The sequence below is a fragment of the Streptococcus sp. 596553 genome, from assembly GCF_900411395.1.
In the GTDB taxonomy this organism is placed as follows: domain Bacteria; phylum Bacillota; class Bacilli; order Lactobacillales; family Streptococcaceae; genus Streptococcus; species Streptococcus mitis_BA.
On sequence record NZ_OXCQ01000007.1, the window covers coordinates 1 to 57,671 of the forward strand.

Below are 57,671 nucleotides of genomic sequence, written 5' to 3' on the forward strand. Positions count from 1 at the left end.
GCAATAAAATCAAGCATTAGTAAAACCAGTGGAACTTACCCTGACATGGATTTCCACTGGTTTTTACAATTTTTATCAGATTAACTTCCACTTCTACTAGCGGTGGAACTTAGTTTGGGAATTTACCTTATTTTTAAGGAGACTAACCCATTTTAGCAAAGATAACTTAAAACCATCTAATCCTAAAGTTTGACTCTCACGGGACAGTCTACAAAGCGCAAATCTTCCTTTAGAGAACTTTGATTTATATGCAAAAAGGCACAAATATCTATAGAAAATAGATAGGGATTAGAAATAGGGAGGTACCCCTCCTGATTTCCCTCTTTAGACAGATTCCATCTATTTTTTATTAAAAATACTGTATTCTTATCTATTTCACACTTTTCTTCTATTAAAAAGCAAAATCATGCTATCAAATCAAGCTTAAAAATTTTTTAAAATTTTTGACAAAAACACTTGCAACCGTTTTCTATTTGTGCTATACTAAGCTCATAAAGGAAAACGTTTGCGTTTCCTCATTATAAAATTTGTTATTCTTTAGGAGGAATACACTATGTCATCTAAATTCATGAAGAGCGCTGCTGTGCTTGGAACTGCCACACTTGCTAGCTTGCTTTTGGTAGCTTGCGGAAGCAAAACTGCTGATAAACCTGCTGATTCTGGTTCATCTGAAGCGAAAGAAATCACTCTTTACGTTGAGGACCAATACAAAGCTTATGCTGAAACAGTAGCTAAAGCTTATAAAGAACAATCAGGAACAACAGTTAACATCAAATCTGGTGACCAAATGGGTGGGCTTGACAAACTTTCTCTTGACAACCAATCAGGTCAAGCTCCTGACGTTATGATGGCTCCATACGACCGTGTAGGTAGCCTTGGTACTGACGGACAACTTTCAGAAGTGAAATTGAGCGACGGTGCTAAAACAGATGATAAAACTAAATCTCTTGTAACAGCTGCTGACGGTAAAGTTTACGGTGCTCCTGCCGTTATCGAGTCACTTGTTATGTACTACAACAAAGACTTGGTAAAAGAAGCTCCAAAAACATTTGCTGACTTGGAAAACCTTGCTAAAGATAGCAAATACGCATTCGCTGGAGAAGATGGAAAAACTTCTGCTTTCCTAGCTGACTGGACAAACTTCTACTTTGCATACGGACTTCTTGCTGGTAACGGCGGTTACGTATTCGGACAAAACGGTAAAGACGCTAAAGACATCGGTCTTGCAAACGACGGCGCTATCAAAGGTGTAGAATACGCTAAAACTTGGTATGAAAAATGGCCTAAAGGTATGCAAGATACTGAAGGAGCTGGAAACCTAATCCAAACTCAATTCCAAGAAGGTAAAACAGCTGCTATCATCGATGGACCTTGGAAAGCTCAAGCCTTCAAAGACGCTAAAGTAAACTACGGTGTTGCAACTATCCCAACTCTTCCAAACGGAAAAGACTACGCAGCATTTGGTGGTGGTAAAGCTTGGATCATCCCATCAAGCACTAAGAACCTTGAAGCTGCTCAAAAATTTGTAGACTTCCTTGTTTCAACTGAACAACAAAAAGCCTTCTACGATAAAACTAATGAAATCCCAGCTAACACTGAAGCTCGTTCATACGCTGAAGGTAAAAATGATGAGTTGACAACAGCTGTTATCAAACAGTTCAAGAACGCTCAACCAATGCCAAACATCTCTCAAATGTCAGCAGTTTGGGACCCAGCTAAAACAATGTTGTTTGAAGCTGTAAGTGGTAAGAAAGATGCTAAGACAGCAGCTAACGATGCTGTAACATTGATCAAAGAAACAATCAAACAAAAATTTGGTGAATAAGAAATTTGTTCAAGGGGGGTGGAAATCAAATCCCCCTTTGAATTTATCAACAAAAACACAAATAGTTTAGGTTTTATCTAGAAACCAGTATCCTATGAAAGGAGTTATTATGGAAAAGCAACAACCTAGTAAAGCAGCCCTGCTGTCTATCATTCCTGGGTTAGGACAGATTTACAATAAACAAAAAGCCAAAGGTTTTATCTTCCTTGGTGTAACCATCGTATTTGTCCTTTATTTCCTAGCACTTGCAGCCCCTGAATTGAGCAATCTTATCACTCTTGGTGACAAGCCAGGTCGTGACAATTCCCTCTTTATGCTGATTCGCGGTGCCTTCCATTTAATCTTTGTAGTTGTTTATGTACTCTTTTATTTCTCAAATATCAAAGATGCTCATACAACTGCTAAACACATTAATAATGGCATTCCAGTAGCACTTACCTTTAAAGAAATGGTCAAAGGAATCTATGAAAATGGCTTCCCTTACCTCTTGATCATTCCATCTTATGTTGCCATGACTTTTGCAATCATCTTCCCAGTTATTGTAACCTTGATGATTGCCTTTACCAACTACGACTTCCAACACTTGCCACCAAACAAGTTGTTGGACTGGGTTGGTTTGACCAACTTTACAAACATTTGGAGCTTGAGTACCTTCCGTTCTGCCTTTGGTTCTGTTCTTTCTTGGACTATCATTTGGGCTTTATCTGCCTCAACTTTACAGATCGTGATTGGTATCTTCACAGCTATCATTGCTAACCAACCATTTATCAAAGGAAAACGTATCTTCGGTGTTATTTTCCTTCTTCCTTGGGCTGTTCCAGCCTTCATCACTATCTTGACATTCTCAAACATGTTTAACGATAGTGTCGGAGCTATCAACACTCAAGTCTTGCCGATCTTTGCTAAATTCCTTCCATTCCTTGATGGGGCTCTTATCCCTTGGAAAACAGACCCTACTTGGACTAAGGTTGCCTTGATTATGATGCAAGGTTGGCTTGGATTCCCATATATCTACGTTTTGACTTTGGGTATCTTGCAATCTATTCCTAACGACCTTTACGAAGCAGCTTATATTGACGGTGCCAATGCTTGGCAAAAATTCCGCAACATCACTTTCCCAATGATCTTGGCTGTTGCAGCACCTACTTTGATTAGCCAATACACCTTCAACTTTAACAACTTCTCTATCATGTACCTCTTCAATGGTGGAGGACCTGGTAGTGTCGGAGGTGGAGCTGGTTCCACCGATATCTTGATCTCATGGATCTACCGTTTGACAACAGGTACATCTCCTCAATACTCAATGGCGGCAGCTGTTACCTTGATTATCTCTATCATTGTCATCTCAATCTCTATGATCGCATTCAAGAAACTACACGCATTTGATATGGAGGATGTCTAAGATGAATAACTCAATTAAACTCAAACGTAGACTGACTCAAACCCTTACTTACCTCTACTTAATTGGCCTATCAATCGTGATTATCTATCCACTTTTGATTACCATCATGTCAGCCTTTAAAGCAGGTAACGTCTCAGCCTTTAAACTAGATACTAACATCGACCTCAATTTTGATAACTTTAAAGGCCTCTTCACTGAAACCTTGTACGGTACTTGGTACCTCAATACTTTGATTATCGCCTTGATTACCATGGTTGTTCAAACAAGTATTATCGTACTTGCTGGTTATGCCTACAGCCGTTACAACTTCTTGGCTCGTAAACAAAGTTTGGTCTTCTTCTTGATTATCCAAATGGTGCCAACCATGGCCGCTTTGACAGCCTTCTTCGTTATGGCACTTATGTTGAACGCCCTTAACCACAGCTGGTTCCTCATCTTCCTCTACGTTGGTGGTGGTATCCCAATGAATGCTTGGCTCATGAAAGGCTACTTCGATACAGTGCCAATGTCTCTAGACGAATCTGCAAAACTAGACGGTGCAGGACACTTCCGCCGCTTCTGGCAAATTGTTCTTCCACTTGTTCGCCCAATGGTTGCCGTACAAGCTCTCTGGGCCTTCATGGGACCTTTTGGAGACTACATCCTCTCTAGTTTCTTGCTTCGTGAGAAAGAATACTTTACTGTTGCCGTAGGTCTCCAAACCTTCGTTAGCAATGTGAAAAACATGAAGATCGCCTACTTCTCAGCAGGTGCTATCCTCATCGCCCTTCCAATCTGTATTCTCTTCTTCTTCCTACAAAAGAACTTTGTTTCAGGACTTACAAGTGGTGGCGACAAGGGATAATATATCCCCGCCACCCTTTTTCATTTTATACTCTTCTAAAATCTCTTCAAACCATGTCAGCTTCATATCCAACCTCAAAGCCGTGCTTTGAGCAACCCGCGGATAGCTTCCTAGTTTGCTCTTTGATTTTCATTGAGTATTAGCGATTGCTACTGTAAATAATATTCTTGCAACAAGCAATTTTTCTCCTAGACTTGAAATAAAGCGCATTTCTCTATATAATAATACTCATATAGAAAACACCTTTTAGAAAGATACCTATGCTTCCATATCCATTTTCTTATTTTTCAAGTATTTGGGGATTTCGTAAGCCCCTGTCCAAACGTTTCGGGCTCAACTGGTTTCAGCTTCTCTTTACCAGTATCTTCCTTATCAGCTTATCCATGGTACCTATTGCCATCCAAAACAGCTCGCAGGAGACTTATCCGCTAGAAACCTTTATCGATAATGTCTATGAACCATTGACAAATGAGGTTGTCCAGGATCTCTCTGAGCATGTTGCAATTGTTGATGGTAAATTAACTTATACTGGAACAGCTAGTCAAGCGCCTTCTATTGTGATCGGTCCAAGCCCAAGCAAAGAATTACCTAAGGACTTGCAACTGCATTTCGATACAAATGAGCTAGTCATCAGCAAGGAAAGTAAGGAACTGACTCGTATCTCTTACCGGGCGATTGAGACTGAGAGTTTCAAAAGCAAGGATAGCTTGACCCAAGCCATTTCTAAAGACTGGTACCAACAGAATCGTGTCTATATCAGTCTCTTCCTAGTTCTCGGTGCTAGCTTCCTCTTTGGTTTGAATTTCTTTATCGTCTCTCTAGGGGCGAGTCTTCTCCTTTATATCACTAAGAAATCACGCCTCTTTTCATTTAGAACCTTTAAAGAGTGCTACCATTTTATCTTGAACTGTTTAGGATTACCAACTCTGATTACACTTATTTTGGGATTATTTGGCCAAAATATGACAACCCTGATTACTGTACAAAACATTCTTTTTGTCCTTTATCTGGTCACTATCTTTTATAAAACACATTTCCGTGACCCAGATTACCATAAATAGGAGATTTTTATGCCCGTTACGATTAAAGACGTGGCCAAGGCTGCTGGTGTTTCGCCTTCAACCGTAACCCGTGTTATTCAAAATAAATCAACCATTAGCGACGAAACAAAAAAACGCGTTCGCAAGGCTATGAAAGAGCTCAATTACCACCCCAACCTCAACGCTCGTAGCTTGGTAAGTAGCTATACTCAGGTGATTGGTTTGGTTCTTCCTGATGACTCAGATGCCTTCTACCAGAATCCTTTCTTCCCATCTGTCCTCCGTGGTATCGCTCAAGTTGCTTCTGAAAACCACTACGCTATTCAGATTGCAACAGGTAAAGATGCCAAAGAGCGTCTTAAAGCTATTTCTCAGATGGTCTATGGTAAGCGTGTAGATGGTTTGATTTTCCTCTATGCCCAAGAAGAGGACCCTTTGGTTAAGTTAGTAGCAGACGAGCAATTTCCTTTCCTTATCTTAGGTAAATCTCTATCTCCCTTCATTCCACTTGTCGATAATGACAATGTCCAAGCTGGTTTTGATGCGACAGAGTATTTCATCAAAAAAGGATGCAAGCGAATTGCCTTTATCGGAGGGACTAAGCGACTCTTCGTAACACAAGACCGTCTGACAGGTTACGAGCTAGCTCTAAAACAACACCAACTTCCTCTCGATACTAATCTGACTTACTTTGCTACTGAATTTCTTGAAGATAATGGTTATCGCTTTAGTAGACTTCTCTTCAAACACGATCCAAATATTGATGCTATTATTACCATTGATAGTCTCCTTGCTGCAGGGGTCTGTGATTACATCGCAAAACACCAACTGGATGTCCCTGTCCTCAGCTTCGACTCAGTCAATCCCAAGCTCAACTTGGCAGCCTATGTCGATATCAATAGTTTGGAGCTTGGTCGTGTTTCCTTTGAAACTATTCTCCAGATTATCAGCGATGCTAAAAGCAATAAACAAATTTGTTACCGTCAGTTAATCGCCCACAAAATTATTGAAAAATAAAAACCAGCTCGCGCTGGTTTTTTTATCACTAATTTTCTGTTTCAACGAATCGTCCCAAAATATGAACATTCTCAGATACAGAGACAAAGGCCCCTGGATCCACCTGTGTCATAATCTGTTTAAATTCATTAAACTCTGCACGTGTAATGACAGTAATTAAAACTGCCTTTCTTTCGTGATTATAGGTTCCTTCTGCATCGTGGATCATGGTTGCTCCACGGTGCAATTTTTTATGGATTTTCTCAATTACCTTATCTGGATGATTGGTCACAATCATGGCCTGCATGCGTTTTTGCTTGGTAAAGACCGCATCTGTCACACGGCTAGAGACAAAGATGGTAATCATAGAGTAGAGAGCGTATTTCCAACCAAAGGTCAAACCTGCTATCAGCATGATAGTCCCATTTACCAAGAAAGAAATGCTACCAACATTCTTACCCGTTTTCTTACGAATGGTCAGACTGACAATGTCTGTACCACCACTGGAGATATTGTTTCGAAGAGCAAAACCAATCCCCAAGCCCATGACAACACCCCCAAAAAGGGCATTGATAATAGGATCCTCCGTCAAGGTTGCCACAGGGACAAACTGGATAAAGAAGGAACTCATAGATACCGTGATAAAGGTAAAGACGGTGAACTTATGGCCAATCTGATACCAAGCCAAGACCATCAAAGGGAAGTTAATAGCGTAAAAGGTTAGCGAAATCGGAATATGAAAACCAAACCAGTGATTACTCAAGGCAGAGATAATCTGTGCCAGACCTGTCGCACCACTCGAATACACATGCCCTGGTTGGAAAAAGAAATTGACCGCTACTGCTGATAAAAAACCATAGACCAGAGAGGCCGAAATCTTCTCATCATATTTTTCGCGAGAGATGCTTTGTAAGACACGTAAAATTTTTATCTGATAAGCAAAGCGGCGCAGATAATAGCGCCACCGCTTAATTCGTTTTGCTTGTTTCATCTTCTTCTACTTGTAAGCTGAGTTCCTCTAGTTGTTTGAGAGCGACTGTTGAAGGAGCTTGTGTCATTGGATCACTTGCCTTGTTGTTCTTAGGAAAGGCAATAACTTCACGAATATTTTCTTCTCCAGCAAGCAACATGACAAAACGGTCAAGTCCAATAGCCAAACCACCGTGTGGTGGGAAACCATAGTCCATGGCTTCAAGAAGGAAGCCAAACTGATCATTTGCTTCTTCGGCTGAGAAACCAAGAGCCTTGAACATGCGTTCTTGAAGGTCTTTTTGATTGATACGAAGGCTACCACCACCAAGTTCATAACCGTTCAAGACAATATCGTAAGCAATGGCACGAACCTTAGCCAAATCACCTTCTAATTCGTGAGCAGTCTCTTCCTGTGGAAGGGTAAACGGATGGTGGGCGCTCATGTAACGGCCTTCTTCTTCAGACCATTCAAACATTGGCCAGTCAACCACCCAAAGGAAGTTGAATTTATCGCTATCAATCAAACCAAGCTCTTTGGCAATACGTCCACGAAGGGCACCGAGAGTTGCATTGGCCACTTCAAGCGTATCTGCCACAAAGAGAACCAAGTCCTTATCTTCAAGAGCAAGCGCTGTTGTCAATTCTGCTTGGATGCCTGCCAAGAACTTAGCAACTGGTCCATTTAATTCTCCATCCACAACCTTGACCCAAGCAAGACCTTTGGCACCGTACTGCTTGGCTACTTCAGTCATCTTGTCGATGTCTTTACGTGAATAGTTGTCCGCAGCTCCTTTGACCACAATGGCTTTTACAGCAGGTGCTTCTGAAAAGACTTTAAAGTCTACACCTTTGACCACTGCTGTCAAGTCCTGAAGCAACATGTCAAAACGGGTATCTGGCTTGTCAGAACCATAAAGAGCCATCGCATCATCGTATTTCATACGAGGGAATGGAAGCGTCACTTCGATGCCTTTAGTTTCTTTCATGACGCGCGCAATCAAGCCTTCTGTAATATCTTGGATTTCTTGCTCAGTAAGGAAAGACGTTTCCAAGTCGACCTGAGTGAACTCAGGTTGGCGGTCTCCACGCAAGTCCTCATCACGGAAACATTTGACGATTTGGTAATAACGGTCAAAACCAGCATTCATCAACAATTGCTTAGTAATTTGTGGACTTTGAGGAAGAGCGTAGAAATGCCCTCTATTAACACGAGATGGTACCAAGTAGTCACGCGCCCCTTCAGGCGTTGACTTAGAAAGGAATGGTGTCTCCACGTCGATAAACTCCAACTCATCCAAGTAGTTGCGGATAGAGTGAGTCACCTTAGCACGAAGTTTCAGATTTTCCAACATTTCTGGACGACGAAGGTCAAGGTAACGGTAACGCAAACGTGTATCGTCATTAGCCTCAATGCCATCCTTAATCTCAAACGGGGTTGTCTTAGCTGTATTAAGCACTGTCAGAGCTGTCACGTTTAACTCAACTGCACCAGTTGGCAACTTATCATTGGCTTGCTCACGCGCAGCGACCTGTCCAGTCACCTCGATAACAAATTCGCTACGAAGGCTTTCAGCTGTCGCCATAACCTCTGCAGATACTTTTTCAGGGTTGATAACCAACTGCATGATTCCTTCACGGTCACGAAGATCGATAAAGATCAAACCACCAAGGTCACGACGACGGCCTACCCATCCTTTCAAGGTTATTTCTTGTCCGATGTGTTCCTCACGAACACGACCAGCATACATACTACGTTTCATTGTTTCTCTCCTCTTTTATTCTGTTACTATTTTACCATAAAAGCGCAGGCTCTTCATGAAAATCATCAGAAAAGTTTGCCAGTCTTTAAAAATCAAGTGAAGACTCTAAAAATTAACGCCCATACAAAAAGTCCGATGAACTTCACCGGACTCTTTTATTTTGAATTGTTGCCTGCTTTACGCTTTTCAGCGATTTCGGCTGCCTTTCGAGGCAAGACAATTTCCGTTATGTAGGCTGTCCCAAAACGCAAGACACCTGCAATAGGGGCAAAGACAACTGCTAGATAGTTGTAGAAGAAATCGCCCTTAAAGGCATAAGCTAGCGCTCCAATGATGAAAAATAGAACGACTGCTTGAATCACTGCTAATAAAATTACTCGTTTCATGTGACCTCCTGACTCTATTATAGCATGAGTATCATCAAAAAGCCGACTAAATTATTCAAAGCGTGGAGAGAAATACTGTAGACCAGACCTTTTCTGCTAATATAAGCCAAGCCCAAACTAAAACCAAGGCTAAAATAGACAAAAAATTGTTGCACATCACCTGGGAAATGAATCAAGGCAAACAGAAGACTAGATACCAGAAGGAAAATCAGAGTTTGTTTACTATTGTCCTGCTTAGGAAAGAGGTAGCGTGCTAACATCCCTCTAAAGATAAGTTCTTCCGTCAAAGGAGCAAAAATAACGACCGCAAAGAAGGAGAAGAGTGGTTGAGACAAGGTCAAGTCTGTCGCTATTTGTTGATTTACTGAAGGATCATCTGGCAAGAAGAATTGAACGACCAGAGATAAGAACCAAACCAAGGCAGGAAGCCAAATAAATCGGTTGAAGCCACTCTTCTCAATACGAACAGGACCTTTCTGATACCATTTGTAAATGCCGTACACATAAACTCCAGCCAAGGCCACATAGAGTAGGGTAACAGCATAGGGTGAAGCGCCTAAGGCAAGCGAAGTAGTCGCGAGCACCTGAATGAAGCCATAGATGAATAAAAAGGATAGAACAGCTAGAAGAAACCAGCCGAGGTTTTTAAGTAATTTCATAAAGGTCTCCTATCTTGCTTTATAGCTGTTTTTCAATACAAAGAGGTTTGCTATCCCTAACACAAGTACCCAGGCAAGTAACATGCCGATGTTAGAAAAAGATATTTCTCCACCTTTTTTATTTAAAAGATTTACAATTGGACCGACGAACGAGTAATCCAACACTTTCTGAGCCGTATCATTTTGAAGAGCAATTATAGGTAAAAAAGAGACAATTAACATAGGGAAGATACTATAAACTTGCGCTTTAGACTGAGTATCTGACACCGCACCGATTAGAAGGTTGAGAAAAATAATACTAATAGTTGCTAGGAGCAAATAGATAACATAGGCAAATAAGTAACCTGATAGATCTACTTTAAGATAGATGGGAAGTACAATCATAGCAAGTAACATTATCAGAATAGGGAGAACAAGCATACTAAAAGTATATTCTGTTGCTGTCACACCACTTAGAATGAGTGATTTAAGATTTCGTTTTTCCTTATCTTCTGCCATCATAATCGATACCATATAACCACTTCCCATGCTCAAGACCATCGTCAAGCTAGCAGATAGTAAAAATAGGCTCAATTGTCCATCCTTATTTGAAAATTCATTATATAAAACAGCAATACCAAAAGGCATCAATAGACTCGCCAATAAAGTTGAATTGCTGATAAGAACTTGTAATCTTAACCATAGTAGGGCATTTAATTTTCTAAACATCTAACTTTTCTCCTGTCAATCTGATAAAGATTTCTTCTAGTGTCGGCTCACAAGAGTGAACCACCATCAAATCTGTCGTGTCTAAATGTGGCAATTCTTCAAATGGAACGATCTGTTCTCGTCCATCGTTATAAACCACACGTACTTTCTTATCCACATGGTACTTCTGGATAATATCTTGCGGACTTCCATACTCTATTAAGTTCCCCTTATTCAAAAGAGATAAGCGATCACAAAGCAGAGTTGCTTCATGCATATCATGCGTGGTCAAAAAGATAGTTGTCCCCGCATGCTTTAATTCTTGAAGTAGGGTATGAATCATCTTAGATGTTGTAGGGTCTAAGCCACTGGTTGGCTCATCTAGAAAGAGAATCTTAGGAGCATTCAGAAGGGCACGAGCCAAGAACATTCGTTGTTTCATTCCTGTAGATAGTTTTTCTGCGATAATATCTTTAGCATCTGCCAATCCAACCTGTTGAAGCACCTGAACTACTCTATCTGACTTGAGACCATATAACTTAGCGTAAATGAGCAGATTTTTGTAAAGACTCATCTTTTCATAAAAACCACTGCCATCACTAACTATACCGATTTGTTCCAAATCATTTGAGGTTAAATCTTGAGAATGCTTACCTAACAAAATTGTTTTACCTTGATCTGCAGCCAACTGACCTGTCAAGACGTTGATCATGGTTGTTTTACCTGAGCCAGAAGGGCCAAGAAAACCAAAGATTTCACCTTCCTTAATCTCAAAAGAAATCTGATGAAGAGCTTTTTTGCTCCCAAAACTTTTACTTACATTTTCAACACGAATCATAGAAACTCCTTTATTTGAAATAACGTTTTACCATAGGTAACTGCATCACATTGATATAAACATGGATGGCTCCTACAAGCAAGAAAGCTAGTAACTGAATCTCTCCTGTCAAGAAAGAAATGATAATAAGAAAAATATATAAGGCTGGTAAGACATATTGGTGTAATTGGAATAAAATTCGAAAACTCTGTTCCAAATTAGCCTGACGCTCCCCTTCATCATAAGAATTTATATAGTTCAAGACATCCTTTGGTGTAGCGAAAAATTCCAAATCAAACTGACGAACAATCGCAATGGTTTTAAAAAGAGATTTTTGAGCGACTAAGAATACCACAAAGAGTAAGAAAGAAAGGAAAAATGTTTGAGGGTTTGTATGCAATATAATCACCTCACTTAATGAAATAAAAATAGCCAATGGAATCGCTACACCTGTAATATTAAAAGCAATGGTTCCAAACTCAAGATTCCGGTACATTTGCACATAATAGGTTTCATTCAGATCGTCATCCATTTCCTCTTGATACAAGGAATGAAATTTTCTGCTTTTCTTTAAGAAATTGAAAGTCAAAAACATACTAATGAAACCTATCAGTAAACAAATAGCTGATATCCATGGCATCAAGGCTTTTACATCTAAAATAATTTCGTGGGATTCGACACGTGCCTTAAACATCCCTACAAACATGCCCAAGAACCCCCCCAAGACAATAGACATCAAAAATAACAATCTACGTTTCTTTTTCATATTCATTCTCCTTTTTCACTTGCTAGATTTTTGGATTTCTTTTCAATCCATTCAATTACTGGGATGAGGGCAAAATAGGCCCAGATAAATTGGTCACTGTAATAGAGATCAAACCATCCTAGATTTGTTCCAATTAGTAGACACACGCTGACTAATAAAGCTATGGCAACTACATAATAAATCACTTTATACTTGTTCATCATTTTTCTCCTTTTTCTTTAACCAGTTGAAAATGGACAAGAGGACTAAGTTAACCCAAAACAAATACTTACTTTCAACAAAATAGAACCAACCCAGTAATGTTCCAATCATAGCAAAAGCATTCACAATAAGGGCAAGAACACTCATACAATAAATCACTTTATACTTGTTCATCACTCGTCCTCCTCCAAGCGAAATACCGATTCGACTGTTTCGTTGAAAATTTGAGATATTTTCAGGGCAATGATAATGGACGGGGTGTATTCATCCCGTTCTAATAGACTGATAGTCTGTCTGGAAACCTCTGCTAGCTTGGCTAGTTCGGTTTGATTAAGGCCATCGCGAGCCCGCAGCTCTTTTAGACGATTTTTTAGTTGCATGTCACACACCTACTCTCCGTCAAATTCAACGGCTTGGATATCCTCAATACGTTGCAACTTGATTTTTTCTTTTCCCGTCTTATCTACGTATCGTAGCTTGACCCATTCCTCATCAACATCCACAACTTCCCAAAAATTTGTTCCAAATAGTTCTCCAATGATTGTTGGTTTCTTTCCAATCATTTCTTGCAATAATCTCGACATTTCTGCGTTTCCTTTCTCTTTTCTTTCGATTACCTTTAACCTCTTCTCTATCCGCTTGATTTTCTTAGATTGACTCATATAAATCAAGACGAGAAAAGGAAACAAAATCCATACCCACATGTGGCTCCCTCCTATTTCTTAACTTGCTTATATTGTAACACATCTTTTTCTTTTTGACAAGCATATTTGTCAAAAAGTTTATGATTTTTGTCATTTTGCAAAAGAAAAAGGTCAGGAGTAGGTTCCTGACCAGTTTATCTATCATTAAAATCCTAGTTTTTCAAAGATTTCTGAGAAGTTTTGGCTGATTGTCTCAAGTGACACTTGCACTTCTTCTCGAGTTTGGTTGTTCTTGACTGTCACTTGTCCGCTTTCGACTTCGCTCTCTCCTAGGGTGATGAGGGTCTTAGACGCAAAGACATCGGCTGACTTGAACTGAGCTTTGAGTTTACGATTGAGGTAATCACGCTCTGCTTTGAAACCTTGTTGGCGAAGAGTCTGTACTAATTCCAAGGCCTTGACATTTGCTCCTTCTCCCAAAACTGCGATATAGACATCTAGGGCGTTTTCGATAGGGAGAGACACACCTTGCTTTTCAAGAATGAGAAGCAGGCGCTCTACACCAAGTCCAAAACCAAAGCCAGCAGTTTCAGGGCCTCCAAAGTAAGAAACCAAACCATCGTAACGACCACCCGCACAGACGGTCAGGTCATTGCCCTCAATCTCAGTGATAAACTCGAAAATGGTGTGGTTGTAGTAGTCCAGACCACGCACCATATTGGTATCGATGATATAGTCTACACCCAGATTTTCCAACATCTGACGCACAGCATCAAAATGAGCTTGGCTTTCTTCATCAAGGAAATCCAAGATAGAAGGTGCATTCTCCACTGCCACCTTGTCTTCTTTTTCCTTAGAGTCCAAGACACGGAGAGGATTTTCCTCCAAACGACGTTGGCTATCCTTGGACAAGGTCTCCTTGAGCGGTGTCAAATAGTCAATCAAGGCTTGACGGTAGGCCGCACGACTCTCAGGATTCCCAAGAGTGTTGAGGTGCAATTTGACACCTTGGATGCCAATTTCTTTCAGGAAGTGGGCTGCCATAGCGATGGTTTCCACATCGGTAGCTGGATTGCTAGATCCAAAACACTCAACACCAATCTGGTGGAACTGGCGCAAACGCCCTGCCTGTGGACGCTCATAGCGGAACATAGGGCCCATGTAGTAGAACTTACTTGGCTTTTGCACTTCTGGGGCGAAGAGTTTATTTTCCACGTAGGAACGGACAACAGGCGCAGTTCCTTCTGGACGGAGGGTAATATGGCGGTCACCCTTGTCATAGAAATCGTACATTTCCTTGGTTACGATATCCGTTGTATCTCCGACAGAACGGCTGATAACCTCGTAATGCTCAAAAATAGGCGTGCGCACTTCTGCATAGTTATAGCGCTTGAAAATTTCACGGGCAAAGCCCTCAACGTACTGCCATTTGGCAGATTCAGCAGGTAAAATATCCTGCGTTCCTTTTGGTTTTTGTAATTTCATAGGGAATCCTCTTTAAACTTAATAGTCTTATTTTACCATAAATAGAGGGATTAAAACAGTGAGAACAAAATTAGGATTTATACTCAATGAAAATCAAAAAGCAAACTAGGAAGTTAGCCGCAGGTTGCTCAAAACAATGTTTTGAAGTTGTGGATAGAACTGACGAAGTCAGTAACCATATCTACGGTAAGGCGACACTGACGTGGTTTGAAGAGATTTTCGAAGAGTATTAGATATCATTTTTGAGATTAAGAATCGTCAAAAGAATAGCTAGCAAGGAAAGACCAACAAATAGCATCCAAGTCAACTGTATATTCCATACAGCTACAAGTGAAAAACAGGCTGTTCCCACAGGTATGGATAAGGCGAACAATAAACCTAAAAAATTACTGGTACGAGCTAGAACCTCTGGAGCTAGATTTTTCAGGAGCATGGCACTAATCTTTGGTTGAACTTTACCAGACACATACAGAGTTGAACAGAGAAATAGTAAACCAAGTACGACTTGATTGAATAAATTAGCTAGACCAACTAGACTGAGTCCTACGGTCACCCACATCATCAATCTAGGCAAGGACTGCTTCCCAAAATAATCATTGCCCGTAAGGCTACTGATGATGATTGCTACTAAAGCACAGACTTGACTGATAAATAGTGCCTCTGTATAAGAAAAATTCAAGAGAGAATGGCTCAAAAAGAAGATATTATAAATTCCACCCAAAGCGCCACCCAAGGCATTGATAAGCAAGACAGCAAAGAGCATAAAACCAAAGTTTTTCTGTCCACTTTTAAGAAAAACGAGACGTAAATTTCGGTAAATCGTTAGGAACTGGTCTTTGATAGGAAGCTTCTCATTTTTTAGTGATTCACCATCAGCAGATGAAATTGATATACTCAATTTGCTTCTTCCTAAAAAGAGAACAGAAGCTGATACGAGGAAAAAACAGGCATTGATTCCCGCAACAAGGGAAAAATTGTTGACCGATAGCCCTAAGAGCCAGACTCCGAAAGATTGACCCCCAATAGCTGAAATATAGGTGATGAACTGTGAAAAAGAGTAAGCCTCCATCAAATCATTTTCAGCTACTTTTTCCTTAATAAGAGGCATGCGCAAACCACCAGCAAAATCACTGATGACATCACTAATGACATTGATCAAACACAGGCTAGAAAAGGCAAAGAGACTAGCTTGCTGAACAACTAGGGCTGCTAGAAAAAATAAAACCGCCTGAAACAAACCGCTATAGACCATCCATTTGACCTTGTCCCTCGTGTAATCTGCCCGAATCCCTACAAAAACTGTAAAGAGAGTCGGAAGAATCATGACAATATTCGCCATAGCAACAGCAAAGGAGGCTTGCGGCAAGGTCGATGCATAGACGATAAATACCAGGTTGAAAATCGAAGCACCAAAAGCATTGAAGAATCGTGACAAAGTCAAGAATCGATAAGCTTGATTTCTAAACAATAGTTTCATAGGTAATCTCCCTTCTTGTTCGAAGTTTTATGTGAAGTATGACTATAGTATAGCACTTAGAAATTTTAGAGGAAAAACTTTTGAATATATGCAACAAATGAAATGAGCAAAAAGAAACGATAGAATTTCTCCAGTGACACGAGAGAGCCCAATAGTTCTATCGCTTCAAATTTCAAATAATTTTCTTAGTTTGCAGATATTCAACAATCGATCGTTTTTCTATAGTATTCGGCAGATTTGTTACAGCCAAGCATCTCAAAAATACGGACAGCATCTTCCATCTTTTTTTGTCCTTCCTTGACTCTGCCTTGCTTGCTATCAAGGAGACCTTCCACCCACAAATAGACAATTCGGAAGTAGGTCTCATTTTCCTTGTAGAAATGCTCTTCGATAACACGTTTAAAATAATGGGCATTAGTAAATTCTTCACACTCAATGCTAGCTAAAAAACCATTCAATAGTATAGTGTGAAAAAGGTTTCGATTGCCAGACATTTCCATTAGAAAATCAGATTTTCGGACCATTTCTCGTACATATCTAGTAAAAAGAGAAACAGATAAAAATGGTGAACTGACTGAAAATAAATTGAGTTCATAGATCCCCCAAATCTCGGTAGAAAACAAATAATCATGAAGGACTTTCCCTTCCTCTGCTGTTAACTCTACCCCTTCATCCATGCCCTTCATATAAGACTTGATCATAATGGCATTTAGAATATGTTTCTGTTTGTTTTGAGAATGGGCATGCTTTTGATACTCCTTGCGATACAAGTCCTCAAGCGGAGCTATATTCTTTGGATCCAAGACATCTATGATTTCTTTTCTCAACTCAGAATCTGTATCATACTGAAAACCTCTCGCCAGAAAGAGAATTTCCTCTACACTGGCAGATATATTTTCTAGGGCAAATAAAAACTTTTCCACCGAAAGCTCGCTCTGACCTGTTTCAAATCGGGACAACATAGACGGCGAAAATTGTCCCCCAGTTGCTTGTCTCAGCGAGATATTTCTTGACTCTCGTAATTGTCTAAAGACTTTTCCAATCTGCTCCATAGACTTCCCCTTGATTCAGTATTTTCTTCATTTTATCATATTTTTCAGAAAATTCATCAAAAACTTGCCAAATTGTCAGAATTATGAGAAAATAGAGGATATTTATCACGTGGAGGGACTGTAATGAGAGAGGATATCAAAATCAATGACCGCGCTTTAGCCTTGCAAGACCAAATTATCGAAAAACTAGAGAAGGTTTTTGATACAGATGTGGAATTGGATGTTTACAATCTAGGACTGATTTATGAAATCAATCTGGATGAAACGGGCCTCTGCAAGATTGTCATGACCTTCACCGACACCGCCTGTGATTGTGCCGAAAGCCTGCCTATCGAAATCGTAGCAGGTCTGAAACAAATCGAGGGTATCGAAGATGTCAAGGTTGAAGTCACCTGGTCGCCTGCCTGGAAAATCACACGAATCAGTCGCTACGGCCGTATTGCCCTTGGACTGCCACCTCGTTAATACTCTTCAAAAATCTCTTCAAACCACGTCAGCTTAGCCTTATCGTATAGATGTTACTGACTTCGTCAGTTCTATCTGCAACCTCAAAACAGTGTTTTGAGCAACCTGCGCCTAGCTTTCTAGTTTGCTCTTTGATTTTTATTGAGTATAGGCAGGCAAATCACTTTTGGAGATGAAAAGAAGCAAGCCGAAGTTGGCTTGCTTTTTGAGTTTATTTTTTACCTGACTTGTCCATATTCCAGAAGTCTGTCACGGCTCCGCGTGAAGCAGATGATACGATGTGGGCATATTTACCGAGGACACCACGACTGTAAAGTGGTGGCAAGGTAGTTTCTGCCTTGCGTTTTTCAAGTTCTTCTTCGGATACGGCCATGGAAATTTCTTTGGTATCTTGGTCAACCGTAACAATATCGCCTGTACGAAGGTAGGCAATTGGTCCACCATCCTGAGCCTCAGGAGCGATATGTCCAACAACTAGACCATAAGTCCCACCAGAGAAACGGCCATCCGTTAAGAGGGCAACCTTGTCTCCTTGACCTTTACCAACAATCATTGATGAAAGTGACAGCATCTCAGGCATACCAGGACCACCCTTAGGTCCAACAAAACGAACAACGACAACATCGCCATCAACGATTTCATCTGTCAGAACGGCCTGAATCGCATCTTCTTCTGAGTCAAAGACCTTAGCTGGTCCAACGTGACGACGCACTTTAACACCTGATACCTTGGCAACTGCTCCATCAGGGGCAAGGTTCCCGTTCAAGATGATAAGCGGACCATCTGCACGTTTTGGATTTTCAAGTGGCATAATGACTTTTTGGCCTGGTGTAAGGTCTGCAAAGTCAGCTAAGTTTTCAGCTACAGTCTTACCAGTACATGTAATGCGGTCTCCATGAAGGAAACCATTTGCCAAGAGGTATCTCATAACCGCAGGCACACCACCGACTTCATAGAGGTCTTGGAAGACATACTGACCAGATGGTTTCAAGTCGGCCAAGTGAGGCACACGCTCTTGGATCGTATTGAAGTCCTCAAGTGACAAGTCAACATTGGCAGCATGGGCAATGGCAAGCAAGTGAAGAGTGGCATTTGTAGAACCACCGAGAGCCATAGTTACAGTGATGGCATCTTCAAAGGCTTCACGAGTCAAGATGTCTGATGGTTTGAGACCGAGCTCCAACATCTTAACAACAGCACGTCCTGCTGCTTCGATGTCTTCTTTCTTATCAGCTGATTCAGCTGGGTGAGATGAGGAGCCTGGCAAACTCATACCTAGAACTTCGATAGCTGTCGCCATGGTATTAGCTGTATACATACCACCACAGCCACCAGGGCCAGGGCAGGCATTACATTCAAGACGTTTTACGTCCTCAGCTGTCATGTCACCGTGGTTCCATTTTCCGATACCCTCAAAAACAGAAACCAAGTCAATATCTTTACCATCAAGATTTCCCGGTGCAATAGTTCCACCATAAGCGAAAATAGCTGGAATATCCATATTGGCAATGGCAATCATAGAACCAGGCATGTTCTTGTCACAGCCACCGATAGCGACGAAGGCATCCACATTGTGGCCTCCCATAGCCGCCTCGATTGAGTCCGCAATGATATCACGAGATGTCAAAGAGAAACGCATACCGGGCGTTCCCATGGCAATCCCGTCCGCTACAGTGATAGTCCCAAACTGCACAGGCCAAGCACCTGCCGATTTGACACCTTCTTTAGCCAATTTCCCAAAATCATGCAAGTGGATGTTACATGGTGTATTTTCCGCCCAAGTCGAAATCACTCCCACAATCGGTGTCTCAAAGTCCTTATCTGTCATACCAGTCGCACGAAGCATAGCACGGTTTGGTGATTTTACCATACTGTCATAAATGCTACTGCGGTGACGTTTATCTAATTCGGTCATTTGTTCCCTCCCATTTCAGTTTTTACTATTATAGCACATTTTAAAGGCAATGAACAGAAGAAAATTCTTGAATTTTCAGAAAATTCTATATACATATGAAATATTTAAAACTAAAAACAACAAAGCGGATCAGGGCACTTTTTGATGACCAGAATATGCTTTTAATCCGCTTGCTTTAAATAACGTAATGTAATTTTTACAGAAGTTCTTTCAGATGAGTGTATTTAACATCTATCTTGCATTATAAAACTCTAGAACTTTCTCTTTTATATTCGATTCACTCAAACCATACTCATTAAGAAGATAATCCATTTTCCCAACTTGACCGAATCTTTCTTGAACACCCATCCGATGAATTTTTGTTATTCCATCATCAGAGAATAATTCACATAAAGCACTGCCAATTCCACCTATCTGATTGTGGTTTTCTACAGTAAATATAGTTTTTCCACTTAACATTGTTTTTATCTGTTCTGGTATCGGTTTGATTCTAAATAAATCTATCACACCTACTGAATAACCTAATTTAGACAGTTCATCCGCAACTCGAATACTTGGAGCAACCATTATGCCAGAAGCAACGATTACAACATCTTCACCGTGTCTTAACTCAATGTAGCCTTTAGAAAAATCTTCTCCACCTTGATATACAGCCTCTGGAGCTTTTCTAATTGTTCGAATATATTTCAGTCCTTTTAAGTCTAATGTCTGGTTCAATATTTCACGAAATTGGATATCATCAGTTGCTTCAAAAATGATCGATTTAGGAATTAAACGTAACAATCCAATTTCTTCAAATGGCATATGTGTCCCACCATTCATTTCTGCAGTTACTCCTGCATCTGATCCAATCACAGTGGCATCCAATTGTGCGTATCCAAGAGAAATAAATAATTGATCAAATACTCTTCGTGAAGCAAAAGGACCAAATGTATGAAGATAGGGTCTAAACCCCTGAATAGACAAGCCTGCTGCAAGTCCGACCATCTCTGCTTCCATGATCCCAACATTCACATAACGGTCTCCAAAATCCTTTTCAAGATTATTAGTAGCCATCGAACTTGACAAATCGGCTTCTAAAACTACTATATCAGAATAACTTTGGTTAGCCTCTAAAAGGAAGTCTCTATATACATGCCGTAATTCCTTCGTACTTCTCATCATTCTGTTTCCTCCAATTCCTGACTTAATCTTTCTACAACTGAAGTTAACATTTGTCTCTCCTCTACAGTAGGGCGAAGATGATGATTGGATTTCATTTCTTCCAGCTCTTGAACCCCTTGACCTTTAATAGTGTCTAATACAATGCACTTAGGGGATAAATTATTTGACTGTTTTAATTGGACAATCCCTTCATAAATTTCTCTAATATCTGAACCCTTGACCCTAATGGATTCAAATCCAAATGCTGAAAATTTTTCTACGAAATCACCTGGATTACAAATATCCTTTGTAAAACCATCTAATTGTTTTTTGTTATCGTCTACAAATACAATTAAGTTGGATAACTGTTGATGAGAAGCAAACTGTATAGCCTCCCAACATTGTCCCTCATTTAACTCACCATCTCCAACAATAGCATAGGTATAAAAGGGACTTTTTCTTATTCTCTGACCATATGCAAGTCCGGTTGCAACACTAATTCCCTGTCCTAAAGAGCCAGTTGTCATATCTATGCCTGGCGTTAGATTTCTATCAGGATGAGACGGTAATTTAGTTCCATTTGTATTTAAAGAATATAAGAATTCTTTGTCAAAGAAACTATTCAAATAGAGTGTGCTGTATAAAGCCGGTCCAGCATGTCCCTTGGATAAAACAAAATAATCTCTATCTCGTGATGCAAATATTTCTGGAGTCATCGGCATTATTTCACCATAAAGCACTGCTAAAACTTCTACTATAGACAGACTCCCTCCATAATGGCCGAATCCAAGATGATTCAATGTTCTAAGAGTATTTAATCGAATTTTTGTTGCAAATTTTCTTAATTCATCTTCTCTATTTTCACTTAAAATCATCCCTTATTCCTCCTTTGCAGATGGCTTTTTAATAAAGGATACTCCAAACATAACTGCTAGAATAAGAACAAGACCAATCACAATGCCTGCTTGTGAGCCAAATTGATTTAACATTCCTAAAATAATTCCTGATAGACCAAAATCTGCATCTGAGAAAGTTGATCCTTGGAAACCAAGTCTTCCCAAAACTGGCATTAAAAAGACTGGAAGAAAACTAATTAAAATACCTTGTAAAAATGCTCCAATAGTGGCTCCACGAACACCACCAGATGCATTCCCAATAACACCTGCAGTCGCTCCACAGAAGAAATGAGGCACAACGCCTGGTAATATAACAACCGTTCCTGAAGCAATCATAATTGCCATACTTACTAAACCACCAACAAAACTAGAGATAAATCCAATTAGAACTGCATTGGGTGCATAAGTATAAACAATCGGACAATCCAAAGCAGGTTTTGAATTAGGTACAAGACGCTCTGAAATACCTTTAAAGGCTGGAACAATTTCACCCAAAATAAGGCGAACACCTGCTAAAATAACAAATACACCTGCTGCAAATTGACCTGCTAATTGTAAAGCATAAACTAGACCACTTGTACCACTACTGATTTCTTTTTCTATATATTCTGACCCTGCAAAGATAGCTACAATAATATAAATAACTGCCATGGATAAAGTAATACTAACAGTACTATCACGTAAAAAAGCTAGACTCTTTGGAAATTTAATGTCCTCTGTTGATTTTGATTTGTCACCGATAAGGCTACCAGTAAAACCACTCAACCAATATCCCAAAGAACTGAAATGACCTAAAGCCACCTTGTCATTTCCAGTTAATTGAACCATATATTTTTGCACAAATGCTGGGGAAATACTCATAATAATACCGAGTGCTAATCCTCCTAGTAAGATAAGAGGCAAACTTGTAAAGCCAGCAACTGATAAAATGACTGCAATCATACACGCCATATATAGAGTGTGGTGCCCTGTTAAAAAGATATATTTGAATCGAGTAAAACGAGCAATTAAGATATTGAATACCATACCTGCAAACATAATCATTGCAGTAGCTGAGCCATATGTTGTTAAAGCTACAGCTACAATTGCTTCATTATTCGGCACAACGCCAGATAAATGAAAAGCATGCTCAAACATGGTACCAAATGGATTTAAAGAATTTTGTACAATTCCTGCACCACCAGATACAACTAAGAAACCAACAAAGGTCTTAATTCCACCTTTAATAATATCAGGTAATTTCTTCTTCTGAAGAACTAATCCTAAGATTGCAATTAAAGCTACTAAAATAGCTGGTGTACTAACAATATCCAATATGAACTTCATCATGACGCTAGCCTCCTATATAAGTCCTTTTTCTTCACAAAGTTTAGTAATTAATTCTCGTAGCTCGTCCATATCAATAATACTATTTAAGATACGAACATCTCCAAGATGACTAGCTGAATCAGCTAGATCACGACCCACAATCCAAATATCAGCTGCATTTGGATCTGCTCCACCTAAATCATAGTGTTCAACTTCTACATCTGAAACATTCAAATCACTCAATACAGATTCAATATTCATCTGTACCATAAAACTTGAACCTAATCCTGAACCACAAGCTGTACCAATTCTTAACATTATCTAATCCTCCTGTTTAATTATCATTTCAATGTCATCATAGTTTTTTGATGATATTAAAGTTTGAACATGATTTTTATCTCTTAAAATTGTTGTTAAATGTGACAAAGCCTTTAAATGACTCTCATTATCAATGGCTGCAATACAAATCAACAATCTTACCTCTTGTTCTGGATTATCCAATAAATAAATCGGTTCTTCCAAAACTAACATTGACATTCCTATTTCATTCACACCTTCATCTGGCCGAGCGTGAGGAATTGCTACTCCCTTCCCTAAATTAATAAAAGGCCCAAACTCTTCTACTTTTTGAATCATTGCCTCAGGGTAGTTCTCCGTTATCTTATCTTGATCCAAAAGCGGTTTAGCTGCTAAACGAATCGCCTCCTTCCATCCTAATTTTTGCGAACTAACCTGATAGGTTTCTTTGGTAATAAGTTGTTCTAGCACTGGTACAATTTCCTTTCTATCATTTTTTTGATAAAGATAATTCTTTAACGCCAATCTTAATTCCAATTCTTGTGTAATAATTCCATATCTTTTGACAATATTCAGGATTTGTTCAATCTCAAAATCCCCATACTCTAAATTCGGAAAATCTTTTAACACTAGTTCTACTAGTTGTATTGCTTGCTCTTCAGTCATCATAACCGAAACTAGATAATTTGGCTTTTCTGTCTCCACCTTTATGGTAGAAAAAACCATATCATAGTCACTACTAGTTTTCGCCTGTAAATCATCAATCTTTGAGGTTCCTATGAACTCAATTTGAGGAAATAATGCTAATAGATTCTCTTTTAACATCAATGAAGAACTAACACCATTAGGACAAATGATTGCTGCTTTATACCATTTTTGAGGCAAAGTATCTGCTTTCTTTAAATAACCTCCGAAATGGATAACAAAATATGCTGTTTCACTATCAGGTATGGGCTTGTCAATAGCGTCCATCAAGGGAGTCAAAGAATCTTTTACTAGTTCAAATAAATCAGGATAATGTTCTTTAACATGCAACACATATTCATTTGAACTAGGTAGACCGAACTTTAATCTATAGTAAGCCGGTATAAGATGGCGACGAAGATTTTCTCTCAATCCTTCCCTTTGTTTAAAATGTAACAAAGAAATATCTTCCATTCTACTTATAATAGCCTCTGTTAATTGATTAAAGTAAACCGGAGCAACATCTACTTCACCTTCAAAGCAACTTGATAATAAAACGGTGATATAGCGATAATCATCCTCAGAAAACACCGTATCTATAATTCCCAAATCAACCACTGTATCCAATAAAATAGTGGTTATATCTTGAATAACAGGAGATACTAATGTCTCTGAAAGACCTACTCTTTCAACATCCCTTTGATACCTACACAGAATGAATACTAAACCGAAAAGGCAAACTTTTAATTGATTAACAATAGGTACTAGCTGTAGCTTCTCATAATAATCTTTAACTACCTGATTTATCAAATCATAAGTTAATGAATACCCCCAACTGGATAAAACATAATCCAAACCCCAAATCCCTATGGAGGATTCCAGCAACTCACTAACCATTTGAAAAGCTAAGCGGTGCTTATTCCACTCTGAACCGTGTAAAGTATAACCTTTTGCTCTACTGTACCCTAGCTCCAAATCATTATCTAACATAATCTTTCTTAATGATTGAATATCAGATAAGGTTGTATTCTTACTTACTTTCAAAAAGTCTTGGTAATGATTATTTGATATAAAATCTAATCGGCAAAAAGTGTAAAGATAGATTAAAGCTAAGCGAGTCGACTTTGGTAAAACCAATTCATCCGACTTAATAATATCTGTCAAAGACTGCTTCGTACGATTTGATAAACTATAGCGACCTTGCTTTTTATCCAGTACTATCCCTTTATTAGCTAGATAAGGCACTAAATAATCTATTCCTTCTTTGACTTCCTTTATAGGTAAGCTCACCTTAACAGATAACTCATATAATGATAGCTCACAATGATCCATCAAAGTCATCAAAATAACTAGTGCTCTATAATCAAACATTTCTCTTCCTTTCTAACTACAATTATAGTGTAAAAGTTATAAGAATAAAAGAGTATTTGAGCACAATATAATCTCACCTTTTAAAAGAAATTATTGGGCTGAAAGTTTTTAGTAATTATTTTTCTACTTTTTCTTGACGTTATAAATTAAAGCGATATCATTTAGATAACAATTAATAGGAATGGTTGAAATGGCACTAGAACGGCTCAATGAAGGGGAATTGGTAGAGCTTGACAAAGAGCGAAAAGCTGCCATGGTTTCAAATCTCCTTGTCGTTCTTTGTGGCAATCATGATGCACAACCAATTGTCAACACAGGAAGTCTTTACTAAAGATGGCTGAAGCTAAAAAAAGCAGATCCCCCTTCGACTCTCAACAAAGTTATACGCTGCACTCGCATCATGGGCAGAAGATAACTTCCGATCAGTCAATGGGCAAATCGAGTATCTCCTCACAGAATGTGTCAAGCAACGGAAAAAAGACGGAAAATACGTATCAGAAACCATTGACGAACCATTTGAGATTGATATTTAACACCTTCTCCTGTCTGCTAGGTCTGACAGGAGAATTTTTTCATCTTTTTTTGTCAAGTAACTTTACTTTACAAAAAAAATGTGTTATTCTAATATGGTTGATGAAAATCAGTAGATTGAATCGAATATAAATACCTAAAGGAGAAATCAAAATGGCAGTACCTGCACGTCGCACTTCAAAAGCGAAGAAAAACAAACGTCGTACACACTACAAAGTAACAGCTCCATCTGTAAACTTTGACGAAACTACTGGAGATTACTCACGTTCTCACCGTGTATCACTTAAAGGATACTACAAAGGACGTAAAATCGCTAAAGCTACATCAGCTGAATAATAGAAGGGAGATACCATGCGCGTAAATATTACACTTGAACACAAAGAATCTGGTGAACGCTTGTACCTTACTTCTAAAAACAAACGTAACACTCCAGACCGTCTTCAATTGAAGAAATACTCACCAAAACTTCGCAAACACGTTGTGTTTACCGAAGTTAAGTAAGCATTCAATACGAATCAATACAGAAGAAAAACGCTGATTCAAGCGTTTTTTCTTTTTGTTAATTTCAGTACATTGCAATGAGAATCATTCGAATGACTACATTATTGATAATATTTGTTAAGCCATCAAAAGTAATTAACATTTCATAACGAGTAATCCTATTTAAACTCGTCTCACTATCTATTTTTTCTTATCTCTGTGTTATAATAAAATAGATTTTAAATCCATCTATTTTATTATTGAAAATTCTACATTTTTCAATTGAATTTTGATTACAAATATTCGCGCGATTTTCGCGTGATTTTCGCGTGAATATTTTAAAATATATCTTAGAAATACGATGAAATCAAAGATTTTAATTATCTATCAAATTTACTTTTTCGCGTGACAATCATTTAAAAAAATAAATTTAAGCAACATTATATTTTAGGAAGGGAAAATATGGACTTAAAATTTGAAGGGGTTGATTTAGAATACAAAAAAGCTAAAAACGATCTTCCAGAATCTTTCTGGGAAACCTACTCAGCATTTGCAAATACAAATGGCGGGAAAATAATTCTCGGGATAGACGAAAAAAATATTGACCCCTACCAAGGAGTCAATAATCCTCAAAAAATACGAGACAATTTATTCGCTTTAGTCGCAAACAAACAAAAAGTTAGTTGTAACTTACTTACAGATAATGATATTGAATACATTGACATTCCAGGCAAAAATAAACAACTCATGGTAATCACTGTAAGAGAAGCGAATCCTCACCAAAAACCCGTCCATCTAAAAAATGATTATCGTGAGTCATATGAAAGATTAGGTGAAGGCGATGTTCGACTTGATAAAGAAGAACTTAAATATCTGATGACTAGTTCTCATGATGATATTGATAGTGAGTTACTTAATAATTTTGACGAAAATGATTTAAATTTAGATACAATAGAACATTACAAGCAATTATTAATTGAACTTACTGGTAATATAAAATATAATAGCATTTCGTTGAGAAATTTTCTAATCGAAATTGGTGTATTTAAAAAAGACAGGATTGATAATACATATAAATTAACCGCAGGAGGACTAATATTTTTTGGAAAGTACAATTCTATCATTTCTCGTTATCCCAAATTTCAATTAGACTATTTTGAAAAAGATACCTCCCTTTCAACTAGGTGGAACGATAGAATTTCAACAGGGGATATGATGTACCCTGATTTAAACATGTTTGATTTTTTCAATTTAGCATATAAAAAATTAACTACTACAACAAATGATAGATTTGAGTTTAATAACGAATCTGCCCACCGTTTACCATTCAAGAAAGACCTATCTGAATCTATACGTGAAGCTTTAGTAAACTGCTTAATGCATGCTTACTATGACTTTGATTCTCCTATAGTTATTACAGCTTATCAAGACTTCTATGAATTTAAAAATCCAGGTAAGATGAAAATTTCTATTCCCGAATTTATACATGGCGGAACTTCCAAAACGCGAAATAGTACAATCTCTTCATTATTCCGTAGAATTGGGATGTCCGAAAAAGCTGGATCAGGTGGACCAAAAATTTTTGATATTTCCGAAAAGTATAAACTAAAAATCCCTGAGGTAAGCACTACCTTTGATAGTACTGTTGTTACAATCTGGAAAGTAGACTTATTGTCTTCTTATGCGGATACATCAGATAATGAAAAGATAATACTTGAATATATCATTAAAAATGGTAGCATTACTAAAAATGATGTCCTCGAAAATTCTCTCATGACTGAGTATAAATTTAGAGAAAATTTGAAATCTCTACAAAATAAAAAGTATATTGAGATAGAAGGTAAGGGACGATCTACAAGATATGTTCTCCCTAAAAGCTCAACTGAACAATACCACATCATTAAACAACAAATCAAAAATCTTGGAGATTTCATGACTAAATATTAAATATTTTATTTTCATTCCTAAAAATTTTTGAAATAATATTGTCTTTTCCCAAATTTTCGGAAACCAAAACGCAGGCTCAAATCGGCCTGCGTCTTTTCATTCTTCCCCTACTCTCTAAATCTCTTTCAATTTTTCGAGATAGGCGGTTAATTCTGCTTGGGCTTCTGGTGTTGTGCCTACTAGCTGGCTGCGCATGTGTGCGAGTCTGGCTTCTACTTGACCAATCTCTTTATCAATCTCTGCGAGTTGGTCTGCGATGTCGGCTAGGGGAACTACAGGTTCTTCCTCGAAGGTATCGACATAGCGTGGAATGTTGAGGTTATAGTCATTTTCAACAATCTCTTCAAAGCTGGCTAGATGGGCAAACTTCTCGACATTCTCGCGTTTTTGATAGGTCTCCAAAATCTTGGCAATATGGCCCTCGGTCATATTGTTTTGATTTTTCCCTTTTTCAAACTCTTTGGAGGCATCGATAAAGAAGACATCCTTATTGGTGCGATTCTTTTTAAGGATAATAATGGTTGTCGGGATAGAGGTGTTGTAGAAGATATTTGCTGGCAAACCGATAACTGTATCAATAGCGCCTTCTTCTAGCAGGTGTTGGCGAATCTTTTGCTCGGCTGCTCCTCGGAAGAGGACTCCGTGGGGAAGGACAATGGCCATGACCCCATTGTGCTTGAGATGGTAAAAACCGTGAAGAAGGAAGGCAAAATCTGCTTTAGACTTAGGCGCAAGAACTCCATAACTTGAAAAACGAGGATCTTGCAGAAATCCACTATCTGCTGACCACTTCAGTGAATAGGGTGGATTCATCAAAACTCCATCAAAGTCTGTCGGCTCCGTAGTCGGCCAATCTTCGTCTAGGGTATCGTGGTTGCTGAGGTGATAGTTCTCAATCGCAACCCCATGGAGCATCATATTCATGCGAGCAAGGTTGAAAGTCGAAGTAATCAACTCTTGACCGTAGTAAGAAATCGTCGAAGCTTCCTTACTATAGCGCTTGGCATTGAGCAAGAGAGATCCAGACCCCATGGTCGGGTCGTAAACCGACATCCCCTTTTGATGCTCACGTCCTGCAAAGACAATCTGAGTCATGAGGTGAGAGACTGCTTGAGGTGTATAGAACTCGCCAGCTTTTTTCCCAGAATCGCTGGCAAACTGGCCAATCAAGTACTCATAAGCATCACCCAAGATATCACCAGCATGACCAGACACATTGAGGTCGTTGAGCTGTTTCATAACCTCAGAGATGGTCTTGTTTTGCTTTTGTGGGGTGTTGCCTAGCTTTTTCGCATAGAGGTCGATATCTTCGAAAAGATTTTCAAATTTTTCATTGGCCTGCTCGATATCACGGAAACTTTGGGCTAGAGATTCTAGCTGGAAGGTTCCTTCGTGGATAGACTGAACCAGCTTGGTAAAGGTCAGAGAAGGCTCAATCACGTAGCCTAGTTCGTCATTTAAGACCTCAATAAGGTCTTCACGGACATCCGCATCCGCAAAGTTTTTCTCATAGAGAAGCTGCGCTTGCTGGAAGGACTCAAAGGTCTCGTCCAAGTTATCACAGACGGCTTGGAGGATGTTGTCGGATAGGTACTTGTAGAAAATCAAGCCCAAGAGGTAGGACTTGTATTCATTGGCTTCCATCTGGCCACGCAGGATATCTGCCGCATTCCAGAGGGATTGGTAGAGTTCTCTTGATAAATCTGTTTGTGACATAGGGTCTCCTATCAATTTCTACTTTCATTCGTTTAGTATAGCTTTTTATGGTCTTAGTATCTTATGAATTGAACACGACCTAAAAGCTGAGTAAAAAAGATAAACTGTCTGGTCTTCATCGAAGACTGCGCCAGTTTCCTATTTTTACTGGGCTTTTTGTGGTCTTTGTATCTTATATAAACATTTTTCTGAGTAGGGTTTGTTTGCTTTCTTTGAGTTGGTTGACTTTTTCCTCTTGTTTGGCAATAGACTTGTCTAGATCTTGGAAGAAAGAACCGATAGCTTCTTGTTCAGGGAGGGAAGGGAAAGATGTTTTATAATTTAATACATCATTATTTGAAATATTTGCCTGTGCAGCTCCTTGAGAAGATAAAACCATCTCTTTTTCAAAATTTCTATTGCTTAATAACGTGAACAGGAAATTATTACTTTGATTCGTGGCCAATTTCCCAACACGCTGATTTAACACCGCTGCTACCTCTGTCATCTTGGATACACGTCCCACATTACCTGTTAGCGAGATTAATATATTTCCCTGTTCTAAGATAAACTGACTTTCTACAGTATCAATTCGATTTCCATATGTATCATCTATATACTCATTCCCTTTTACATTTGAAATAGTAACTACCAAATATTTACCATCTGTGGAATAATGCTCTGACTTCCATGCATTTCCTCCTTTAATAGAACACACTTCCCCCAACTTCACTTCCTTCCAGTCATTTTCAAATCCTGCGAAGCGAAGGGCTGGTTTGATTTGTCCTTTGGCTGAGAAGAGGAGCTTGAGGTAAGTTTTCTTCTGCTCTTTGAGCACCTCTAACTTACGCTGTTGAAGGCTAATAAGCTGGTCAATATCTTGGAAGAAAGTTGATAGAATAGAAATCTCTCTAAAATCATTAGGGATAACTAAACTAATCTCTGACATTACATTATTCATTAATTTCGGGTTGCCAACTTTTGAAACATATTTCCAAGCTTCGTTATTTAATATTTCTGCAATCACTTTATTAGCAAAACCTTCATCAGACAGTAAAACACCGTTCACATTTGTACTATAAAATTTTCCTTCCCTGTAATTTACCGTTCCAGCATTTGCTCCATCAGTTGTCCAAGTTATTGCTGTTTCAAATAGATATTTATCATAATAGCCTAATAACCCTTCATTTTTGGTTTGAGAAGAATATACAGGATATTTATAAGTATCTGTTTTTTCTTCTGATATCTGCGTTGTTGCTAGTACTTGTCCCCTAGTAACTCTAAAAATATCTGAGACTTTCACTTCCTTCCACTCATCTTCAAATCCTACAAATCGATAACTTGGTTGTTTTATCATATTACTCCTCCAACTATTTCATCTTTATTTGTATCTATAAATTGCAATTGATAAGCTTTATGAGCACCCCATGCCTTAAGTATTTTCTTAATAGTATATTCATACTTCTTATCAAACTGGTCTACATAAATGCTCACATTCGGTGCCTGTTTAAAGATTTCTTTAAAGTACGGAGCATCCACTCCATTCTCATCCCGAATAGCAAAACCAATGAAGTAGATTTCTTTGATAGAACTTAAATTTTTGAAAAGGGATTCGTGCTTTCTAAGTTGCTGATGGACAGGCTTTTTATTAGCAGCAGATAGTCTGTACATAGCCCGAGATAAAATATCTGCTCCTTCTGGTATGACTATCGAATCTTCTCCATGACCAAATATGAGAACTCCATCATCCAAATCACCATGAATATGAATGATGTTAGAAGAAGAAATGCCGTAAAAATCCTCTAAAGTACGAGTATAATTGAAATTCAAAAATCTTGCATTTCTATTAGTTAAAATCGTTTCTTTCACAATCGGGAAATGAGAGGTAAATTTTCTCATGCTTAATTGACTTTCCCATTGTTCATAGGTTTCTTTAATCCATTGTTTAAATAACTTGTTCAATTGATGATGAACATATTGACTGAGTTTATCCGCTACCTTTTCGGCAAATTCTTTTCTAGACTCAGTATCCTCTTTACTATCGTTCGTCACATAGTAAGAAGTGCTAGTATTCATAAAAGGGAAGCAGACTAGTTTTTCTTCAAAATCACTCCAAAACATCTCTGGATCTGTAATCTGTAAAAGGATTTGATAAAGCAATCTCAACTTCTCCTGACTGTCAGAACCACTCAAGATTTCCATCACTTTTTCTGCAAATAATTCACTCTTATATATTTTGTTATCACTGTTTTTTAGATAATCTTTAATAGAATCCAAACTTTGCAACGACTCTAACAGTTCATCCTTCCCATAAGCCTGCTGATAAACAAACTTCTTGAAATATAGATAATCTGTCTTTAAGTCATGTGCTATATCAAAACCATTTCCGATAATAAATAATTTCTCCACTCTATCCCTCCTTTCTATTACTCCATTTTCTTATTTCTACACTTTAGATTTTCTTTTTTTGATGTCTATTCTTCAATTTTGCCTATTTTTGCACTTTATGACAGCCATCTTTCATTCCTATTGTGCAATTTTGGCCATTTTTGCACTTTAGAACGACAACTATGCTATTATATTCTTCAATTTTGCCTATTTTGAAACAATAGAAGGGCTGATTTTGTGATATAATGTTAAAAAACGTTAAAATGCGAGGATGACTACATATGAACTATAGAGAACTTAGAAAAATATACTACAGTCATCGTGACCAATATGAGGAAGAGTATCAACTACGCTTACAGGGATACAGCTCCATTAGGACATCTCTTTATCCTCATTTAGTGCAACGCGATACTGTCAAAACAAGTCAATACCCTTTATTTGTAACCCTACATCTAGGGATTTCCCAACTGATGGAAACTATCTCACAGCAGTCTCAACGAATTAGTAAAATAGCTGATACCCTCCCTAAGATTGCCCACGATCAGTTTTATAAAGAACAACTCTACCAATCGATTATTTCCACAAATGAAATCGAAGGTATCCATACAACTCGTAAAGAGTTGGTCGATGTGGAGAAACTCCTAGAGGAAGACCCCTATAAGACCGAACAAATCAAACATCTTTCCACCTTGCGAATGTACCAACAAATCCTTAAGGATGAATTTCTCCAAATCCAATCTCTTGAAGATATCAGAGGGATTTATGACCAATTAACACAGGGAGAAATATCGCTAGAGGATGAACTCGATGGAGAGTTTTTTAGACAGAAATCGGTCTTTATCCAAGACGACAAGACTGGCAAAGTCATCTATATCCCACCTCAAAAGGAGGAACAGATTCAGGTCATGCTGACAGAGTGGATTCGTTTTATAAACGACCATTCTATCCCAAACCTTGTCAAGGCTTGTGCTGGACACTATTTTTTTGAAAATATTCATCCCTTCTATGACTGTAACGGTCGGACAGGCCGCTATATCCTTGCCAAGTACTTGTCTAGAAAGCTCGATAAATTCTCGGGTCTGGTTTTGTCCCAACAAATCAATCACCATAAGCAAGACTATTATAAGGCTTTTAGGAATACTGGCGATCATCTCAACCGTGCCGATGCTACCTTCTTCGTTGAAACCTTGTTGACTTTTATCAAGGAAGGACAGGAAAACATTATCCAAACCCTCCTTGAAAAACAAGAGCAACTGCATCGCTATAAAGTTAAGATAGAGCAAACAGAAGGTCTGGAGGAAGTCGAGAAATACATCTTGTTTCTCCTCGCTCAGTCCAAGCTCTTTGTCGATGATAAGAGAGATGGTATAGAAGATAGAAGCATCATCCAACTGGCCAATCAGTCCAACCATCATTACTCTAAGAAAAAGGTCAAGGATGCTTTCTTGCATCTTGAAGAGAGGGGAATTTTGACCCTAATTGGTAGAAAACCTTCCCAACATTATCTTTCTGACCATTTTTAATACTCAATGAAAATCAAAGAGCAAACTAGGAAACTAGCTGCAGGTTGCTCAAAACACTGTTTTGAGGTTGCAGATAAGACTGACGAAGTCAGTCACATATATACGGCAAGGCGACGTTGACGTGGTTTGAAGAGATTTTCGAAGAGTATAAACCTATCTCCCCCTTAGCGGTAGGATATCCTCTGAAATCATGCGCATATAGTCCTCTTTGAGGGCTTTTTTGTATTTGAGTTTTGGTAGTGCCTTGTCTCCGTGAGCTTCCTTATAGGCCAGATAGTCCTGAGACTCGGTGATGGCTTTTTCGCCATTTTGCTTGTCTCGTCCGATGCGGTAGTTGTCCACTACGAACTGGAGTTCATCCTCTCCTATCTGCCAATAATCTGCCGTTTCACGAATCTTTTTCTGGGTTGTTAGCTCAATCATCTCATCCAACTTATGGGTTACAGACTGTCCCTGATAGCTCTTGGCATCAGCTTGAACATCCTGCCAGAGTTTAGAAATGATGCTGGATAACTTAGGATTGGATTTGTTCAAATCTTCGATATACTTATCTACCAGACTCTTTTCCTTTTTACCAATGAGGTTTTCCCGATTTTCAATCAGGGCTTGAATGAGAGAGAGGATATAGTGATAGTTTATCTCGTCGGTACGGATGGATTCAAGCTCATACTCTATATCTACGAGAAGGCTTTCATCTTCTTGGTCTTCTTTTCTGCGTCTGCGGAGCTCTTCGATAACATTTTGATATTGGCCGGCAAAGTTCTTGATGTCTTCTAGGCTGAGTCCAATCTCTCTGAGGATGACTTTCTCATCATAGTCTGAATAGACTTGTATAGAAGATAGGAGCTTGTCAAATTCTTGGAAGGCCTTGGCAAAACGTTTTAATTCTGCATCTGTCGCTGTATCCAAATCAGGCACCTGCTCTGGACTTGGAGCGATGGCTAATAGTTGATGAACCTTCTCCAGAAACTTGGCCTTCTCCTCCTGCCATTCTGGAGCTAAGACACTGGTTTCACCACCATTTGAGTAAAGGCTCAGAGCTTCATCCACCTTTTCTTTAAAACGGTCAGGCGTTTGGAAAGTGACGATTTGGCCGAATTTCTTGCCTTCATCAAAGAGACGATTGGTTCGTGAAAAGGCCTGAATGATATGCTGGGGTTTCATGGGCTGACGGTCCATGAATAGGGTCGATAAGCAAGGGGCATCAAAGCCTGTCAACAAGCGGTCCACAACGATAACGAGATCCAACTGCTCCTCACGGAAAGCAAAGCGTTCTTTCTTACGGGCCAGACGGTCGTTGAGGTCACTATTGTAGGAAGCAATGGTTGCTAGGCTAAAGTGAGTACCAAACATGGCATTGTAGTCTTCTAAACTCTCCTCCATATAGGCTTGGTTGACATAGGAGTCTGCTTCATTTTCTGTCACAGAGTAAGTAATAGCAACCTTAGGAAAGTCTGGTAAGACCTTTTTAACATTTTCCGAGATGCTTAGAGACTTCTCTCCATTTTTGACTTGCTTAATCAGGTTATAATAGGCCTGCGCACGGGCAATGCTTTTGACTGTCAAAATGGCTTCATAGGTTTTTCCTACCCCATTTTGGAAACCGAGTTTGCGTCTTGAGCGATTGAGAATGGCATCTAAAACGGCAAGCATATGGCCTTCGTCATCATAACGCTCCTCATCAATCTCATCTTCTGCCCAACCAGGCATGGTTGTCTGATACTCCACATTAAAGCCAAGAACCGCCTTGTCATGGATGGCTTCTTTGACAGTATATTGGTGGAGGCAGTCACCGTACTGCTCTTCGGTTGTCTGAGCAAGGTCTCCTTTTTGTTCACGTTTATTTTCTGTAAAGATAGGCGTTCCTGTAAACCCATACCAGAGAGAATTTGTAAAGAAGTGCTCTAGGTGGCGTTGGCGTTCAGGAGTCACTGCGCGATGGCATTCATCGACGACAAAGGCTAGTTTGAGTTGCTTGATACGATTGTAAACCTTTTGGTGACGTCCTTCATCAAACTGGCGAATCATGGCATTGATTTTCTGGATGGTCGTCACAACGACACGGCGGTCATCAGAAGCCAGATTTTTAACCAATTCCTGTGTATCATCGGTCTCGTCGATATCAATCATGTCGTTCTCTGCGTAAGATTGAAACGAACTGGTCGTCTGCTGGTCAAGGTCTGTCCTATCAATCACAAAGATTGTCTTTTCGATAGATGGAATCTGGAGCAAATTGCGCGAAACCTTATAGGAGGTCAGGGTCTTTCCTGAACCAGTCGTATGCCAAATATAGCCCGATTGGCGCTTGCGACTGGCTTCACGGATAGCCTCAATGGCATGTACCTGATAGGGACGCAATAAAATCAAGGCCTTCTTGTCATCATCGATGACAGAATACTGCATGACCATCTCGTGGGCTCTCGGTATGGACAAGACAGACTCAGCAAAATCAAATAATTGAGGTTGGGGTCTATTTTCACTATCCACCCACTTGATCAAGAAGCGTTCATTTAGCTTGTTGGCTTTGGCAGCTGCGATGTAGCGAGTGTCTGTGACATTAGAGACGACAAACATCTGAAGACTTGAAAAAATGCCTCTGAACTGTCCTTCTTGATCGTATTTCTTAATCTGACGGAAGGCATCCATGTAAGGATGAGAACGGCTTTTCAGTTCAATTTGAATCATAGGCAGACCATTGATTAGCAAAGTCACATCCCCACGACGCTGGCGAATCCCTTCTCCGCCTGTGATGACTTGGTTGACAACCTCATAGCTGGATTTGCCACCAGCGACATTGTTTCTCCATAAAACTTCCAAGCGAATGGTGCCTAAACTAGCATCTTCACGTTGAACCTGCACCTTGGCAATACCGTTTTCCCCTGCTATCCACTTGGCTGCTTCGTAGAAGTTAACGAAATTAAGCTGATTTTTGATTTGATTTTTCTCTGAATTTGTAAGGGGATGGTCTTGCAAAATGCGGACATTATTGGCTTCCAGCTTGGCAAAAAAGTTTCCCCATAGGAGGTCTTCTGTATTTAACTCAGGTCGATACACCCATTGACTTTCTCCCTTTGTCAGCTGATTGATTAAATCTCGCTCGATAGCCAATTCCTGTTTGGTTTTGGCTTTACCTGCTACAGGGATAGCAGTCTCATCTTTGGGAGAGAGTCTCTGGCTGATATGGAAATCCTGCAAGGCTGCTTGATTGAGATGTTGCAATTTTTTGAGAAGATCTTGCTCCGTCCCTTTTATGGCTTGATAGGCTGCCGTCAGGTCTTTATCTGCATCTAGGTAGTGATGCGGATTCTTCTTTATTTGGATATAGCCCTGCACCAAATCTTCTAAACGTCCAAGCTGAATAGTAAGCTGGTTCTGGAGTTCCTGAGAATTGCTTCCAAATGCTTCTTTCTGGTTGATAGCTTCTAGGTATTCTACGATGGCAGCATAACTAGGCTGTAACTCAGGTGCTGAAACGATGAGCTCTTGTTCTAATTCTTTGGATAAGGTGTAAATCATGTTCATACCCCATTTCTACAACGCAAAAAGCCTACCAAAAAGATTGGCAGGTTTTGAAAATGGGTATGAAAACGCGAGTTTATATATATATATATATATGCAAGCTACTTATTTGCTTAAATCTGAAAACCATAGGGACTCTTCCTTTTCATTCATCCAAGGCGTTGCGGCATCGAAAAAACAGCGCCTTTACTTCCTTCTATTGTATCATAAAAGACTCCTTGGGAAAAGATTTCCCATGGTTTTATCTCTATTTCAGAGTAAACTTGCTTGCTGGCCACTGACGATGGTTAGTAAAAACTCCTAGACCAAGCAAAATCCCCTGCAAATCTACATTACAAGGGACTTGTGTGTTATTCTTGTACTTCTTTCTGGGCGGCCTTTCCTTGGTCTAGAAGGGCTTGGACGATTTTTTCATCGCGTAGTTTGACAGAATCATTGATCATTTCTGCGGACTTGACGATGGTTGTTTCTAGTTGGGCACGTTTCTGACGTCCCAATTCAATGGCAGCAACGATACCCTGGTTTTGAGCAACCAGACTTTCAGCCAGTTTGGTAACCGATTCGACAGCGACTGTCGGACTTTGGGCAATTCGTTCCATCTGTGGAATCACTTCCTTGCTGGTCTCAGCTAGCATCTGAAGGGCAGCATTGTTGGCATTGACAATGGCATCTGCCACGACACCTGATTTCATGGATTGTTGCAAAATACCAAGTTGGGCAATGGAAAGCTTCATTGTTGGAATCGTATTGCGACGAAGCATGCCCAATTTTTGGCGCATATCAGATGACACCTTCACAAGATTGCGCATCTGAGGTGTTGTTGCCCAGGCAACATAGAGACGGCTGACATACTCAGTGTGCTGTTGTTCCAGGGTATTGACCACTTCAGCCATGCGGGCCAATTCTTGTGACTTGGTTTGGTATTCTACCGTACTTGTATCGAGTTGGTCAGCTTGAGCTTTTAATTCTGCAGCGCGATTGCCAGCTTCTGTCTGGCTGGCTTCGATAAAGGAAATCACACCCACTAGATTTTCAATGGATTTGGTATTGTCCTCAATCAGCATCTCAGCAGAGACGATATTTCGAGCTAAGACATCTTCTTGCTTGACCACTGCGGCAGCCATGCCATCGAGCTTTTGCTCCACTGTTTTTGAATCAAAATAAAATTCCTGTAGGGTATTCTTGCTCTTGTTAAACAATCGTTGCAAAAAGTTTGGCTTCTCTTCTAACTCAGCAATTTCAGCGTTCTTGTATTTGACGACAAAGCCTTGCAACTCACGGTTGGTATTTTTGAGTAAGTCATCCACTTGGGGAATCTGCAGTTTCTTTTGTTCTGACAAGATACGGTTGACCGTATTGTTCACACCTTCTACAGCAGATTGTCCAAAATCCAAAAGAGCATTTTGATTGGTGACAAACTGGTCTACCAACTGGGGCACGTGCGCCTTAATCCCTTCTTGTTGCTCAGGGCTCAGCTTCTCAAGGAAGGTCAAGGTCTTGTCTGAGCCAGTATTGGTCTCGATGATTTGGGTTGTCTTATCCACCTTAGCTACCGTATTATTGGCAATCTGGTCAATATCAAAATTAAATTCTGTCATGGTTACTCCTTTGTTTCTAACCTATTCTTTACGATCTTTTTCTAGGATACGCAAACTAATATCAAAATCACGCATATCTGTTTCATTGAGTTCTCTCAAAACTTGGTCAAGCTCAAGGTCAAATTGTTCGATAGCTGCTTTAGCTTGTTGCAAACGTTCTTCTGCTCGATTATAGTTCTTCGGATTGGCCTTAATCTTTAAATAGCCTTCTAAAATCGTTTTGAATTTCTCCATCTTCAAACTATGAATGGCCGTCAATTCTTCCTTATCCCCCTCGGCAGAGGTGGCAATCTTGTCTAAAATGGCCTGATGGTCAATAGCAATATTGGCCAAGGTCTGGGATAATTCTGGAGCTAGTTCCTCTGGCTCCGCATTTTCAAGATTTACCTGACTTTCTCTATCCAAACGTTCTAGCTGAACATCGATATTTGCCCGCACTGTACGAACCTTTTTGTCAATACGGTTGTAAACATCATCATCGATATAGGACTTGAGACGATCCGCCTCCTGATGGATTTCCCTCAGTTCGATCAATACTTGATTGGCCAGACTCTTATAGGACTCCGAACCTTTTTCTACTAAAGTTCCCTCCAATTGCTGAATATCCTTGTCTGCTTGACGAATCCGAGCTTTTAAAAGCTCAATTCGATCGTCGAGCGAGCGATCCTGTACAAGAGGATAGCGCCAACGTTTATAGAGACGATAACCGCCATAGCCTAGCAGGACACAAGCCGCAAGTGGGAGAGCATATTGAACCAAAAGGCCCAATAAGAACAAGAAGCCCCAAAAATAGAGACAGCCTTTCCAAAAACCATTACCTGATTTCATAAACATTCCTTATTTTCAATTTATAAGTCTATTTTAGCACAAAAGACAAAAATGAGGGCGGAAATCCCCTAGAAAAGAGTTTATTTCTTTGCTGTAGAATGGAGGCTAGTAGCGCGTGTGCTAATTTCAATAGAGCGGACTCAAACAACAGGATTCAGTGTTATAAGATTGCGGAATGACCTCTGGGGAAATATCAAAACAAAAGCTTGAAATATCAGAGGGATTGTGTTAGAATGAGAGCATAAAGGGAAATAATGCTTCTAGCATATATAACTAAAAAGCCCCACCGTGCCACCGATGGGGTTCTTTGCTACCCTCTAAAAGGGTTAGATGTTACTTGCTACGTCTCTTTATCCATAGCTTGAAAAGCTCAGATAGTACGTTAACAAGTAACGGAGCTAGAAAAAGGGAAAATAATTCTAGCATATATAACACCTCCCTTCCTTAAAGTGAGGGGGCCAAAACATTATATCATCAACATCGCGTATAAGCAATAAAAGCTTGAAATATTGGGTGTTATATGTTAGAATGAACTTACAATGTGAGTAAAGTTACAGCATATGTAACTAAAAAAGCCCCACCGTGCCACCGATGGGGTTTTTTGCTACCCTCTAAAAGGGTTAACCATTACTTCTTACGTTTCTTAAGCCATAACTTGAAAAGCTCAGATAACACGTTAATAAGTAACGGAGCTAGAAACACTGTGAGTAAAGTTTCTAACATATGTAACACCTCCCTTCCTTAAAGTGAGGGGGCCAAAATATTATATCATCAATATCACGTAATTCCCAAACAAAAACGCCTTCCTAAGGCGCTATTTTTTCTTGATCAAGCGGATGTAGTCCTGTTTGCTATGAATAATATCTGATACAAAGACAGCTTTTCTATACTCTAAAATATGATAGAATGCTAGGTAATCTCCTAAAATGATGCATCGAGTTTTGTGGGATGGGTATATAATCCCTCCTACTCTTTCGTCAACATCAAATCCTGCTTCTGGGAAGACTTCAAGACGCTCCAAACCATAAAGAACATTCTTAACTGTGTTTGCTCCTGCCTGTTCTGAAAAGTAGTTAGCTGAGATATAATCTTTAATACCTCTTAGCTGTTCTTGTACCGTTTCGGAGATAATGATGCTATATGCCTTCTCGTTAAATTCCAAGGTTAGCCCTCACTTCATCAAGACTGTAAGTTCTTCCATGTTCTAAATCGTCAAAGCTACGGGCAATTTCAGCACGCAACCTTGATAGAAGTTCTTCTCTTTCTTTGTCTACTTGGGTTTCAAATGGCAAGGATTTATGTTCTACAATGCGTTCTAAAAACAAGTTAAAGCTGGCTGTCATATCAAGATTTTGCGCTGTGATAATCGCTTTAGCCTTCTCTAACAAGTCTCTGTTAGTCTTAAAGTTTACCTGTGTGTTTTTTTCTAAAACATTCATGGTAGCACCTCATTTATACTATTATATCACTTTGAACTATATAGGTCTAGTTACGTATAGACGATTATAGCTGGATACTAAGAGAAATCAAAAAGCACTAAGGGAAAACGCCCCAAAGTGCTTAATATCAAGGCTCTAAAGCCTATCTGATTCAATAAAATATTACAACATTTTGTTGTAGAATTCAACGACAAGGGCTTCGTTGATTTCTGGGTTGATTTCGTCGCGTTCTGGCAAGCGAGTCAATGAACCTTCCAATTTTTCAGCGTCGAATGATACGAATGCTGGACGTCCAAGAGTAGCTTCTACTGCTTCAAGGATAGCTGGAACTTTCAATGATTTTTCACGAACTGAGATCACTTGACCTGGAGTTACGCGGTATGATGGGATATCAACGCGTTTCCCGTCAACAAGGATGTGACCGTGGTTTACGAATTGACGAGCTTGACGACGAGTAGTCGCAAGACCAAGACGATAAACAACGTTATCCAAACGACGTTCCAAAAGAAGCATGAAGTTGAAACCTAGGATTCCGCCTTTGATTTTTGTAGCTTGTACGAACAAGTTACGGAATTGTTTTTCACCTACACCGTAAGTGAAACGAAGTTTTTGTTTTTCAGCCAATTGCAAACCGTATTCTGACAATTTAGAACGGTTGTTTGGTCCGTGTTGTCCTGGTACGTAGTTACGACGTGCCAATTCTTTACCTGTACCTGTGAGTGAAAGGCCAAGGCGACGAGCTTGTTTCCAAGATGGTCCTGTATAACGTGACATGTGAATGTCCTCCTGATATAAATAATATTTCGGTGGAAATAGTCACTTAGAAAGCCCTGATTCGTGCAGATGCCCTTCGCCTAAACAGCCAAGGTTACTTATCATAAGACATCTGTTGACGAGCTTCATGCTTTCCTGCTGATATTTCACACAAAATCCATTTTACCATGAATAGCTGGATTTGTAAAGGGGTTTTAAGCTTTATTTTCACTACCAGAGAGATTGAGAAGGAGGGTAAAGGTGCTTCCGAGGCCGTACTGGCTGCTGACTGTAATTTCTCCACCCAATTGATGGGCCAATTCACGCGCAATCGCAAGTCCTAAGCCATGACCACCTGTTTTCATGTTACGCGAAATTTCTACACGATAAAGGCGTTTGAAAATATTCTCCAAATCCTCTGGAGCAATACCCTGCCCCTCATCCGTTACACTGATTGAAAGCTGGTTCTTCTCCAGCTTAGCCACCACTTCCAGCTTGGTTCCTGGAGCTGAGTATTTAAAAGCATTATTAACCAGATTCACCAAGATACGAGAAAGTTTGGCATAATCTCCCTCAATCCGGGCAGACTCTGGGATTACCTGCAAGTGGACATCTCTTCTCTCCTGCTCAATCAAGAACTGAAATTCACTCATGCACTCAATCAAGAGCTGGTCCAGAAAAATACTGTCTTTACTGGTCATATCCGCCTGATTTCTGGCTGTGTTTAGGGTCAAAAAACTCAACTCCTCAACCAGTTTATTGAGTCTTTCCGTCTGGCGTCCAATGGTTGCTAGATAATGAGCTTGCTCCGACTCCTTGATAACCCCATCCAAAATCCCTTCTACCGTCGCTTGGATCGAAGTGATAGGAGTCTTAATATCATGCGAAAGTTGAGCAATCATCAAGCCCTTTTCTCGTTCGCTTTCTTCCAAGGAATCAAAGCTGGCCTGCAAATCATGGGACATTTCATTAAAAGCTTGCCCTAATTGTTGAAATTCTAAAGGACCTTGAACCTCCAAATTTAAAGGAAAATCCTTGTCCGCTACCCGCTTGGCATGTTCCTTGAGTTTGCCCAACGACGTAAAGACCGGCGATAGGAGAAAGAGACTAATCCCAGCACCGATAAGGCTGGCAATGATGGTCATCCCAAGCAAAAAGTAAATCTCGCCTTTCTCAATCAGCATTTTTTGAACAGCCCAAAAAACAATCAAAATGGTTAAGAGGGTTGAAATAATATATCCAACCAAAATATAACTTTTTAGTTTCATGTTTGTCCTCTCGGTTTCTCTATCTTATATCCCAACCCCCAAACTGTCTTAATAGTGGGCGTTTGGTCACTACTATATTTTGCCAATTCCTGTCGAAGAGCATGGATATGCACATTCAAGGTATTGGTATCATCCACATAGTCTTCTTGCCAGACTTTTTCATAGAGGTCTGTCTTGGAGAAAACTCGCTCTGGATTGCTAGCTAAAATCCACAGCAATTCAAATGATTTAACAGTTAAATCCAGCATTTCTTCTCCTATTTGAACTTCATGACTACTATGATTCATTTTCAGATTGCCAAGGGAAATCAGCTCTGTTTCGCCCCCACGATGAAGACGGCGCAAAATATTGTGTACCCGCAAAACCAGCTCACGAGGGCTAAAGGGCTTAGCAATAAAATCATCTGCTCCCAAGCTCAGGCCGTAAATCTTGTCCTGTTCACTGGTCTTAGCAGTAATAAATAGGAAAGGCTGCTCTGGTGATAAGTATTGAACCTCACTGATTAAATCATAACCATCCATCCGAGGCATCATGACGTCTGTGATAATCAAATCAATCGGTTTTTTCTTGAACAGCTCTAGCGCTTCCAGTCCATCATGGGCTACCAAGACCTGATAACCTGCCTGAATTAAGTATCTCTGATGAATATCGGTGATTTCTACCTCGTCGTCAACGAGTAAAATTGTCTTTCCCATCTGTCTCTCCTTTGATAAAAACAGTGCTATACTGCTTTAAGTATAACACTATTTTTATTGTTTTACGATGATTTTAATCTGCTATTGAAAGAAAGTCCTGATTGCTGATTGAGTTGGTAAACTAGCCTTAGTCAGCCCACTATCCATCATTTATTTCCTTAGCTGATTAGTTTTCTTCTTTTTTGTTTTTCAAACCTAGACCACCGAGTAAACCTGCGAGTGCAAGCCCAAGGAAACCAATACTTGCCATTGATGTTTGAGCTTCACCAGTATTTGGTAGCATAGCTTTATCATCTGACATCATCTTGTCTGACATCATCGTATCAGCCATCTTATTGGCAGAAGCAGCCATGTTTTCACCTGCCATCGTATTGGTAGAGCTTGTCATGGTGTCAGCAGGCATGCTATCTGTAGTACCTGGAGCTGGAGTCTCAGTCTTCATACCTGATTTTTCCATTTGGTCATTTGCTGGCATTGCTTTATCAGTCTCTTTGGCTGGTGCCATCATGTCCTTATGGTCAGCAGCTGTTTGATGAGTCGCACCTGTAGCATGACTGTGATTCATCGGAGTCACGCCAGAACCAGAGTTAGAAGGTGAGAATGAACCATTTGCTGTGTCTGATGTTTCTTTAACATTTATCTTAATAGTGACTTTTTTAGTTGCTACGATATTTGTCAAATCTGCTTTACCATCTTTGTTGCCATAGACATTGACTGTAGCGCTGTAAGTTTGAGTACCGTTTGCTCGGAACTGGTCAATGAGTTCTTGTTTTTCTTTACCAGCTACGTTTCCATCCAAGGATACTTGGTAGAAGTATTGACCTTTGGTCTTCACGTTTTCACCGAGTGGAGATAGGGCTGGGTTTTTAGCGTCGCCGTTATCTGACCATGGAGCCTTGTCAGATGCTTTGAGCAAGAGACGAGTCAACATGCCATCACCTGCGAAGAGTTCATATGGAATTACTTGGTTTACACCGGCAGTGAAAGGACCTTTTCCTTCAGCTTTTTCAAGATAAGCAGCAGGAACATCAATACTGTCTTTAACGTTATCTTTAACAGCTTTTTCGACAGTTTCTTTAGCAACTAATCCATTGATGTTGATGTCTACATTTTTAGTAGCAACTAGATTAGTCAAGTCAGCTTTACCGTCTTTATTTCCGTAAACTTTAACAGTAGCTTTATAAGTTTGAGTACCATTAGCACGAAGCTGATCAATTAAATCTTGACCTTGTTTACCAACAGTATTGCCATTTAAGTCTACTTCATAGAAGTATTGACCTTTTGTTTTCACATTTTCTCCTAATGGAGATAAAGCAGGATTTTTAGCTACACCATTATCAGACCAAGGAGCCTTATCAGAAGCTTTTAGTAATAGACGAGTCAACATACCATCACCTGCGAATAGTTCATAAGGAATTACTTGGTTTACACCGGCAGTGAAAGGACCTTTTCCTTCAGCTTTTTCAAGATAAGCTGCTGGAACATCGATACTGTCTTTAACGTTGTTTTCAACTGCAGAGTTAACATCGCTTCTTGTTACAAGACCGTTCAAGGTAATATTGACTTTACGTTCCTTGACAACCTTAGTCAAATCAGGTTGATCTCCGGCTGCTTCATAGACAGTCAGGGTAGCTTCATAGGTATTTGTACCATTAGTACGAAGTGTATCTAATAAATCCTGACCCTGCTTACCTGTGGTGTTACCATTCAAAGATACTTGATAGTAATACTTGTCATCAGGTAAATTTTTCACTGGTGGAATTTTCTCGTTTTGAGCGACACCGTTATCTGACCATGGAGCCTTGTCAGATGCTTTGAGCAAGAGACGAGTCAACATACCATCGCCTGCGAAAAGTTCATATTTAAGCGGTTTGTTTACACCAGCCAAGAAAGGACCGGGAACTTTGGCTTGTTCTAGGTAGCCCGCTGGGACATCAATACTGTCTTTAACATCCTCATCGACAGCTTTTTCAATATCTGCTGGAGTTGCTTGTGTCCCTGCCACATCATCTGTATCTACAGCGTCTTTTAAGACATCTGTTAGCTCTGGATTTTCTTGAGCTTCTTCACCTTTTTCAAAAAGTGTATCCAGACGAGAAGGGCTTGTTTCCTCGCTCACTTCAGTTCCTTCTGTAGGTGTAGAAAGTGAGTTTGTATTTCCAGCAACGACCTCAGGTTTCACTTCAGCAAGAACGGTGTCTCCCTGAGTTTCTGCTAAGTCACCCTCTTTCGTTACCGATTCCCCTTCAGGTAAGACTTGAGCAGGGGTCGGATTGAGCCCATCGGCACGTACAGAACTTGGTTGACCAACTAGGACAAAAAAGCCACTGGCTACAACAACTGAGGCAACACCGACACTAAGACGGCGGATAGACCAACGAGTATATCTTTGATTTGGATTGAATTTCATAGGATTCTCCTTAGAGTTTTTCTTTATTTGATGACTCTAGTATAATCTCCTAAAATTAAAAAGGACTAAGAAAAAGTTAAAATTTTTCTTAAATCCCTCTTATAAAATACTTATATCAATTAAATCCATAAACAGATTTGGTGATTTGATAGACAACATTGGACAGTTTGCGAGCTGGCAAGACAGAATGTTTGGTCAAACGGCTCAACATGGTTTTGCGAATAGCCTGAAAGACCTCTGGATTTTCCTGCTGAATATAGGTCCACAATTGGCGTTTTTTTGCCAGATGCTCCGCTGTTCCAGCTCGGTTGAGTAGGGCACTGGAAATCACCGTCGTAATCTCAATATGATTCAGCAAATATTCTCGCATTTTGGGGTGGCTCACTTTGGATAAATCAAGCTGGTCTACCAAGAGTCGATTGACTTTCAGTTGCTGGTCAATGCGCTTAATCATCACTTGCTCATTGACAGACTGGTCCTCACGCCCAATCAAATAACGATAGAAATCGACAGGCAGATAGTACATGGTCTTGACCTGCTGAAGGGGGGTAAAAACAAAGAGATTATCGACATAAAAGGTATGCTCAGGCAGTTGGAACTGGCTCGCTCGCAACAAATCTGTCCGATAAATCAGCGAGTGCATCATGATATACTGGCCCTTGGAGAAATTTCCGACCTGGTCCCAGCCAAAAATCTGCTGGACAGGCAAGACTGACTCATAACTCATACTCTTCTTACGAGACTGACCTTCCTTTTCATAGACAAAATTAGTCACAAAGGCATCAATTTCTTGCCCCTCGTTCTCTAGTTCCTGCAAGGTTTCAAGAATTTTCAAGTAGGCACGAGGATCCACCCAGTCGTCACTATCAACTACTTTAAAATAACGCCCAGAAGCCTCTGCCAAGCCGCGATTGACCGCACCGCCATGGCCTTTATTTTCCTGATAGATGGCTCTAACGATGCTAGGATACTTGCTGGCTAAACGCTCAGCTATTTCCTGAGTCTGGTCCTGAGACCCGTCATTGATAATCAAAATCTCAACTTGCTCACCACCAATCACTAGCGACTCCACACAGTAATGAAGATAGGCTGCAGCATTATAGCTAGGAATGGCGATAGACAATAACTTCATAATCTGCTCCTTAGGGGACTGATTTTTTCTTATACTCTTCGAAAATTAAATTCAAACCGCGTCAACCCTATCTGCAACCTCAAAACACTGTTTTGAGCAGCCTGCGGCTAGTTTCCTAGTTTGATCTTTGATTTTCATTGAGTATTACTCTCTCTTGTCACTTCTTTCTATTTTACCATAAAGTCCAGCCTTTGAAGAACTTTTACTAGAATATAAGGCTTTTGTCTCTCTTTGCCATCTTGGACATCAAAAAAGAGGGGTGCTCCCTCTTTTACGAATTCAATGCTGCTAGGGTATCCAAATACTGGTTGTTGATGACTGCCAAAATATAGGTATCTGCTTTCAAGAGGTCATCTGGTCCAAATTCAACATCCAATGGGGAATTTTCCTGCTCTCGGAAGCCCAAAATATTCAGATTGTATTTGCCACGGAGGTCTAATTTATTCAGACTTTGACCTGCCCAAGACTGAGGGATTTTCATCTCCACAATAGAGACATTTTTATCCAACTGAAAGACATCAACACTATTATGGAAAAGAATGGTCTGTGCTAGGGACTGCCCCATTTCATACTCTGGCGAGATAACCGAATCAGCTCCAATCTTTTCTAGCACTTTCTTAGCTGTATGGCTTTTGACCTTAGCAATAACAGTCGGTACCCCCAAACTCTTACAGTGCATAACTGCAAGCACACTCGACTCCAGATTTTCACCTGTCGCGACTACAACGGTATCGCAGGTATCAATCCCTGCTGATCTCAATAATTCTTCATCTGTGATGTCACCAATCACTCCACGCGCCAAAACTGGCTCAAACTGATTGATGCGCTCTGCGTGGTCATCAATAGCGATAATATTCATATCCTGCTTGGCTAGGGCAGCTAGGACACTACTCCCAAAAATTCCCAAGCCTAAAATTCCAATCGTACGATCTGACATGCTCTTTCCTTTCTTAACCAATACTAATATCTGCTTTCATATAGTGAATCATATCTTTCTTTTCTGGATGGTAATCTGCTAGACTGACCAGCAGGGTCAAGGGACCAATTCGTCCGATAAACATGAGAACCATAATCACACTTAGAGCTAATTTCCCTAAATCTGGAGTTAAATTTGCCGTCACTCCGACTGTCCCAAGAGCAGAAATGGTTTCAAATATGAGGTGGATAAAGGGAGGATTTCCCTTGGCTGTGATCCCTAGTAAAATCAAGCCCAGCAAGAAGGTCATCAAAAAGATAATAAAGACACTAAAGGATTTTTGAACGGTTCGTGGCGCAATCGTCCGTCGAGCGACATTGGCATGAGGTAAGCCTAGAAGCTCACTTCGTGCAAAAACCAAGAGGACAAAAAATGTGGTAATCTTGAGCCCCCCAGCTGTTCCTCCTGGAGCCCCACCTAGAAACATCTGCAAGATATAAATCAATAAGGTAACAGGACGAGCCATGCTGTAATCAATTGTCCCAAAGCCAGCCGTTCTCATGCTGACAGTTTGGAAAAAGCTGACCAAGACCTTATCTGCAACAGGGAGATTGCCAATCGTCCCTGCATTGTTCCATTCAAGAACGAGACTGCTCACCGTCCCAAAAGCTAGTAGCCCCACCGTTAGTAATAAAACCAGTTTGGTGTGAAAATGCAGGCGCCCTTTTTTCTTTTTCCCTATATGCGTAGCAAGGTCAAACCAGACCATAAATCCAAGACCACCTGTGATAATCAAGCCTGCGATGACCAGATTGACCAAGGGATCAGTCTGAAAAGCAATCAAGCTCGTACTTCCAAAATTATCAAAACCTGCATTACAGAAGGCGGATATAGCTAGAAAAATAGCACTAAAGAGACCGCGCCCCCAGCCAAGTTGAGGAACAAAACGAAAACTGAGGAATAGAGCTCCCAAACCCTCAACCAAAAAAGTCGTGAGAAAAATAGAATAGACAAACTTTCTCAAAGATCGAGTCTCTCCATAACTAAAACTATCCTGAATAGTTGCACGGCTACGAAGACTAAGCTTTTGCTTGCTCTGGATATAGAAAACCCCAATAAAGGTCATGAGCCCCAGACCACCAATCTGAATCAAGAACATACAAATGAGCTGACCCCAAATATTGTAGGTGGCAGCGACAGGCTGGGTAAAAAGACCTGTCACACAGACCATGGATACAGTTGTAAAGAGATGGTCGAAATAAGTCGCTCGTGAGCTTTCAACTTGGACAAAAGGCAAGCTCAAAAGAAGAGAGCCTAGTAAAATAACCAAGGCGAAACTCAAAAAAATACGACGAGCTGGCGATAAACGAGATAAGCCTAGCTCTATTTTTTCCTTAGATAATTTAAATAACATACATCCATTGTACCATAAAAAGTAGGAGAGGAGTTAGATCTGAAAGGCTATTTCAAGGCAGAGTTCTAGCGCCTTATCAAAAGCTTCCGAGCCCCAGTCACGACTATCGTACTGGTCCAAGTCAGCTAGGGAATCTGCTGTGAACAACAATTCTCCCCAGAGAACCCCACGCAGTTGGGCTACTGCCGCAAGCGCAGCACACTCCATCTCTACAACAGCACAGCCTTCTTCCTTACGATAAGCCACCTTTTCAGCCGTTTCTCGGTAAAAACCGTCTGTCGTCCAGGTCATGACTTCTTCATAAGGAATCTCTCTGGCTTCCAAAACTTGCTCAATAGCTGCAATAGCCTCTGGCTGAATTTCCATATAACGAGAAGGTGCCACATAGTGATAACTAGCTCCTTCATCTCGCAGAGCGCGAACAGGGACTAGAAAGGCATTTTCTTCTATATCAGCCAGCACACCACAGGTACCAGTAGAGATAATCTGCTCCACACCATAGCCAATCAACCAATCCATAAACTGGGCCGCTGGAGCAGAACCCACGGGCGCCTGGGTCAGACAAATCTCCTCGCCCTTGTAGTTGATGACGTACACTGGATAGGTCTTGGTGGCAGAAACAAATTCACCGACACAGTTGGCCCCTACTTCCCTCGCATAGCGGTCAATCTCCTCACCTAAAAAAGCATAAACACACTTCTTGGGCAGGTGCAAGTCCAGCCCCTCGTGATTGGGCATGATAACCGCCTGAGAATTGTCATCAAACTCTAAAATGGGAATCGCATGTTTCTGAATCATAACCTACCTCCTCTAATTTTGTACTATTGTATCAAAAGCTGACTGAGTGTCAAGGAATAAGCTGATGAACTGAGGAGAGAAACAATACAATAACAATATTTTTGACAGAGACTCTTTTTAATGGTACAATGGACTTGCTTAAAAGTTCGATGAAATAAGCACATAAGAAAACACCACCGGTTGCCGCCAGTGGTGTTTTTTTGCGCTTGCTCAAGGCGCTCAGGCTATTTCTTTTTCTTGTCGCATTTGCTTGCTACAAATCGGATAAGCCACTCCGATAAGACATTCGCTAGTGTACCAGCAAGAATAGGTAGCAAGACAAGTTCGATGAAAACGCACATAAGATCACCTCCTGCCTGCGCAGTCTAGTGTTTGCGACCTTACTATTGTATCATCTTTGACTGAAAATAAATAGAAAAATCATTGATATCATCTAGTCATCCACAAAAACTCTCTCCTACACTAATACTTCTTGTATCAAAAATCATCCCAATTACAAGATGCTTTGCAATTGCTTAATGAAGCAGACTTGCTAAGATATAGAGTAGGTGAATGTGAATCGGGTAAAAATGTAGAAGAAGTTTTTATCTCCACTCCCTTTTTCTCCATTATAGAAGAACAAGGGAATGACAGAAAAGAAACAACACCCGCTGTTCCTTTCTACTTCTATTTCACAGGTATCTCCTTAATCACGCGCGCAGGGTTGCCACCTAATACAACATTGTCCCCAAAGGACTTGGTAATCACGGCCCCTGCTCCTGCGACGACATTATTTCCAAGTGTGACTCCAGGCAGTACAATGACGCCACCACCAGCCCAGAAATTGTCTCCGATTGTGATAGGCTTACCGTACTCAATACCTGAATTGCGCTTATGTGGATCCAGCGGATGGAGGGGAGTCAAGAACTGACAGTTGGGACCAATCATGGCATTGTCTCCAATACGAATCGGACAAACATCCAGCATGGTCAAGTTCCAATTAGAATAAAAATTTTTCCCTAGATGGATATTGACTCCATAATCGACCACCAGGCGTGGATTGACATATAGATTTTGCCCAGTCGAGCCAAACCAAGCCTTAATGATTTCAGCTCCCTTTAAGGGGTCTTCTTCCTTGTTAAAGGTAGCCTGCTTTTGGCGAGAAGCCTGAGCCAAGGCCCGCAATTCTGGGTCCGATGGACGGTAAAACTCTCCTGCTATCATTTTCTGGTATTCACTGGTCATTGCATTCTTCTCCTTATTCCCTACTATCATATCAAAATTTCTATATATCTGACTAGGATAAGGAGCACTTTCTACAATTTATACTCTTCAAACCGCGTCAACGTTGCTTTGCCGTATATATGTTACTGACTTCGTCAGTTCTATCTGCAACCTCAAAACGGTGTTTTGAGCTGACTTCGTCAGTTCTATCTGCAACCTCAAAACGGTGTTTTGAGCTGACTTCGTCAGTTCTATCTGCAACCTCAAAACGGTGTTTTGAGCTGACTTCGTCAGCCTTATCTACAACCTCAAAACAGTGTTTTGAGCAGCCTGCGGCTAATTTCCTAGTTTGCTCTTTGATTTTCATTGAGTATGAGATGCTGGTCTTTATCACATCCTATCTAGCTAAGCGGATACGGGTCACAATTCCATCTGGGTCTGTCACTTCTAACTGAGTTGATGTCAGCCACTTGATAGGCGCCTCAACTTCCTGTCCTCTTTCGGCAATTGCTAGAAGTTCTTCTTTGCTTGCGACTTCAATGACATAGTAGGCCAAGCCGGGTAAACCTTGTTCACGTCTGGTTAGCCTTTTTCCTCCCCACTCGTTGACCGCTAAATGATGATGATAATCCCCAGACGCAATCCAACTAGCGCTAGGTATACTAAATTTATCCTCTAGTCCTAAAACCTTTTGATAAAACTGGCTTGCTACTTGACTATCCCTGACAGAAAGATGGATATGCCCCATGCGCGCAGTAGAGGCTATCTCAAAAGGTTCTACTTTACGTCCCATCTCATATATTTCTTGAGCAGATAAGGCTTCAGTCACTCCGACAATGCGCCCATCCTCACGAATATCCCAGTCCTCTACAGGCTTATCACGATAAATTTCAATTCCATTCCCTTCTAAATCTTCCAGATAGATTGCTTCACTGTAGCCATGATCCGCCCCACCGACTAGCTGAATTTGCAGCTCTGCTATATGCTTAAACAGATTTGCCAAATCCTCACGACTTGGTAAAAGGATAGCTAGATGATAGAGACCATAGTGATCTTGCACCTCCGCTAGCCTGTCTGTTTTCAGTAAATGAACCAAAGCCTTTCCACCAGCTCCTAAAATACTTTCAGATTCTGTCTGAGAAAGGATTTCCAAGCCTAGAATCTGATGATAGAAGGCAGTCTGACTTGCCAAATCCTTAACATTTAAAACTGCCTCTGCCAAATAAATCTTACTATTGTATGCGTAGGTCATCTATTTCTCCTTTGTTCTTTTTGTTGTAACTTTATTCATTACAACATTATACTCCTTTTTTACTTGGAGTCAAGTAGAACAACTCAAATAGCAGGACAAAACGATGTTGGGCAAAAACTCAATTTCAGTAGAAAATGAAGTAAATCTCCCCACAATAAAACGCATAGTACCAAGGTTTCTCTGACCTGATACTATGCGTTTTTCTGATTTCAAAGACTTCTTGCCCAGTCTCGTTTTTGTTTATCCTCGTCCGCCAGGGGCTGGACCGCCAGGACCTCCATTCGGACCGCCGCCTCCAGGCATAGAATTGACAATATCCGTTTGTTTTTCGCCGTTGATGTAAATATCCCCACCTGTATAGGTTGCTGTTCCATCAAAGTCAAAGCCTGATTGTCCTATCAATTTAATGGTTCCGCCTGTGACCGTGATATTCCCGTTTGAGTCAATTGGGTCTGTGTCCCCTTGACCGACTTCTACAGTTAGATTTCCACCTGTCATGGTAAAGTAAATATCACTTTGCTGGGCATTTTTATTGGCTGCATTGACTCCATCATCTGTCGAGTAAACATTGATATCTCCACCATTGATCGTAATGGCTTTCCCTTCAATTCCTTCAGTCGCATTCTTGACTGTGTAAGTACCACTATCAATCACTAGATTTCCAGAAGCGTGAATACCATCATCGCCTGCTGTGACTGTTATGGTATTGTTCGTCAAATACATATTTCCGACAGTCATATCGTCATCATTGTCAACTTTGACACCATCTTCCTTGGCATCGATCGTCATGGTTGTACCAGTGACATTAAGTTCATCATTGACATTAAAAGCATCGCCAACTGATGTAATGTTAAAGGTTCCACCCGTGATGTGAAGCGTATCATTTGCCTTGATAGCATTGCTTTTCTTGCCATCCACATTGAGAATTCCTGAGCCATTGATGGTCAAATCAACCTTAGAAAAGAGAGCGGTATTTGCCTTTTCATCACTGTTAGAACTTGAGTCAGAGAGACTGTTGGTGGTTCCCTCTGCTAGAGTGAGGTAGACATGACCTGCGCTTGTAGCCGAAATAGCCGCATCTGTATTGGTCATGGTCGCGCCTTTTAGGACAAGTTTCACATCATCAGACTTATCAGCTGCGATTTTAATTTGCACTCCGTCAGACTGACCTGAAATCACATAGGTACCTGCTTTTGAGATGGTCACCATTGAGCCAGAAACTGTCACACCATCTCCAGAGACGTTTGCAGATGAGCCAGATAGCTCAATCTTAGAGGCTGTATTTTCATCATAAGATGTATCGTAGTCCTTTTCTGTAAAATAAGAAGATTGACTATTTTTAGTTGAAGTTGTGATGGCAGTGGTATCTGCCGCTGCAGTTGTGCTTGACTTGGTCGTTGACTGCCCACAAGCTGTCATCAAAGTCAAAGCTGTTAAACTAGTTAAGATTAGAGTCCATTTTTTTGATTTCATACTTTTTTCCTCGCCTTCATTTAGCTTGACCTTAGTTTACAGAGAAAGTCTGAAAAAAATCTGAACTCTTTCTGAAAGTTTTCTTAAGTTCAGTTTCGGTTAAGTTATCTTTAACAAAAGTTTTAGGAAAGTTCCCTAGACTAGTCACAAGCAAGTTTATACTCAATGAAAATCAAAGAGCAAACTAGGAAGTGAGCCGCAGGTTACTCAAAACACTGTTTTGAAGTTGTGGATAAAATTGACGAAGTCAGCTCAAGACACTGTTTTGAGGTTGTGGATAGAGCTGACGTGGTTTGAAGAGATTTTCGAAGACTATGAACTTGCCCAGACACACCTATCTGCTAATAAGATAGAGTGCTGAAACAGTTTAATAAAGGAGACAGGATTTATGAAACCAATTGAAACAAGCTTTAAACGAATTGAAACCAAATATGTCGTTGCCAAGACTGACTTGGCTGATTTAATAGAAGACTTAAAAATATACCTCGTCGAGGATGACTATCCAACATCAACCATTTCTAATATCTACTTTGATACAGAGAAATTTGATATGATTCAGGATGATAGCCAAGGTACTAAGCGCAAAGAAAAGATTCGGATGCGAACCTATCTCAGTCAAGTCCAGCCCGATAGTCAGGTATTTTTAGAAATCAAATCCAAGGACAGAGCTGGTGTCGGACGAAAACATCGTCTCTTATCGACTCCCCAGTCTATCACCCAGTTTATGACCAAAGGACAGCTGGATAGTAGCATCAAGGATCAAATGATGATTGAAAAAATCCAGCAGCTCCAAGAGGAATACCAACAAGCCATCATCCCTCGTATGTATATTTACTACGACCGCTTTTCTCTCAAGGAAAAGAAAGAAATTAGCGGATTTCCCTACAATAAAATTCGTGTCACCATTGACCAAAATCTAACCTATCGTGATGAGAATGTCAGTTTATTTTCAGGAAAGGACGGTTTCCCTCTACTAAACGAGGACATTGTCATCATGGAAATTAAAGCTACAGGTAGAAAACCCCAATGGCTACAAGATATTCTCGACCAATATGGACTGGTAGAGCAGAAATTTTCAAAATACAGCTGCGCCTACCACAAGTCTCAAGGGCTGGACTATAGCCCACGACCAAGCACAGAAAGTGTAGGTACTACTTATGTCTAATCTTTTTAATTCTATTTTCAACGACACAACTGCTACTGCCAATCCTATCCAGCTCTTTCTGGCTCTCTTGGTCAGCCTGATTTTAGGTTTGGCGCTGACCTGGGCTTACAAACAGCGTACCCTCTATACACGGGAATTTGCGGTTAGTTTGACCCTACTCCCCTGCTTGATGACCTTGGTCATCTTTCTGGTAAATGGCAGCTTAGGAACCTCTATTGCCGTTGCAGGAACCTTTAGCCTCATTCGTTTCCGTTCAGCCACCAGTGGCTCACGGGAACTAATTGCTATCTTTCTTGCCATGATTATCGGGCTGGCAGCAGGAACAGGCTACCTAGCCTTAGCTGTTCTCTTCACCGTCTTTATCTTAGCAGTATGGCTTCTTTTAGAAAAGCAACAAAGTAAGAGCAATCACCAACGTCGCAGACTATTAACCATCACAATCGCCAACCAAGAAAAGCAACTCCAAACTATACAATCTGGGCTATCACAATTCTGTACCGAGTTAGACCTCATCTCCATTGATACCAGCAACGATGGAGAACAAGTCACCACTGTCTACGAAGTGGATTTCAAGGCTCAAACCGATGATTTTCAAGTCATCCATTACCTCACTAAAGAACAAGATACTTACCAGGTTTCCCTGACCAAGAATGCCAAGAAGAGAAAGAATTTGTAATTTTCAAATCAAATAGCAAACTAAGAATCTCTTGAGTACCACCATTCTTTACCAATCAAAAAACTCCGTAGTCTCTAGCGCCATAAATCCGGCTAGAGATTACAGAGTTATTTTTTAATCTAAACTTCCTACAAGAGTATAGTATCTACTGAAAGGATATGGTATTTGTAGGGAATACTTTAAAGGATACTCATAGGAAGTAAGTATTAACTAGTTATATTAGGTTTAGTTTACCCATTCACCATTGGCATTGACTCTATAGCCATCTACAGTTGTATTGACTGCAAGGGCACCTGAACCGTCAACATAGTACCATTTGTCTGATACTTTGAACCATTGGCTTGCTTTCATAGCACCTGATGCTTCAAGATAGTACCAAGTACCTCCATCTTTAAGCCAACCTGTTGCCATTGAACCGTTAGCATTTAGGTAGTACCATGAACCATTGACTTTAGCCCAACCTGTTGCCATAGCGCCGTTAGCGTTTAGGTAGTACCATGAACCATTGTATTGGAGCCATCCTGTCGCCATAGCGCCATTGCTGTTGAGGTAGTACCATGAACCGTTGTTTTGTAGCCAACCTGTTACCATAGCACCATTAGCGTTTAGGTAGTACCATGAACCGTTGTCTTGTAGCCATCCTGTCGCCGTTGAACCATCAGTATTGTAGAAGTACCACATACCGTTTTCTTGTTTCCAGCCTGTTTTTGGAGCGGCTGGTTTAGCTGGTTCTACTACAGAATATGAGCTGTATGATGGAACATATGATGAGTATGAAGGGACATATGTCGGATTAGATGGTCTTGCAGGAACAGAAGGTTGTGCTGGAGTTTCAGCTGGTTTTTCCGCCGGTTTTTCCGCTGGTTTCTCCGCCGGTTTTTCTGCTGGTTTCTCCGCCGGTTTTTCTGCTGGTTTCTCCGCCGGTTTTTCTGCTGGTTTCTCCGCCGGTTTTTCTGCTGGTTTCTCCGCCAGTTTTTCTGCTGGTTTTTCCACTGGTTTTTCCGCTGGTTTCTCTGCCGGTTTTTCCGCTGGTTTTTCCGCTGGTTTTTCTTTAGCTTTATCTTCTTCTGCAGCTTTCTTATTTAATTCATCGATAAATTTTTCAGCTTGTTTTGCAGTTAAGCCTTTTTTGAAGCCTTCTACAATTTGTTTTCTTGTTTCATCTGATGCTGCTTTTAATGCTGCAATTGTATCAGCTTTTGCTTTTGCTTCTTCTGGACTATTAGTTTCAGCTTTTTCTAATTCTGCGATTGCTGCTTTCAATGCTGCATCATAGTTTGCTAAAAATTCTTCCTGAGCTGCTTTCTCTTTTTCTGCTGACTTTTTATTTGCATCATCGATTGCTTTTTCAGCGTCTTCTGCAGTTAAGCCTTGTTTGAAACCTTCTACGATTTTAGCTTTTGTTTTATCTGCTTCTGCTTTTAATTTTGCAATCGTATCTTGAATTTGTTCTTCTATTTCAGGATTATTTTTTGC

General features: G+C 40.1%; 56 protein-coding genes and 1 pseudogene (1 of these 57 running past the window's edge). 15 read left to right on the top strand and 42 right to left on the bottom strand.

The features are described 5' to 3' along the window. The first annotated feature begins 553 nt into the window (after window positions 1-553). From DSY56_RS07495 to DSY56_RS07515, 5 genes are all read left to right on the top strand, one after another. Window positions 554-1,825: an extracellular solute-binding protein gene (locus tag DSY56_RS07495; protein ID WP_000095466.1), complete on the top strand. Its 1,272-nt coding sequence runs from the start codon at window positions 554-556 to the stop codon at window positions 1,823-1,825. Between the two features lie 109 nt (window positions 1,826-1,934). Next, window positions 1,935-3,227 (top strand): sugar ABC transporter permease, encoded by a 1,293-nt coding sequence (locus DSY56_RS07500; RefSeq protein ID WP_200832398.1) that lies wholly within the window; start codon window positions 1,935-1,937, stop codon window positions 3,225-3,227. Between the two features lies 1 nt (window position 3,228). Further along, on the top strand, window positions 3,229-4,071 hold the full coding sequence (locus tag DSY56_RS07505; protein ID WP_001065648.1) for a sugar ABC transporter permease: 843 nt from the start codon (window positions 3,229-3,231) through the stop codon (window positions 4,069-4,071). 260 nt (window positions 4,072-4,331) lie between these two features. After that, window positions 4,332-5,132, top strand: coding sequence for a DUF1189 domain-containing protein (locus tag DSY56_RS07510; RefSeq protein ID WP_112444808.1), 801 nt, complete (start codon window positions 4,332-4,334; stop codon window positions 5,130-5,132). Between the two features lie 9 nt (window positions 5,133-5,141). After that, window positions 5,142-6,128: a LacI family DNA-binding transcriptional regulator gene (locus DSY56_RS07515; RefSeq protein ID WP_112444810.1), complete on the top strand. Its 987-nt coding sequence runs from the start codon at window positions 5,142-5,144 to the stop codon at window positions 6,126-6,128. A 28-nt stretch (window positions 6,129-6,156) separates the two neighbouring features. On the opposite strand, the gene DSY56_RS07520 is transcribed toward DSY56_RS07515, so the two are convergent. The 12 genes from DSY56_RS07520 to hisS all read right to left on the bottom strand — a co-directional run bounded on the left by DSY56_RS07520 (window position 6,157) and on the right by hisS (window position 14,484). After that, window positions 6,157-7,098, bottom strand: coding sequence for a YitT family protein (locus tag DSY56_RS07520; protein WP_112444813.1), 942 nt, complete (start codon window positions 7,096-7,098; stop codon window positions 6,157-6,159). Further along, entirely contained in the window at window positions 7,076-8,839 is a 1,764-nt protein-coding gene (gene aspS, locus DSY56_RS07525) for an aspartate--tRNA ligase (protein ID WP_112444815.1), read from the bottom strand. The genes DSY56_RS07520 and aspS overlap by 23 nt, the downstream gene beginning before the upstream one ends. A gap of 155 nt (window positions 8,840-8,994) precedes the next feature. Further along, a complete protein-coding gene (locus DSY56_RS07530) occupies window positions 8,995-9,225 on the bottom strand; it encodes a hypothetical protein (protein WP_000832181.1) in 231 nt (76 codons plus the stop codon). Window positions 9,226-9,242: 17 nt separating this feature from the next. Then, on the bottom strand, window positions 9,243-9,884 hold the full coding sequence (locus tag DSY56_RS07535; RefSeq protein WP_112444817.1) for a CPBP family intramembrane glutamic endopeptidase: 642 nt from the start codon (window positions 9,882-9,884) through the stop codon (window positions 9,243-9,245). 9 nt (window positions 9,885-9,893) lie between these two features. Next, a complete protein-coding gene (locus DSY56_RS07540) occupies window positions 9,894-10,592 on the bottom strand; it encodes an ABC transporter permease (protein WP_112444819.1) in 699 nt (232 codons plus the stop codon). Continuing rightward, window positions 10,585-11,409 carry an ABC transporter ATP-binding protein gene (locus DSY56_RS07545; RefSeq protein WP_112444821.1) on the bottom strand — a complete coding sequence of 275 codons (825 nt, stop codon included), beginning with the start codon at window positions 11,407-11,409 and terminating at the stop codon, window positions 10,585-10,587. Before DSY56_RS07545 ends, DSY56_RS07540 begins: the two co-directional genes overlap by 8 nt. A gap of 10 nt (window positions 11,410-11,419) precedes the next feature. Then, window positions 11,420-12,154: a DUF3169 family protein gene (locus DSY56_RS07550; protein ID WP_000730279.1), complete on the bottom strand. Its 735-nt coding sequence runs from the start codon at window positions 12,152-12,154 to the stop codon at window positions 11,420-11,422. Window positions 12,155-12,156: 2 nt separating this feature from the next. Then, the gene (locus DSY56_RS07555) at window positions 12,157-12,354 is read right to left on the bottom strand and encodes a hypothetical protein (RefSeq protein WP_200832400.1); all 198 of its coding nucleotides are present in this window, start codon (window positions 12,352-12,354) and stop codon (window positions 12,157-12,159) included. Beyond that, entirely contained in the window at window positions 12,341-12,529 is a 189-nt protein-coding gene (locus tag DSY56_RS07560; RefSeq protein WP_112444826.1) for a hypothetical protein, read from the bottom strand. Before DSY56_RS07560 ends, DSY56_RS07555 begins: the two co-directional genes overlap by 14 nt. Beyond that, entirely contained in the window at window positions 12,529-12,735 is a 207-nt protein-coding gene (locus DSY56_RS07565) for a helix-turn-helix transcriptional regulator (RefSeq protein ID WP_020900531.1), read from the bottom strand. The genes DSY56_RS07560 and DSY56_RS07565 overlap by 1 nt, the downstream gene beginning before the upstream one ends. A gap of 9 nt (window positions 12,736-12,744) precedes the next feature. Then, complete coding sequence (locus tag DSY56_RS07570) at window positions 12,745-13,059, bottom strand: hypothetical protein (RefSeq protein WP_112444828.1); 315 nt, start codon at window positions 13,057-13,059, stop codon at window positions 12,745-12,747. 144 nt (window positions 13,060-13,203) lie between these two features. After that, a complete protein-coding gene (gene hisS, locus DSY56_RS07575) occupies window positions 13,204-14,484 on the bottom strand; it encodes a histidine--tRNA ligase (RefSeq protein WP_112444830.1) in 1,281 nt (426 codons plus the stop codon). 86 nt (window positions 14,485-14,570) lie between these two features. Here hisS and DSY56_RS12405 point away from each other — a divergent pair, with 86 nt between their 5' ends. After that, window positions 14,571-14,717, top strand: coding sequence for a hypothetical protein (locus DSY56_RS12405; protein ID WP_000694304.1), 147 nt, complete (start codon window positions 14,571-14,573; stop codon window positions 14,715-14,717). Here DSY56_RS12405 and DSY56_RS07585 read toward each other — a convergent pair. Both DSY56_RS07585 and DSY56_RS07590 read right to left on the bottom strand, forming a co-directional pair. Continuing rightward, window positions 14,714-15,961, bottom strand: coding sequence for a transporter (locus DSY56_RS07585; protein ID WP_112444832.1), 1,248 nt, complete (start codon window positions 15,959-15,961; stop codon window positions 14,714-14,716). The two genes, DSY56_RS12405 and DSY56_RS07585, sit on opposite strands and share 4 nt — an antisense overlap. 200 nt (window positions 15,962-16,161) lie before the next feature. Then, entirely contained in the window at window positions 16,162-17,013 is an 852-nt protein-coding gene (locus DSY56_RS07590) for a helix-turn-helix domain-containing protein (protein WP_112444834.1), read from the bottom strand. 123 nt (window positions 17,014-17,136) lie between these two features. Here DSY56_RS07590 and DSY56_RS07600 point away from each other — a divergent pair, with 123 nt between their 5' ends. Next, the gene (locus DSY56_RS07600) at window positions 17,137-17,478 is read left to right on the top strand and encodes a metal-sulfur cluster assembly factor (RefSeq protein WP_001206380.1); all 342 of its coding nucleotides are present in this window, start codon (window positions 17,137-17,139) and stop codon (window positions 17,476-17,478) included. A gap of 211 nt (window positions 17,479-17,689) precedes the next feature. Here the strand turns inward: DSY56_RS07600 and ilvD are convergent, their stop codons facing one another. The 6 genes from ilvD to DSY56_RS07630 form a co-directional block, all read right to left on the bottom strand. Beyond that, on the bottom strand, window positions 17,690-19,393 hold the full coding sequence (ilvD, locus tag DSY56_RS07605) for a dihydroxy-acid dehydratase (protein ID WP_000137346.1): 1,704 nt from the start codon (window positions 19,391-19,393) through the stop codon (window positions 17,690-17,692). A 231-nt stretch (window positions 19,394-19,624) separates the two neighbouring features. Next, window positions 19,625-20,557 (bottom strand): transketolase family protein, encoded by a 933-nt coding sequence (locus DSY56_RS07610; RefSeq protein WP_112444836.1) that lies wholly within the window; start codon window positions 20,555-20,557, stop codon window positions 19,625-19,627. Next, window positions 20,554-21,411, bottom strand: a complete 858-nt coding sequence (locus DSY56_RS07615) for a transketolase (RefSeq protein WP_112444838.1) — start codon at window positions 21,409-21,411, stop codon at window positions 20,554-20,556. The genes DSY56_RS07610 and DSY56_RS07615 overlap by 4 nt, the downstream gene beginning before the upstream one ends. Before the next feature lie 3 nt (window positions 21,412-21,414). Then, window positions 21,415-22,761: a PTS ascorbate transporter subunit IIC gene (locus DSY56_RS07620; RefSeq protein ID WP_112444840.1), complete on the bottom strand. Its 1,347-nt coding sequence runs from the start codon at window positions 22,759-22,761 to the stop codon at window positions 21,415-21,417. A gap of 12 nt (window positions 22,762-22,773) precedes the next feature. Further along, window positions 22,774-23,058 (bottom strand): PTS sugar transporter subunit IIB, encoded by a 285-nt coding sequence (locus DSY56_RS07625; RefSeq protein WP_023947577.1) that lies wholly within the window; start codon window positions 23,056-23,058, stop codon window positions 22,774-22,776. A gap of 3 nt (window positions 23,059-23,061) precedes the next feature. Beyond that, window positions 23,062-25,092, bottom strand: a complete 2,031-nt coding sequence (locus DSY56_RS07630; RefSeq protein ID WP_112444842.1) for a BglG family transcription antiterminator — start codon at window positions 25,090-25,092, stop codon at window positions 23,062-23,064. A 190-nt stretch (window positions 25,093-25,282) separates the two neighbouring features. On the opposite strand from DSY56_RS07630, the gene DSY56_RS12040 reads away from it, so the two are divergent. The 5 genes from DSY56_RS12040 (at window position 25,283) to DSY56_RS07650 (ending at window position 28,050) form a co-directional block, all read left to right on the top strand. Next, on the top strand, window positions 25,283-25,423 hold the full coding sequence (locus DSY56_RS12040; RefSeq protein WP_001162849.1) for a hypothetical protein: 141 nt from the start codon (window positions 25,283-25,285) through the stop codon (window positions 25,421-25,423). A gap of 25 nt (window positions 25,424-25,448) precedes the next feature. Further along, a complete protein-coding gene (locus DSY56_RS07635) occupies window positions 25,449-25,625 on the top strand; it encodes a PTS ascorbate transporter subunit IIC (RefSeq protein WP_050243118.1) in 177 nt (58 codons plus the stop codon). 151 nt (window positions 25,626-25,776) lie between these two features. Then, window positions 25,777-25,959 carry a 50S ribosomal protein L32 gene (rpmF, locus tag DSY56_RS07640; protein ID WP_045618073.1) on the top strand — a complete coding sequence of 61 codons (183 nt, stop codon included), beginning with the start codon at window positions 25,777-25,779 and terminating at the stop codon, window positions 25,957-25,959. Window positions 25,960-25,974: 15 nt separating this feature from the next. Further along, window positions 25,975-26,124: a 50S ribosomal protein L33 gene (gene rpmG / locus DSY56_RS07645; protein WP_001265622.1), complete on the top strand. Its 150-nt coding sequence runs from the start codon at window positions 25,975-25,977 to the stop codon at window positions 26,122-26,124. Window positions 26,125-26,565: 441 nt separating this feature from the next. Then, window positions 26,566-28,050 carry an RNA-binding domain-containing protein gene (locus DSY56_RS07650; RefSeq protein WP_112444844.1) on the top strand — a complete coding sequence of 495 codons (1,485 nt, stop codon included), beginning with the start codon at window positions 26,566-26,568 and terminating at the stop codon, window positions 28,048-28,050. Between the two features lie 114 nt (window positions 28,051-28,164). Here the strand turns inward: DSY56_RS07650 and DSY56_RS07655 are convergent, their stop codons facing one another. The 3 genes from DSY56_RS07655 to DSY56_RS07665 all read right to left on the bottom strand — a co-directional run bounded on the left by DSY56_RS07655 (window position 28,165) and on the right by DSY56_RS07665 (window position 32,154). After that, window positions 28,165-29,766: a type I restriction-modification system subunit M gene (locus DSY56_RS07655; RefSeq protein WP_112444846.1), complete on the bottom strand. Its 1,602-nt coding sequence runs from the start codon at window positions 29,764-29,766 to the stop codon at window positions 28,165-28,167. 172 nt (window positions 29,767-29,938) lie between these two features. Then, window positions 29,939-31,102 carry a restriction endonuclease subunit S gene (locus tag DSY56_RS07660; RefSeq protein WP_112444848.1) on the bottom strand — a complete coding sequence of 388 codons (1,164 nt, stop codon included), beginning with the start codon at window positions 31,100-31,102 and terminating at the stop codon, window positions 29,939-29,941. Beyond that, window positions 31,099-32,154 (bottom strand): AbiH family protein, encoded by a 1,056-nt coding sequence (locus DSY56_RS07665; protein WP_112444850.1) that lies wholly within the window; start codon window positions 32,152-32,154, stop codon window positions 31,099-31,101. The genes DSY56_RS07660 and DSY56_RS07665 overlap by 4 nt, the downstream gene beginning before the upstream one ends. Before the next feature lie 260 nt (window positions 32,155-32,414). Here DSY56_RS07665 and DSY56_RS07670 point away from each other — a divergent pair, with 260 nt between their 5' ends. Next, a complete protein-coding gene (locus DSY56_RS07670; protein ID WP_112444852.1) occupies window positions 32,415-33,656 on the top strand; it encodes a Fic family protein in 1,242 nt (413 codons plus the stop codon). 153 nt (window positions 33,657-33,809) lie between these two features. Here DSY56_RS07670 and DSY56_RS07675 read toward each other — a convergent pair whose 3' ends face one another. The 18 genes and pseudogenes from DSY56_RS07675 to DSY56_RS07765 all read right to left on the bottom strand — a co-directional run bounded on the left by DSY56_RS07675 (window position 33,810) and on the right by DSY56_RS07765 (window position 54,354). Continuing rightward, complete coding sequence (locus tag DSY56_RS07675) at window positions 33,810-37,178, bottom strand: type I restriction endonuclease subunit R (protein ID WP_234990563.1); 3,369 nt, start codon at window positions 37,176-37,178, stop codon at window positions 33,810-33,812. Between the two features lie 347 nt (window positions 37,179-37,525). Then, window positions 37,526-38,773, bottom strand: coding sequence for a toxic anion resistance protein (locus tag DSY56_RS07685; protein ID WP_033685330.1), 1,248 nt, complete (start codon window positions 38,771-38,773; stop codon window positions 37,526-37,528). A 21-nt stretch (window positions 38,774-38,794) separates the two neighbouring features. After that, complete coding sequence (locus DSY56_RS07690) at window positions 38,795-39,601, bottom strand: hypothetical protein (RefSeq protein WP_112444858.1); 807 nt, start codon at window positions 39,599-39,601, stop codon at window positions 38,795-38,797. Window positions 39,602-40,415: 814 nt separating this feature from the next. Continuing rightward, window positions 40,416-40,763, bottom strand: a complete 348-nt coding sequence (locus tag DSY56_RS07695) for a type II toxin-antitoxin system RelE/ParE family toxin (RefSeq protein WP_112444860.1) — start codon at window positions 40,761-40,763, stop codon at window positions 40,416-40,418. Continuing rightward, window positions 40,753-41,040, bottom strand: coding sequence for a type II toxin-antitoxin system RelB/DinJ family antitoxin (locus DSY56_RS07700; protein ID WP_112444862.1), 288 nt, complete (start codon window positions 41,038-41,040; stop codon window positions 40,753-40,755). The genes DSY56_RS07695 and DSY56_RS07700 overlap by 11 nt, the downstream gene beginning before the upstream one ends. A 162-nt stretch (window positions 41,041-41,202) precedes the next feature. Continuing rightward, window positions 41,203-41,814 carry a 30S ribosomal protein S4 gene (gene rpsD / locus DSY56_RS07705; protein ID WP_000092756.1) on the bottom strand — a complete coding sequence of 204 codons (612 nt, stop codon included), beginning with the start codon at window positions 41,812-41,814 and terminating at the stop codon, window positions 41,203-41,205. 194 nt (window positions 41,815-42,008) lie between these two features. Next, the gene (locus tag DSY56_RS07710) at window positions 42,009-43,061 is read right to left on the bottom strand and encodes a sensor histidine kinase (RefSeq protein ID WP_112444864.1); all 1,053 of its coding nucleotides are present in this window, start codon (window positions 43,059-43,061) and stop codon (window positions 42,009-42,011) included. Next, on the bottom strand, window positions 43,058-43,756 hold the full coding sequence (locus DSY56_RS07715; protein WP_000520643.1) for a response regulator transcription factor: 699 nt from the start codon (window positions 43,754-43,756) through the stop codon (window positions 43,058-43,060). The genes DSY56_RS07710 and DSY56_RS07715 overlap by 4 nt, the downstream gene beginning before the upstream one ends. Window positions 43,757-43,922: 166 nt before the next feature. Next, complete coding sequence (locus tag DSY56_RS07720) at window positions 43,923-46,166, bottom strand: PavB family fibronectin-binding SSURE repeat adhesin (RefSeq protein WP_112444866.1); 2,244 nt, start codon at window positions 46,164-46,166, stop codon at window positions 43,923-43,925. A gap of 115 nt (window positions 46,167-46,281) precedes the next feature. Beyond that, window positions 46,282-47,298 carry a glycosyltransferase family 2 protein gene (locus tag DSY56_RS07725; protein WP_112444868.1) on the bottom strand — a complete coding sequence of 339 codons (1,017 nt, stop codon included), beginning with the start codon at window positions 47,296-47,298 and terminating at the stop codon, window positions 46,282-46,284. Between the two features lie 271 nt (window positions 47,299-47,569). Beyond that, window positions 47,570-48,235, bottom strand: coding sequence for a potassium channel family protein (locus DSY56_RS07730; protein ID WP_112444870.1), 666 nt, complete (start codon window positions 48,233-48,235; stop codon window positions 47,570-47,572). 13 nt (window positions 48,236-48,248) lie between these two features. Beyond that, the gene (locus tag DSY56_RS07735) at window positions 48,249-49,628 is read right to left on the bottom strand and encodes a potassium transporter TrkG (protein WP_050391082.1); all 1,380 of its coding nucleotides are present in this window, start codon (window positions 49,626-49,628) and stop codon (window positions 48,249-48,251) included. A 33-nt stretch (window positions 49,629-49,661) separates the two neighbouring features. After that, a complete protein-coding gene (locus DSY56_RS07740; RefSeq protein WP_112444872.1) occupies window positions 49,662-50,426 on the bottom strand; it encodes a nucleoside phosphorylase in 765 nt (254 codons plus the stop codon). A 515-nt stretch (window positions 50,427-50,941) separates the two neighbouring features. Beyond that, window positions 50,942-51,063: pseudogene (locus DSY56_RS12760) on the bottom strand (TraX family protein); the annotation flags it as partial. A gap of 29 nt (window positions 51,064-51,092) precedes the next feature. Next, a complete protein-coding gene (locus DSY56_RS07750) occupies window positions 51,093-51,650 on the bottom strand; it encodes a sugar O-acetyltransferase (RefSeq protein WP_112444874.1) in 558 nt (185 codons plus the stop codon). Window positions 51,651-51,747: 97 nt separating this feature from the next. Continuing rightward, complete coding sequence (locus DSY56_RS12410; RefSeq protein ID WP_234990564.1) at window positions 51,748-51,996, bottom strand: hypothetical protein; 249 nt, start codon at window positions 51,994-51,996, stop codon at window positions 51,748-51,750. A gap of 30 nt (window positions 51,997-52,026) precedes the next feature. Then, complete coding sequence (locus DSY56_RS07760) at window positions 52,027-52,881, bottom strand: VOC family protein (RefSeq protein ID WP_112444876.1); 855 nt, start codon at window positions 52,879-52,881, stop codon at window positions 52,027-52,029. Between the two features lie 240 nt (window positions 52,882-53,121). Continuing rightward, complete coding sequence (locus DSY56_RS07765; RefSeq protein WP_112444878.1) at window positions 53,122-54,354, bottom strand: carbohydrate-binding domain-containing protein; 1,233 nt, start codon at window positions 54,352-54,354, stop codon at window positions 53,122-53,124. A gap of 388 nt (window positions 54,355-54,742) precedes the next feature. Between DSY56_RS07765 and DSY56_RS07770 the strand changes: the two genes are divergently transcribed. Together DSY56_RS07770 and DSY56_RS07775 are read left to right on the top strand one after the other, a co-directional pair. Further along, complete coding sequence (locus DSY56_RS07770) at window positions 54,743-55,519, top strand: polyphosphate polymerase domain-containing protein (RefSeq protein WP_112444880.1); 777 nt, start codon at window positions 54,743-54,745, stop codon at window positions 55,517-55,519. Next, window positions 55,512-56,195, top strand: a complete 684-nt coding sequence (locus DSY56_RS07775) for a DUF4956 domain-containing protein (RefSeq protein WP_112444882.1) — start codon at window positions 55,512-55,514, stop codon at window positions 56,193-56,195. Before DSY56_RS07770 ends, DSY56_RS07775 begins: the two co-directional genes overlap by 8 nt. 225 nt (window positions 56,196-56,420) lie before the next feature. On the opposite strand, the gene DSY56_RS07780 is transcribed toward DSY56_RS07775, so the two are convergent. Continuing rightward, a protein-coding gene (locus tag DSY56_RS07780; protein ID WP_112444884.1) for a hypothetical protein crosses the window boundary here: on the bottom strand, window positions 56,421-57,671 show its 3' portion. The gene runs 753 nt beyond the window's last position; 1,251 of the gene's 2,004 nt are visible here — the last part of the coding sequence; its start codon lies off the right edge, out of view — the gene reads right to left on this strand; it ends in the stop codon at window positions 56,421-56,423.

Coding starts and splice junctions, on each gene's coding strand:
- DSY56_RS07735 (WP_050391082.1), bottom strand. CDS start 49,628: ATGTTATTTAAATTATCTAAGGAAAAAATAGAGCTAGGCTTATCTCGT.
- DSY56_RS07565 (WP_020900531.1), bottom strand. CDS start 12,735: ATGCAACTAAAAAATCGTCTAAAAGAGCTGCGGGCTCGCGATGGCCTT.
- DSY56_RS07715 (WP_000520643.1), bottom strand. CDS start 43,756: ATGGGAAAGACAATTTTACTCGTTGACGACGAGGTAGAAATCACCGAT.
- DSY56_RS07660 (WP_112444848.1), bottom strand. CDS start 31,102: ATGATAAAACAACCAAGTTATCGATTTGTAGGATTTGAAGATGAGTGG.
- DSY56_RS07655 (WP_112444846.1), bottom strand. CDS start 29,766: ATGTCACAAACAGATTTATCAAGAGAACTCTACCAATCCCTCTGGAAT.
- DSY56_RS07535 (WP_112444817.1), bottom strand. CDS start 9,884: ATGAAATTACTTAAAAACCTCGGCTGGTTTCTTCTAGCTGTTCTATCC.
- DSY56_RS07710 (WP_112444864.1), bottom strand. CDS start 43,061: ATGAAACTAAAAAGTTATATTTTGGTTGGATATATTATTTCAACCCTC.
- DSY56_RS07620 (WP_112444840.1), bottom strand. CDS start 22,761: ATGATGAAGTTCATATTGGATATTGTTAGTACACCAGCTATTTTAGTA.
- DSY56_RS07610 (WP_112444836.1), bottom strand. CDS start 20,557: ATGATGAGAAGTACGAAGGAATTACGGCATGTATATAGAGACTTCCTT.
- DSY56_RS07760 (WP_112444876.1), bottom strand. CDS start 52,881: ATGACCTACGCATACAATAGTAAGATTTATTTGGCAGAGGCAGTTTTA.
- DSY56_RS07570 (WP_112444828.1), bottom strand. CDS start 13,059: ATGTGGGTATGGATTTTGTTTCCTTTTCTCGTCTTGATTTATATGAGT.
- DSY56_RS12040 (WP_001162849.1), top strand. CDS start 25,283: ATGGCACTAGAACGGCTCAATGAAGGGGAATTGGTAGAGCTTGACAAA.
- DSY56_RS07615 (WP_112444838.1), bottom strand. CDS start 21,411: ATGATTTTAAGTGAAAATAGAGAAGATGAATTAAGAAAATTTGCAACA.
- rpmG (WP_001265622.1), top strand. CDS start 25,975: ATGCGCGTAAATATTACACTTGAACACAAAGAATCTGGTGAACGCTTG.
- DSY56_RS07590 (WP_112444834.1), bottom strand. CDS start 17,013: ATGGAGCAGATTGGAAAAGTCTTTAGACAATTACGAGAGTCAAGAAAT.
- DSY56_RS07545 (WP_112444821.1), bottom strand. CDS start 11,409: ATGATTCGTGTTGAAAATGTAAGTAAAAGTTTTGGGAGCAAAAAAGCT.
- DSY56_RS07650 (WP_112444844.1), top strand. CDS start 26,566: ATGGACTTAAAATTTGAAGGGGTTGATTTAGAATACAAAAAAGCTAAA.
- DSY56_RS07725 (WP_112444868.1), bottom strand. CDS start 47,298: ATGAAGTTATTGTCTATCGCCATTCCTAGCTATAATGCTGCAGCCTAT.
- DSY56_RS07740 (WP_112444872.1), bottom strand. CDS start 50,426: ATGATTCAGAAACATGCGATTCCCATTTTAGAGTTTGATGACAATTCT.
- DSY56_RS07560 (WP_112444826.1), bottom strand. CDS start 12,529: ATGAACAAGTATAAAGTGATTTATTGTATGAGTGTTCTTGCCCTTATT.
- DSY56_RS07540 (WP_112444819.1), bottom strand. CDS start 10,592: ATGTTTAGAAAATTAAATGCCCTACTATGGTTAAGATTACAAGTTCTT.
- DSY56_RS12405 (WP_000694304.1), top strand. CDS start 14,571: ATGAAAATCAAAAAGCAAACTAGGAAGTTAGCCGCAGGTTGCTCAAAA.
- DSY56_RS07690 (WP_112444858.1), bottom strand. CDS start 39,601: ATGAAATCAGGTAATGGTTTTTGGAAAGGCTGTCTCTATTTTTGGGGC.
- DSY56_RS07730 (WP_112444870.1), bottom strand. CDS start 48,235: ATGTCAGATCGTACGATTGGAATTTTAGGCTTGGGAATTTTTGGGAGT.
- rpsD (WP_000092756.1), bottom strand. CDS start 41,814: ATGTCACGTTATACAGGACCATCTTGGAAACAAGCTCGTCGCCTTGGC.
- DSY56_RS07670 (WP_112444852.1), top strand. CDS start 32,415: ATGAACTATAGAGAACTTAGAAAAATATACTACAGTCATCGTGACCAA.
- DSY56_RS07530 (WP_000832181.1), bottom strand. CDS start 9,225: ATGAAACGAGTAATTTTATTAGCAGTGATTCAAGCAGTCGTTCTATTT.
- ilvD (WP_000137346.1), bottom strand. CDS start 19,393: ATGACCGAATTAGATAAACGTCACCGCAGTAGCATTTATGACAGTATG.
- DSY56_RS07675 (WP_234990563.1), bottom strand. CDS start 37,178: ATGAACATGATTTACACCTTATCCAAAGAATTAGAACAAGAGCTCATC.
- rpmF (WP_045618073.1), top strand. CDS start 25,777: ATGGCAGTACCTGCACGTCGCACTTCAAAAGCGAAGAAAAACAAACGT.
- DSY56_RS07775 (WP_112444882.1), top strand. CDS start 55,512: ATGTCTAATCTTTTTAATTCTATTTTCAACGACACAACTGCTACTGCC.
- DSY56_RS07520 (WP_112444813.1), bottom strand. CDS start 7,098: ATGAAACAAGCAAAACGAATTAAGCGGTGGCGCTATTATCTGCGCCGC.
- hisS (WP_112444830.1), bottom strand. CDS start 14,484: ATGAAATTACAAAAACCAAAAGGAACGCAGGATATTTTACCTGCTGAA.
- DSY56_RS07585 (WP_112444832.1), bottom strand. CDS start 15,961: ATGAAACTATTGTTTAGAAATCAAGCTTATCGATTCTTGACTTTGTCA.
- DSY56_RS07600 (WP_001206380.1), top strand. CDS start 17,137: ATGAGAGAGGATATCAAAATCAATGACCGCGCTTTAGCCTTGCAAGAC.
- DSY56_RS07720 (WP_112444866.1), bottom strand. CDS start 46,166: ATGAAATTCAATCCAAATCAAAGATATACTCGTTGGTCTATCCGCCGT.
- DSY56_RS07550 (WP_000730279.1), bottom strand. CDS start 12,154: ATGAAAAAGAAACGTAGATTGTTATTTTTGATGTCTATTGTCTTGGGG.
- DSY56_RS07625 (WP_023947577.1), bottom strand. CDS start 23,058: ATGTTAAGAATTGGTACAGCTTGTGGTTCAGGATTAGGTTCAAGTTTT.
- DSY56_RS07495 (WP_000095466.1), top strand. CDS start 554: ATGTCATCTAAATTCATGAAGAGCGCTGCTGTGCTTGGAACTGCCACA.
- DSY56_RS07500 (WP_200832398.1), top strand. CDS start 1,935: ATGGAAAAGCAACAACCTAGTAAAGCAGCCCTGCTGTCTATCATTCCT.
- DSY56_RS07770 (WP_112444880.1), top strand. CDS start 54,743: ATGAAACCAATTGAAACAAGCTTTAAACGAATTGAAACCAAATATGTC.
- DSY56_RS07700 (WP_112444862.1), bottom strand. CDS start 41,040: ATGAATGTTTTAGAAAAAAACACACAGGTAAACTTTAAGACTAACAGA.
- DSY56_RS07765 (WP_112444878.1), bottom strand. CDS start 54,354: ATGAAATCAAAAAAATGGACTCTAATCTTAACTAGTTTAACAGCTTTG.
- DSY56_RS07505 (WP_001065648.1), top strand. CDS start 3,229: ATGAATAACTCAATTAAACTCAAACGTAGACTGACTCAAACCCTTACT.
- DSY56_RS07510 (WP_112444808.1), top strand. CDS start 4,332: ATGCTTCCATATCCATTTTCTTATTTTTCAAGTATTTGGGGATTTCGT.
- DSY56_RS07630 (WP_112444842.1), bottom strand. CDS start 25,092: ATGTTTGATTATAGAGCACTAGTTATTTTGATGACTTTGATGGATCAT.
- DSY56_RS07685 (WP_033685330.1), bottom strand. CDS start 38,773: ATGACAGAATTTAATTTTGATATTGACCAGATTGCCAATAATACGGTA.
- aspS (WP_112444815.1), bottom strand. CDS start 8,839: ATGAAACGTAGTATGTATGCTGGTCGTGTTCGTGAGGAACACATCGGA.
- DSY56_RS07515 (WP_112444810.1), top strand. CDS start 5,142: ATGCCCGTTACGATTAAAGACGTGGCCAAGGCTGCTGGTGTTTCGCCT.
- DSY56_RS12410 (WP_234990564.1), bottom strand. CDS start 51,996: ATGAAAATCAAAGAGCAAACTAGGAAATTAGCCGCAGGCTGCTCAAAA.
- DSY56_RS07750 (WP_112444874.1), bottom strand. CDS start 51,650: ATGACCAGTGAATACCAGAAAATGATAGCAGGAGAGTTTTACCGTCCA.
- DSY56_RS07555 (WP_200832400.1), bottom strand. CDS start 12,354: ATGAACAAGTATAAAGTGATTTATTATGTAGTTGCCATAGCTTTATTA.